We start from the raw sequence: 54899 nt of genomic DNA, 5'->3' as shown, positions 1-54899 counted from the left end.
GCATCGATCCGACCGATCTGCCTTTCGCCTTCGTGCTGGAGCCGAAGCCGCACCGGCCGTTGGCGCGGGCTGTCCGCGATCTGCCGGTGGGGCTCGATGCCAGCATCCGCGGGCCGCTCGCAGGGCTGATCGGCATGGCGGAGGGGACGCTCGACGGCGATGCGCTGTTCTTCTCCCGCGTGCTCTGGATCGAGGGCGATGTCGCCGCCGCGCTCGCGCTGCGCAACGCCGTGGACGACGCCCGGATCGATTTCGGCCGCATCCTGCTCGGCGGCCTCGGGCCACTGGGAGAAACCGTGGCGCAGGAGCTGCGCCGGCGGATGCGGCTCCAGCCGGCCGCGGGGGAGCGCACATGGAACTGATCTGCCCGGCGGGAACCCCGGCAAGCCTCGAGGCCGCCGTAGAGGCGGGGGCCGACGCGATCTATTGCGGCTTCCGCGACGAGACCAATGCCCGCAACTTCCCTGGCCTGAACTTCTCGCGCGAGGAGCTGCGCAAGGGCATCGCCTTCGCCCATCGCCACGGCGTCAAGGTGCTGGTCGCGATCAACACCTTCGCGCGTGCCGGCAGCTTCGGGCTGTGGCAATCGGCAGTCGACGACGCCGCGGCCGCCGGCGCCGACGCGCTGATCCTCGCCGATCTCGCGACGCTCGCCTATGCCGCGCGCCGCCATCCCGCGCAGAGACTGCATGTCTCCGTCCAGGCGGGCGTGGCCAACCCCGATGCGATCCGCTTCTATGCCGAGAGCTTCGGAGCGCGCCGTGTCGTGCTGCCGCGCGTGCTCAGCGTGATGGAGATCGCCTCGATCGTGCGCGAATCCGCCTGCGAGACCGAGGTCTTCGTCTTCGGCGGCCTCTGCGTCATGGAGGAGGGGCGCTGCTCGCTCTCCTCCTACGCCACCGGCCAGTCGCCAAACATGAACGGCGTCTGCTCGCCGGCGAGCCATGTCGCCTATTCCGAGCGCGACGGGCGCATCCAGTCGACGTTGGGCGGCTTCACCATCAACAGCTTCGGCAAGGGCGAGCCCGCCGGCTATCCGACCCTGTGCAAGGGCCGTTTCGCGACGCCGAAGGGCTCCGGCTACATCTTCGAGGAGCCCGTCAGCCTCGATGCCGCCGTGATGCTGCCAGCCCTGCGCGATGCCGGGGTCACCGCGCTCAAGATCGAGGGGCGCCAGCGCGGGCGCGCCTATATCGCCGGGGTGGTGCGCTCCTTCCGCGACATTCTCACCGGGCTGGAGGAGGGCCGCAGCGCGCGCACGCCGAGCCTGGCCGCGCTGGCCGAGGGGCAGGCGAGCACGGTCGGCGCCTATCGCAAGGGCTGGCGCTAGCCGGTTCGGATCGCAGGAAGGATCATCGGCGATGCAACTCACCCTCGGCCCCGTACTCTATCACTGGTCGCCGGAGCGCTGGCGCGACTTCTACTACCGGGTCGCGGACGAGGCGCCCGTCGACACGGTCGTGGTCGGCGAGGCCGTCTGCTCGAAGCGGACGCCGTTCAAGCAGGACCACATCCCCGGCGTCGTCGAGCGGCTGGAGGCCGCCGGCAAGCGGGTTCTGCATGCCAGCCTGATCCTGGTCTCGCTGCCGCGCGAGCGTCGCCAGACCCGCGAGTTGATGCAGGCCGAGGATGCCGAGGTCGAGATCAACGACCTGACCAGCCTCGCCTCCCTGGCCGAAAGGCCCTTTGCCGTCGGCCCCTTCGTGAACGTCTACAACGAGGCCGCGGCGGGCTTCCTGGCCGAGCGCGGCGCGATGCGCATCTGCCTGCCGCCCGAGCTGCCCTTGCCGACGGTTGCGACGATCGCCGCGGCGCTGCCGCAGCTGGCAATCGAGGTCTTCGCTTTCGGCAGGCTGCCATTGGCGATCTCGGCGCGCTGCTACCATGCCCGCGCCCACAAGCTCACCAAGGACAATTGCCGCTTCGTCTGCGAGCAGGACCCCGACGGCATGCCCGTCCGGACGCTCGACGGCGCAGGTTTTCTCTCGGTCAACGGCGTGCAGACCCTGTCGCATGGCTGCGCCAGCCTGCTGGGAGACATCCCGGCCCTGCGGGACGCTGGTGTCGCCTCGCTGCGGCTTTCCCCTCAGGACTGCGACATGATCGCGGTCGCGCGGCTCTATCGCGACGTCCTCGACGGACAGGTCGAGCCGGGGGAGGGCGAGCGCCGGCTCTCCGAGATCTACCCCGACGTGCCGCTGGCCAATGGCTTCCTGCATGGCGCTCCCGGGCATGTCCGCATGGGCGCTGGGGGGGCGGGGCTGGGCGAGATGGGTTGAACCCGCCGAAGGCGGAAGGAGGCGGTCATGGATCGCGGTCTGGGCAAGGGAGTGCGCCACGCGCCGGAGCGCGGGGTCTCGGCTGCGCCTGCGAGCGAGCTGATCGGCCGGTTGCGCCGGGTGCTGCGGCCGGAAGAGCTGGATTGCGCCTGCCGGGAGACGCTCGACGGCGCGCTCGAGCGCTTCGATCGTCTCGAGCGCCGGCGCGAGTCGCGGCGGCAGCTCGCCGCAGCCCGCGACCACAAGGAGCGCATTGCCGCCTTATTGTCCTTCCTCTCCGATCTCGACTCGCTGACAGAGGCTGAAAGCGATCGCAGCGTTTTCGAGGAGCTCGCCCTGCTCTTCGTCGAGATCGCGCGCAGCGCCGAGGCCGGCGCCGCGGCTCTGCGCGAACTCTGAAGGCGGCTCCGCTCCGACCGCCGGCGCAATGCATCGCTTGTTTGCGCTTTCGCAACTTGGTGCCGGCCCCGCCCGGCTAATGTTGCGGTGCAGCGAGGGGCTGATGAGCCCGCTGCCACGATGGAGAAGACAGATGTTCAGGACGATTCTGGTCGGGGCGCTGATGGCCGTGGCTGCCGCCGGTGCGCAGGCCGCCGAAGTCGAGGTGAAGATGCTCAACAAGGGCGCGGCCGGCGCCATGGTGTTCGAGCCTGCGCTGGTGAAGATCGCGCCGGGCGACACCGTGAAGTTCGTTCCGACCGACAAGAGCCACAACGCCGAGAGCATTCCCGAGATGATGCCGGCCGGTACCGAGCCCTTCACCGGCAAGATGAACGAGCAGGTCGAGATCACCTTCAAGGAGAACGGTGTCTACGGCGTCAGGTGCAAGCCGCATTACGGCATGGGCATGGTCGCGCTGATCGTGGTCGGCGAGCCGACCAACCTGGAAGCTGCCGCTGCCGCAAAGCACCCCGGCAAGGCCAAGCAGGTCTTCGCCGATCTGGTCGCCAAGGCCAATCAGGTCGCCAAGGCGCAGTAGCTCGAAACCCGACAAGCGGGCGCGGCCGAGCCTATCCCGGTCGCGGGAAGGACGGACTCCATGGCACCCATGCCGAGGTTGCGCGCCTATGAGGGGCCCGCCCTGCTGTCCTACGGCTTCCGGCCCTTCTTCCTGCTGGCGGCGTTGCAGGCCGGGCTGACGGTCCTGGTCTGGCTGCCTTTCGTCACCGGGCATCTCACCGTGCCGACGGCCTTCGCGCCGGTGGACTGGCACATCCATGAAATGCTGTTCGGATACCAGGCCGCGGCGATCGGCGGCTTCCTGCTGACCGCGATTCCGAACTGGACCGGCCGGCTGCCCGTGCAGGGCAGGCCGCTTCTGGTCCTCGTCCTCGCCTGGCTCGCCGGGCGGATCGCTGTCTCGGCCTCCGCCTTGATCGGCTGGCGCCTGGCCATGGCGATCGACGCGCTGTTCCTCCTGCTGCTCGCCGGCGCCGCCGCCCGCGAGATCGTGGCGGGACGCAACTGGCGCAATCTCAAGGTCGTCGTCCTGGTCGGGCTGCTGCTGGCGGCGAACCTCGCCTTCCATCTCGAGGCGGGGCTGACTGGCAGCGCCGATGTCGCCCGCCGCTTCGCGATTGCCGTCATTCTGATGCTGGTCGTGCTGATCGCCGGGCGTATCGTGCCGAGCTTCACGCGCAATTGGCTGGCGCAGCGGGGCGACGGGCGGATGCCAGTGCCCTTCGGCAGCTATGACAAGGTGGTTCTCGCCGGCAGCGCCATCGCGCTCCTGTCCTGGGTCGCCGTGCCGGACACTGCCGCGACCGGTGTGGCGCTGCTGCTCGCGGCGGGGCTCCACCTCTTCAGGCTGGCGCGCTGGGCCGGCGATCGGTCCTGGCGCAATCCCCTGCTCGTCATCCTGCACATCGCCTATCTGTTCGTGCCCGCGGGCTTTGCGCTGACGGCGCTGGCGAGCCTCGGCGTCGTCGCTCCGGGTGCTGGCATCCATGCCTGGACGGCCGGAGCCTTCGGCACCATGACGCTCGCGGTGATGTCGCGCGCCAGCCTCGGCCATACCGGCCGTGCGCTGGTCGCGACGGGGGCGACCCAGGCCTGTTACGTGCTGATCGTCATCGGCAGCGTCGCGCGGATCTGCTCGGCCCTCGGCCATGGCCCGGCAATGCTGCTGCATGTCGCCGGGCTGAGTTGGTCGCTGGCCTTCCTCGTCTTCGCCCTGGCCTATTGGCAGGTGCTGACCGGCGCCCGGCTGGCTCCGAAGGCGGCCTCCGTGGCGCGGGCCTGAGACCAGTGGGTGCACTCGCCGCCATCGTGAATTCTTGCGGGCGATCAGGTAGGTAGCGCGGGGCTTCCCGCGCTAGGATCGGGATCGGAGAGTGACCGGGCGCCCTTGCGAGTTTGGCGATGCGATTGACACAGTTCAGCGAATACGCGCTGCGGCTCCTGATCTTTGCCGCGGCTCATCCGGACCGGCTGGTCACCGTCGAGGAGGCCGCGACCGCCTACGACATCTCGCGCACGCATCTGATGAAGGTGGCGAACCTGCTGGTCCGTCAGGATTTCCTGAGAGGGGTGCGCGGCCGTTCGGGCGGCCTGGCGCTGGCGCGGCCGGCCGGGGAGATCTCGCTCGGGGCGCTGATCCGCGCGACCGAGCCGGCCTTCGCCGTGATGGAGTGCTTCGGCGAGGCGCAGGGTCGCTCGCTGATGAGCCTCGAGCGCTGGCGCGCCATCCAGTCGGAGGCGATGGCGGCCTACCTGGCCGAGCTCGACAGGCATTCTCTCTGCGATCTCGCTGCCGACCCGGAACGTTTCGGCATCGGTCAGCCGGCCGCCTGAGCCTGCGAAGTCGCTCCGTTGCTTGCGAAAGGACAAGCAGGCCGGGAAACCGCTTCCGCTACGATCACGTGATCACCGTCGGCCCGGGATCCCGGGCGGGGAACGAGGAACCAAGATGAATTGTCCTTCCTTTTTCGCGGAGGCCCCGCGGCTCAGGGTCCGCGATCCGCTGGCCGCCTTTCTCGGCGCCAGCGAGGATGGCATCCTCGACTACGGCTATGAGGATGCGGTGCGGCTCGCCGGTCACTCATGTCCGGCCGTGGCCGGCGCCTATCTCATGGTCGTCAACGGCCTGTCCTATCTCTACGACGAGGCCTTGCCCGAGCGCGGCGGCATCGAGCTGTTCATGCGCGGCGCGTGCGACGAGGGCACGACCGGCGTCGTGGCTTCGATCGCGACGCTTCTCACCGGCGCGGCCGCGGAGACCGGCTTTCACGGCATAGGCCCGGCCCGGCGCTTCGCCCGGCGCGGTCTGCTGCGCTTCGGCGCCGATATCGACGGCGTCATGGCGCTGCGGCGTCGGGACACCGGAGCTGGCGTCGTGGTCGATATCGATACCGGCGCGGTGCCGCATGCCGCCGAGATGGCGGCGGTGATGCCGGGAGCCGTGTCGGGCGAGGCCGATGCCGCGGGGCTGACCAGTTTCGCGGTGCTCTGGCAGGATCGCGTCCGCCGGATGCTCGTCGAGCACGCCGATGATCCCAAGCTGATCCATCTCTATGAATGGGAGCCGGATGACGCCGCGGCGACCCTGGCCTGAAGCGGGGCTGCCGCGCTACTCGGCGTTCTCCGCCAGCCGGGTCAGGCCGGCCCGGTCGCATACCACGAGCTTCTGACGACCGCCCTCGACCAGGCCCCGTGCTTCCCAGGCGCTGAGGATGCGCGAGACGGTGTGCAGCGTCGTGCCGGTCATTTCGGCGATGTCGCGCCGGGAGATCGGGAAGTCGACGCGCAAGCCTGCCGCGTCGCGCTTGCCGGCCTGTTCGACCAGCCGCAGGACGGCATGGGCGACGCGGCGCTCGACCTCTTCCGTCGACATTTCGCGGATGCGGGTATGGGCCTCGTCGAGGCGCTGGCCGATCGTGCGGATGGCGTTCATCGCCAGATGCGGATTGCCCTCGACGAAGCTGTCCCAGGATTCGGTGGGCCAGGCCGCGACCAAGCTGTCGACCGCCGCCGTCGCGGTGCCCGGATAGTCGCTGCGGCCGAGCGCGCGCGTGAAGCCGAACAGGTCGCCGGGGTGGACGACGCGCACGATGATCTGTTGGCCGTCGCGCGTGACTTGCGTCACCTTCAGCCGGCCATGCAGGAGCAGGTAGAAGGCCTTGGCCGGGTCGCCCTGCTCGAAGACCGCTTCGCCCTGGGGAATCCGCCGTGCGCTCGCCTGGGCCGTCATGCGGTCGAGCTGTGCGTCGCTCATCGCCGCGAATAACGGGATGCTGCGCAGCACGCTGCGATCGATTGCCACGTGACTGTCTTTCCTTTCGGCGGATTCGCGCGCCGACGGCACCGCGCCGCCGGTCACGGCGGATGATGCCGGATAAGACCGCAATCGCGTCCGCGGTTCAAGTGCGTCACGATCACCCGGCAAGGGCGATCCGGAGCCCGGCCAGCAGGCACAGGAGCGCTGCATAGCCGATCAAGGCGGCGGCCAGGGCCGGGCTCTCCCGCTGCAGACGCATGAAGCCGAGCACGACCAGCGCCGCCTTGAAGAGGCTCAGCAGCGCGATGGCAGCTCCGCGCGGGCCAGCGGGAAGCGTCGCCGCCGCGAACAGGCTCGCACCCGTGGCGAGCAGCAGGGCGAGCAGGACGGCAGGAAGCGGAAGAGCGAGGGAGCGTGGCATCTCAGCCCAGATAGATGACGGGAAGGATCAGGAGCCAGACCAGATCGACCAGGTGCCAGACGGTCGCGACCGTGGCGACGTGGCGAGGCGCCGGCCGCCAGGCGACGAGCAGCAGCAGCAGGCCCGCGACGAACAGCACATGCGCGAAATGGAAGCCGACGATGAGCATGTAGAGCTCGGCGAGCCGCCCTTCCGACGCCGCCAGCACCGGAAGCTCATGCGCGAAGGCGGCGATCTTGAGCCCGCAGAAGGCGAGGCCACCCAGCGCTGCGATGACGAGATTGCGCCGCGGCTTGTGCCCGAAGGCGGCGCGGGCGGCGAAGCAGCCGCTGGTGAGCAGCGTCGCGGTGGCGAGGCCGGCGAGCGGCAGGTCGAGTGCTTGGTGGAGCGCTGCCAGCGCCGGCGGGTCGAGGGTGGCGAAGACCAGGAAGGCGCCGAGCAGCGCACCGAAGACGATGAGCTCGCTCCAGACGAGGATCCAGAGCAGGAGCTCCATGCCGCCTTCAGACGCCGGGTGCCCGGCGTCGAGGTTGATGTTGCGGACGGCGATGTTCATGCCGGCAGTCGCCGGCTCATGAAGGCCGGCAGGCGGTCGCGCCAGCTCTGCTCCCGGACAAGGCGGAAGCCGAGATTGTCGGGCGGAGTTCCGACCGAGCAGCCGCCGCTCTTCGGGTTGCGGACGAAGAAGGTCATCATCGCGCGATGCTGTCCTTCGACGACATAGATGCCGCAATTGGTCGTCTCGCTCACCGTGCGGCCGCCCGCGTCCAGCGAAACCCGGCGCAGGCAGCTCTGGGTCCATTCCCAGACATTGCCGGCGATGTCGTGCACGCCGTGCTCGTTGGCGCCGAAGCTGCCGACAGGCTGCGGAACGGCATCCCGCGCTGCCTTGCGGCTGGTTTCGCGCTCGTAGTCGGCGAGCCAGCGCAGGGCCGGGTTGGTGTTCTCGGGGTCGAGCCCGCGCGCATCGTCGATGAAGCGCGAGCCGGCCGCATGAGCCCATTCGCGGTCGCTCGGCAGGCGCCAGGTCATTCCGGTCTCGCGCGACAGCCAGGCAGCGTAGTCGGCCGCGTCGCTATGGCTGACGCCGGTCACCGGCAGGTCGCCGCGCGCGGCCGGCTGCTCGAGGCGCTTGCAGGCGCTCGCGGCGACGCAGCGTGCATAGTCGGCGGCCGTGACCTGGTAACGCATGATCTCGAGCGGCCGGCCCATCCGGATCTCGACGCGCGGGGCGTCGATCGGCCTGCCGGCCCGGCTGTATTCGCCGTCGACGCGGTGCAGCAGCGTCGCGGGCGGAACGATCGCCGTCTGCGGCAGGGGAAACGCGGGTGCTGGCCGACGCGCCGGGCCGGCGAGCAGCAGAGCCGCGGCGCCGGCCATGAGCAGGAGGCCGAGCGAGGTCGTCAGCCTCGGCAGCGAGAGGTTGAGCGTCGTGGCCATGATGGGAACTCCCTGTCGGGAAGAGGTGCCTCCCCGCCGGTGGCGGGGAGGCGGGACGAAGCTCAGATGCCGGCCGGAGCCAGGGTCTGCTTCATCAGGTCGTCATTCCACTCGCCCTCGACCTTGAAGTGTCCGGCGGCGCCGAGCTCGAAGGCCTCGATCAGGTTGTGGTTGACATAGGCGTAGATGCCCGGCTGCAGGAAGGTGTAGAGCGCAGCACCCGCGCAGCCGCCGGGGATGAACCAGGTCTCCAGGTCCCGCTCCGGCGGGTTGCGGAACTTGCCGGTGGCCCAGACATAGTCGCCATGGCCGCCGATCAGGTGAGGCCGCGTGTCGCGGTTGGCCTGCGAATGCACAATCAGCACGGTCTCGCCGACCTTGGCCGCGAGCGCGTTCTTGCCGGTCAGCGCGCCGACCTTGCCGTTGAAGACGACATGGGTCGGGGTCAGCGTCCGCATCGCCTTCTGCACGTCCTCATGCGCCTCGCCGGGGCTGGCATAGCGCTTGAAGTTCCCCTTCTCGTCGCGCGGGACGTAGAAGTCCTGCTCGCCGACATAATAGACCTTGTCGTACTTCAGCGGCTTGCCCTGATGATCCTTCAGCCCGTCGCGCGGCAACACCATGATGGCGCCGTTCATGCCGGCGGTGACGTGCCACGGCACCATGCCGGGAGGGGCGCAGTGATAGACGAACACGCCCGGCCGGGTGGCCTTGAAGCGCAGCGCGACCCGCTCACCGGGGTTGATCTCGGTCAGCGCCCCGCCGCCGAGGGCGCCGGTCGCCGAATGGAAGTCGATGTTGTGCATCAACTCGTTGGTTTCGGCGTTGATCAGCGTCAGCTCGACGTAATCGCCCTCGTGAACAACCATCAGGGGGCCGGGGACCGTTCCGTTGAAGGTAAAGGCGAAGGTTTCGGTCCCGGCGTCGTCGAGGACGATCTTCTTCTCGTGAATCGTCATCTCGAATTCGACGAGCTTCGGGCCGCCGGTCGCGACCTGCTCATGTGCGTGCACGAAGGGCGGGTCGACCAGCTTCGGCTTGATGCGCGGCAGCTTCGCCACGTCGGCGGCCGAGGCTTTGGCCATGACGGGCTGGGCCTGCCCCGGGGTGGTGGCTGCCTGAACGATCGCCCCGGTGGCCGCCGCGCCCGCCAGGATACTGCGGCGGGTCAGTTTGAGCTCTTCGCCCATGGCTTGTCTCCTTGCAGAACGACCGGAGATCGACCGTTCATGGGGATACCTTAGGGCAAGGGCGGATCTGTTCTTTGTTGCAGCACAACATCTTTGACGATCGTGCGCGCCGCTCACTCCGCGGCGATCATCGCCGGCTCCCAGGCCGGCTCATAGGTCAGGGCGACCTCGACGGCGGTGACGCCCTCGATCGCTCCCGCAGCCCTGGCCACGGCTTCCTTGAGGAAGCCGGCCAGCGGGCAGCCGCGTGTCGTCGTGGTCATGGTGATCGCGACGGCACCGCCTGGCGCGGCGGCAATCGCATAGATCAGGCCGAGTTCGACGACGCTGCGGCCCATCTCCGGGTCGAGCACGTCGCGCAGCGCGATCTCGACCAGGCGTTCCAGCTTGACGCTCATCCGTGTGCCTTTCCGCCGCCATGGCGCACCAGCAGCCGGTAGGTCGTGCCCGAGGCGTCGAAATTGCCCGCCCATTCATGCTCGCGCTTGGCCAGCTCCGGGAACAGGAAGACCGGCTCGCGCGCCAGCAGCGCGAACAGCACGTCGCCCTGCTGCAGGGATTCGAGCGCTTCGAGGATGCGCACCAGCGGCTCGGGCGGTTCCAGATCGCAGAGGTCGAGCTCGATCACCGGCTCGCCCCAGAACACCGCCGACGGGCTGCTGCCGATAGCGAGGGTTTCGTCCGGATCGGCGGCGGAGTCGGCAGGCGCGAAGATGACCTCCCAATCGCCGTCGCCGAGAGGGCGGTCGCTCGCGGCGAAGCCGCGATTGGCCATGACCGAGAACAGCGGCACCGGCCGGAACGGGGCGATCAGCCGCAGTGACTGGCCGGGGGCGAGGGCGCTGACCGCGTCCATGATCGCCTGGAACGGTTCCTCGCCCGCCCGCAGCATCGGCCGGACGTCAAGCTCGCGGGCTGGCAGCGTTTCGGTGTTGGACATGAGGCGGTTTCCTTTCATCGGCCCGTGCCAGCAGCAGCCATGGGCGCTCATGCGCTGGCGGCCGGTCGGTCGCCTTGATCTCGGACAAGCGGCGCACGCGCACGAGCTCCGCGACAACCCCCAGGGTTCCAAGGAGGCAGGGCAGCATGGCCCATCTGAAGCCGGAGGCGGCGCCGGCCGCAAGCGCGATCGTCGCCAGCGCGGTACCGCCGAAATAGAGGGCGAACCACCAGCCCGTGCGCGGCATGGCGAGGAGGTCCCCGACCCGCGGCGCCGGCCCGCGGCCGAGCCGCGGCGCATAGGTCTCGAGCCAGGTCATGAAGGAGACGATCTTCACGAGCTGCGCGAGCGTCAGGCCGCCGAGCCAGCCGAAGGCGAGAAGGAAGGTGAGCGCCGCGATTGTCGCCTCTCCGGCGCCGGTCGCGACCGCGATCGGCAGCAGGGCGATACCGATCCCCAGCGCGATGAAGGCGGGGATGCTGGCGAGCATGTTGATCTCGAGCGCCTTGCGCCGGCGCACGCGGTAGAGGGTGAGGATGTCGCGGCCATAGACGGCGCTGGCCAGCGCCAGCATGCCGAGGGCCGCTACGGCGATCCCGGTGCCGCTCTCCCGTCCGAAGATGGGAGCGACGAGGCCGGCGCCGGCGAGGCCGAGCCCGATGCCGGCGAGCAGGACGACCGGGCGGATCCGGCGCGCCGGAGGTTCCGGCGCCATCATGAACATGACGAAGAGCCGGTAGCTGACGCCGAAGGCGACGAGGCCGAGCCAGCCGCCGAAGCCGAGCAGGGCGTGGAAGGGCAGGCCATCCGGCAGCAGTACCACGGAGCCGAGCCAGTCGCCGCGGCCGGAGAGGATCGTGGCGAAGGCGGAGCCGCTGAGCGCCGTCGCTGCCAGGCAGGCGAGGCCGATCAGGACGAAGCCCGCGAACATTCCGACGGAAGGCGAGCTCAGCAACGTCGCCGCCAGCATGACGACGATGAGGCTGAAGCCCATGAGCAGGCTCGCGGCGGCGAGCGGCAGCAGTTCGAGCGGGGCCTCGATCCAGCCCGCGAGCACCGCGAAGCCGGCGCAGAGCAGCAGCAGCCCGGCGACGAGCGCCACGAGCGCCGGCAGGGCGAGTTGCGGGAAGGCGAGGGGGCGGGAGACCAGGACGGGCACGAACTGCAGCAGGGCGCCTGCCATGGCGAGGCTGAGCCAGCCGATCGCCACGACATGGACGATGACGAGGGTCGCGGGCTCGGCGAGGCTGGCAGTAGGATAGCCGGCACCGGAGAAGGCGAGCATCTCGGCCGCGATCAGGAAGGCGAGCGCGGCCGCGAAATAGCTCATGGTCCAGCGGGACAGCGATGCCATCGGCATGGCCGCGGGTCTCCCAGCGCGGAGGCGGCCTCAGTGGCCGCAGGTGCAGGAATGGCCTTCGTCATGGCCGCCGCAATCGGCGTCATGGCCGTCGTCGCCGGCTTCGTTGCGGCCGATCTCGACCTGCCAGATCTCCGGCCCCGGCACGATGTAGGACCAGGAATAGGCCCCGGGATAGCGCGCCTCGATCTGGCGCCGCAGCGGCGCGGGGTCGTGGTCGTTGACGATGCTGAAGGCTTCGCCCGGCTCCAGGCGCTCGAGGATGCCGAAGATCGTGGCATGGCGGACGACGGGCGGGATCGCGCGCACGTCGAGCGGTTCGAGGGGCAGGGTGGTCATGAATTCCGGCTCCGGTTGCGGCCCCGAAATGCGGGCCGTCCGGAAACCTAGCGGGATCGGGCCTGCGGCAATTTGTCGAAACTCAAACAATCCGAAGGCCGGGCGCTTCACTGTTCGAGGAACAGGATGACGGCGATGGCGAGCGACATCAGCACGGCCGTCGCGACGCCGCCCTTCTGCAGCACGCCCATGCGGTAGAGCAGCAGGGCCATCACGATGATGGCGGGCGTGGCGACGGCAAGGCCCATCTGGGCGTCGGTCATGATCGTTGTCCTCAGGCGGCGAGCGCGCGGTAGATCGCCGGCAGCGCTTGCGGCAGGCGATCGAGCTTCGAGACCACGGCATGGCCGTTGCGGCCGAAGAGATGCGGGATGTAGGCGCGCGACTCGCGGTCGACCGTGACGGCGAAGACGCAGATGCCGGCGCGGCGCGCCTCGATCACCGCCATGCGCGTGTCCTCCATGGCGAAGCGGCCCTCGTAATGGTCGATGTCGTTGGGCTTGCCGTCGGTCAGCACGAGCAGCAGCTTCCGGCGGTCGGGCCGCGCCTTGAGCCCGGCTGCGGCATGGCGGATCGCGGTGCCGATGCGGGTGTACCAGCCGGGCTTCAGCGCGGCGATGCGCGCCTCCACTGCCGGTCCCATCGCCTCGTCGAAGCGCTTCACCATCTCGATCCGGACCCAGTCGCGCCGGCGCGAGGTGAAGGTCAGGATCTCGTGCCGGTCGCCGCAGGCGGCGAGCCCATGCGCGAAGACGGTGAGCGCCTGCTTCTCGACATCGAGCACGCGCAGATCGTCGAACCAGGCATCGGTCGAGAGCGAGACGTCCATCAGCGTCGTCACCGCGAGGTCGTGTGCCTGCGGCCGGCTCGCCATATGGATGCGTTCGCTGCCGGGCCCGCCGGCGGCGAGATCGGCCTGGCGCCGCACCACGGCGTCGAGATCGAGGTCGGGGCCGTCGATCTGGCTCCGCTGCGGCTCGCGTAAGGGGCGCAGCGCCTCGAACCGGCGCCGGACCTGGCGCACCAGCGCGCGCGTCGCAGCGTCCTGCGCCGGCGGCTCGTGCTCCTGTGCAGCCGTGGCCGCGAGCACCTTGCAATAATCTTCGCGATAGCAGGCGCTGCGGAAATCCCATTCGGGATAGGTCAGCGCGCCGACGAGTGCGGCCTCGTCCATCGCCTCCGGCGGCAGGTCGAGATCGAAGCGGAAGCGCGAGGCCGGGCGCCCCTTGCGCTCGCTCAGCACCATGTCGTCGAGCTCGTTGGCCGCCTCCGGGTCATGCTCCTCGCTGTCGTCGGAGGGGCGGTCGACGGCGACCATCTCCGACATGGCCAGGATCTTCTCGAAGCGGTTGAGGATGAAGGGGCTGCGCTCGCGCCAATCCTCGGCCGTTTCGTCGCGGCTGGCGGCATGAGCCTCCATCTGCGCCTCGGCGCCGGCCGCCGTCGGCGGCGGCTGGTCCTCATCGCGCCGGCGCGCGCGGGCGGGCGCGGCCGTGCTCACCAGAGGCCAGAGCGGCACTCCGAGCGCCGGCAGATAGCCGGCCGGCGCCTTGGCCGGCCAATCGGCGGCGCTGATCGATATCTCCTCACCACGCAGCAGGGCGCAGATCAGGCTCTCGACCTTGGCCTCGGTCGCAGGCAGCCCCTCGCGGCGCCGGCCGTCGAGCAGCGTCGTCGCCAGCCGGCGGTAGACCTGGGCGAGGCCGGGAAAGGCGGCGAGGACCGTCGTGACCAGACGCTGCGCGGCGACGATCGAGGCGAGATCGCGGCGCAGCGGATCGGTCTCCGTCACCGCCCGCGGTGCCGCGACCATGGCGGCGGCAAGCCAGACATAGAGATCGCGGTTGAGGCCGGCTTCCGGGAAGATCGCGATCTGCGCCGGCAGCTGCAGGCTGTCGGGCGTGCGCAGCGCCTGCGCCAGCCTTTCCTCGCCGAGGCCGACGCGCTGGCGCAGATTGAGCCGGTGGCTCACGGCGCGTTCGCGGGCGGGGACGATCCTGATGCCGGGCTCGCCGCCGAAGCCCCGGAAGCAGACCGCGAGCGTCGGGGCCATGCTGGCGAGCGTCACAGCCGCCTGGGGATGATGCGCCAGGCTCGCCGTATCGCCGACCAGCTTGTGCCAGAAGCGCCCGACGGTCTCTTCCAGTTCGAGGAAGTCCAGCATCGCCGCGCTCCTTTCTAGCCGAGAACCGCGCGCGCCACCTCGGCGAGCCCGGCCCGGACCTCGGGCTCGTCGGTCAGCGGCTCGATGATGGCGGCCGTGACCGCCTCGGCGCGTGGCAGACCGGCGGCGATCAGGCTGGCTGCATAGACGACGAGCCGGGTCGAGACGCCCTCCTCGATGTCCTGGCCCTTGAGGGTGCGCAGGCGTCGCGCGAGATCGACCAGCGGCGCGACCGCGCCCTCGTCGAGGCCGCTCTCCTGCGACACCACGGCGATCTCGCGCTCGCGCGGCAGGAAGTCGAAGCTGATCGAGACGAAGCGCTGCCGCGTCGACGGCTTCAGGTTCTTGAGCAGGTTCTGGTAGGCGGGGTTGTAGGACACCGCGATCATGAAGGAGGGCGGGGCGGCCAGCAGCTCGCCGGTGCGCTCCAGCGGCAGGATGCGCCGGTCGTCGGTGAGCGGATGCAGCACCACCGCGACGTCCTTCCGGGCCTCGACGATCTCGTCAAGATAGCACAGCCCGCCTTCGCGCACGGCCCGCGTCAGCGGCCCGTCGACCCACACCGTTTCGCCGCCCTTGAGCAGGTGGCGGCCGGTCAGGTCGGCGGCGGAAAGGTCGTCATGGCAGGCCACGGTGAAGAGCGGCAGGCCGAGCTTGGCCGCCATATGCGCGACGAAGCGGGTCTTGCCAGAGCCGGTCGGGCCCTTGAGCAGCAGCGGCAACCGCTTTTCCCAGGCCTTCTCGAACAGGAAGCGCTCGTTGCCGGAGGCGGTGTAGGCGGGGATGGTCGTGTCGGCCGCAGGCGGCATGGCGGGCAGGCGCGGGATCGCGTTCATCGGAAGCATCCTTCGGACGGGGGAGGGGGGCCCGCCGGCCGGTGCCGGCGGGCCTTGAGCGTCATTCCGCCGGTTGGGCGATGGCGAGCGGCTCGGCGCGGCGCTCACGGCCGGGCACCAGCACGGCCCAGGCGAACATCAGCGCCGCGACCACCACCACGATGCCGGTGCCGAGCCGGATCCAGTAGAACAGCCCGAGCTGGTCCTGGACCTCCATGAAGGACTGTCCGAGCACGCGCTGGAGGTGAGCCTGGATCACGCCGGCGAAGGTCAGCGCGAAGGTCATCATCATCATCGCCGGCACCATCAGCCAGAAGCTCACGATTGAGAGCCACTGGTTGTACGGGGCCCGGTTCTTCAGCTCGGGAATGGCGTAGGCCATCACCGCGAGGTTCAGCATCACATAGGCGCCGAAGAAGGCGAGGTGCCCGTGCGCCGCCGTCAGCTGCGTGCCATGGGTGTAGTAGTTGGTGACGGACAGGGTGTTCAGGAAACCCCAGACGCCGGCGCCGATGAAGGCCATCACCGAGCAGCCGACCGACCAGAGCAGTGCGGCGCGGTTGGGGTGGTTGCGGCCCGCCTTCCAGGTCATGTGGACGGTGAACAGGATCATGGTGAAGAAGGGCGCGACCTCGAGCGTCGAGAACAGCGAGCCGATCCACTGCCAGTAGGCAGGGGCGCCGATCCAGTAATAGTGGTGGCCGGTGCCGAGGATGCCGGAGAACAGCGCCAGGCCGACGATGACGTAGAGCCACTTCTCGACGACCTCGCGGTCGACGCCGTTGAGCTTGATCATCAGGAAGGCCAGGACCGAGGCCATGATCAGTTCCCACACGCCCTCCACCCAGAGGTGGATGACGTACCACCAGTACATCTTGTCCAGCGCCAGGTTGACCGGGTTGTAGAAGGCGAAGAGGAAGAAGATCGCCAGCCCCCACAGGCCGAAGAGCAGGATGTTGGTGACAGTGGTCTTGCGGCCTTTCAGCGAGGTCATCGTGATGTTGAACAGGAAGATCAGCACGACGAGGACGATGCCGACCTTGATCGCGAAGGGCTGTTCCAGGAACTCGCGTCCTTCATGGATGCGGAAGAGATAGCCGACCACGGCGATCGCGGCGGCGATGAAGAACAGCCAGAACTGGAGCACGGCGAGCCTGCGGCTGTAGAGCTCGGTCTGCGCCTCTTCCGGCAGCAGGTAGTAGGTCGCGCCCATGAAGCCGAGCAACAGCCACACCACCAGCGCGTTGGTGTGGATCATGCGCACGATGTTGAAGGGCAGCAGCTCGGATAGGGTGTTGGGCAGGACATAGATCAGCCCCGCCACGACCCCGAACGTCACCTGCGCGATGAACAGGACGAGCGCGCCGTAGAAATACAGCATCGCGACGTTCTGGGTCTCGTATCTCGTCGTGTTGTAGCCTGACATGGCTCTCTCCTGTCGCGACGTCTCAGCCGGCATCGTTGGGCGGCCAGTTCTGGGTCTTGATCCGGCTCGACCATTCGAGGAAATCGGCGAGATCGTTGAGTTCCTGCTCTGTCAGGTTGAACTGCGGCATCTGGCGCCGGCCCTCGATGCCGGTTGGCTGCGCCGCCATCCAAGCCTTCAGGCTCTCGCGCGCGCCGGCCGGGTCCTTGTCGCCCCCGTAGCGCTTCCAGACATTGCCGAGCTCCGGCGCGAAATAGGCGCCTTCGCCGAGCAGCGTGTGGCAGTTGATGCAGGAATTGCGCTCCCAGACATGCTTGCCGCGTGCAACCGCCGGCGTGAGCGTGCTCTCGTCGGTGGATTTCGTGCGCATGTACCAGTGGCTATGGGCGGTGAGCCCGACGAAGATGGCGAAGAAGAAGATCGATCCGCCGTAGAAGACATTCCGGGCTCCCGCCTTTGTCAGACGTTCGGCCATGCGTTCACCCTTCCGTAGCAAGCATTTGCGGGTGGCACCGGCGAAGCCGGCTCATGAAACCCCGCATGCGTGCGGCAGGGGGGCATGCCGGTAGTAGCGAGCCGGCCGAGTCCCTTCTTTGCGTTTGGGCAAACAGTGCGAACTTGGCTCCGCCGGCATCCGCGGGCGGGCCGACCGGATGGGGCAGCGTCGCCCGATCGGAGGTCCGGCACGTGGGTAGGACATTTTGTCCGCCGGACACGCAGCTTTAATAGGTATCTGAGATGATTGTTTTGTGCGATATCGTACCCGAAACATGGGTTTGGTGATGGCGCCGGATATGTCGGATTCGCTGGCCTGCCGCTTGCGGATCCGGGCCGGCTTGCTAGCCTATGCGTCGCTGGGCGGGAGGGTTCGTCCCTGCCGATGCGCGACGTGGATCAACTGCGGAGGGGGCAGGCGATGATTGCGACACTTACCGTCGAAGAACGGCAGCGCGCCATCGCCGTCTCGGCCTTCCTGGCACTGTGCGGCGTGATCATGGCGATCGCGGGGCGCGACGATCTGCTCGGCACCCATGGCGTGATCGTCCTGCTGTTCGGCCTCGGCGGCATCGGGCTGGTGCTGTCGAAGTATTTCGAGCCGGAACCGCCGCAGGAGCGGCTGTCGCATTACTACGACGATCCGACCAAGGTCGGCATCGTACTCTCCCTCGGCTGGGCCGTGGTCGGCATGTTCTTCGGCGTCTGGGTGGCGGCGCTGCTGGCCTGGCCGGACCTGACCTTCGACGCCGCCTGGGCGAGCTTCGGGCGCCTGCGCCCGGTCCACACCTCGGGCGTGATCTTCGGCTTCGGCGGCAACGCCCTGATCGCGACCTCCTTCCATGTGCTGCAGCGGACCTCGCGGGCGCGTCTGCCCGACCAGTTCAGCCCCTGGTTCGTGCTTCTCGGCTACAACCTGTTCTGCGTGCTCGCCGCCAGCGGCTACCTGATGGGCCTGACGCAGTCGAAGGAATATGCCGAGCCGGAATGGTACGCCGATATCTGGCTGGTCGTGGTCTGGGTGGTCTATTTCCTGATCTATATCCGCACGCTGCAGCGGCGGAAGGAACCCCATATCTACGTCGCCAACTGGTACTACATGGCCTTCATCCTGGTCGTGGCGGTGCTGCACATCGTCAACAACCTGGCCGTGCCGGTCTCCTTCGGCCATGCGAAGAGCTATTCGCTGTTCTCGGGCGTGCAGGATGCGATGACGCAATGGTGGTACGGCCACAACGCCGTCGCCTTCTTCCTGACAGCCGGCTTCCTCGGCATGCTCTACTACTACCTGCCCAAGCGGGCGGGCCGCCCGATCTTCTCCTACAGGCTGTCGATCATCAGCTTCTGGGGCATCACCTTCATGTATATGTGGGCGGGCTCGCACCACCTGCATTACACCGCCCTGCCGCAATGGGTGCAGACGCTGGGCATGACCTTCTCGGTCGTGCTGCTGGTGCCGTCCTGGGCCTCGGCCGGCAACGCCCTGGCGACCCTCAACGGCGCCTGGGACAAGGTGCGCGACGACGCCACGCTGCGCTTCATGATGGTTGCCGCTGTCTTTTACGGCCTCTCGACCTTCGAGGGCTCGTTCATGGCGATCCGGGCCGTCAACTCGCTCTCGCACTACACCGACTGGACGGTCGGCCACGTCCATGCCGGCGCACTGGGCTGGGTGGCGATGATCACCTTCGGCTCGCTCTACGCGCTGGTGCCGTGGATGTGGAAGGTCGAGCGGATGTATTCGCCCAAGCTGATCGAGGTCCATTTCTGGCTCGCTCTCGCCGGGACCATCATCTACGTCTTCGCGATGTGGAACTCGGGCATCATCCAGGGCCTGATGTGGCGCACCTATAACGACAGCGGCACGCTGGCCTATTCCTTCATCGACAGCTTGGTCGCGATGCACCCCTACTATATCTCGCGCACCATCGGCGGGCTGCTGTTCCTGATCGGCGCGATCGTCGCCGCCTACAATGTCTGGATGACGATCCGGATGGCGCGCTCGCAGGCCGCGGGAACCGCCGAAGCCGATCGTCCCGTTCTTCACGGCGCCGGCGCGGCGCTGCAGCCGGGGGAGTGAGCCCGATGCGCGAATTCTTCCATCGCAGGCTCGAGCGCAGCGCCATCGGCTTCGTGCTCGCCATCATCGGCGTCTCGGCGATCGGCGGCTTCGTCGAGATCGCGCCGCTCTTCACCATCAACGAGACGGTCGAGAAGGCGCCGGACATGCGCGTCTACACGCCGCTCGAGCTGGCGGGGCGCAACATCTACATCCGCGAGGGCTGCTACGCCTGCCACAGCCAGATGATCCGCACGCTGCGCGACGAGGTCGAGCGCTACGGGCCGTACTCGCTCGCGGTCGAGTCGAAATACGATCATCCGATGCTCTGGGGCTCCAAGCGTACCGGGCCGGACATCGCCCGCCTCGGCGGCAAGTATTCCGACGCCTGGCATGTCGCGCATCTGATCAACCCGCGCGACGTCGTGCCGCAATCGGTGATGCCGAAATATGGCTGGCTGATGCGCAACGAACTGAAGGTCGACGATCTCGGCCTGCATCTCGCCGCGCAGCGCAAGGTCGGCGTGCCCTACACGGATGCGATGATCGCCAATGCGACCGCCGACGCCTTCGGCCAGGCGAGCCCCGATGGTCCCTATGCCGGCGGCGTCAGCGAACGCTATGGCGAGGCGACGAATGTCCGCGCTTTCGACGGCGAACCCGGCCGCCTGACCGAGATGGACGCGGTGGTCGCCTATCTCCAGGTTCTGGGCCGCCTGACCGACGCCGCGCACAGCCAGTCCGCGGCGGCTGGGAAGTAAGACGATGGAGTTCGATTACCACTCGCTGGTCGGTTTCGCGAAAAGCTGGGGGCTGTTCTATCTGATCGCCCTCGCCATCGGCGTGCTGATCTATGCGCTGTGGCCTTCGAACCGGGCGCGCTTCGATCGTGCCAAGAAGAGTATTCTCGACAAGGACGACAGGCCGGGGGACTGAGCGATGGCAGATGCGACGCGCGATCCCGTCACGGGGCGGATGACGACCGGTCACGAGTGGAACGGCATCGAGGAACTCGATACGCCGATTCCGCGGGTCGTCCTGTTCTTTCTCGCCACGACGACCTTGTTCGCGGTGATCTACTGGTTGCTGATGCCAGCCTGGCCGCTCGGCTGGACCTATACCAAGGGGCTCCTCGGCATCGACCAGCGCGAGGTCGTGGCCCAGCAGGTCCGCGATGCCGCGGCTGAGCGCGCCGCCTGGACGGCGCGCGTCGCCGATGCGTCCTTCGCCGATATCGCGGCGGATCCCGCCCTGATGCGCCATGTCCGCGACACCGGCCGCACGCTCTTCACCGATAATTGCGCGGTCTGCCACGGCACGGAAGGCAAGGGCGGCCCGGGCTTCCCCAACCTCGCCGCGGGCTCCTGGCTCTGGGGCGGTTCGCCCGAAGCGATCGCCGAGACGATCCGCGCCGGCATCAACGGCACGGCCAAGGACACCCGGACCTCGCAGATGATGGGTTTCGGACGCGATGGCGTGCTGCAGCGCGAGCAGGTGCTCGCCGTGGTCGCCTATGTCCGCTCGCTCTCGGGGCAGAAGCTGACCGAGGCCGGACAGGCGCGTCTCGCCGCCGGCAAGGAGGTCTTCGCGGCGAACTGCGTCGCCTGTCATGGCGAAGACGGCAAGGGGCAGCAGGATCTCGGCGCCCCGGACCTGACCGACGCCCACTGGATCTATGGCGGCGATGAGCAGTCGGTCTTCAACAGCGTCCAGAACGGCCGGCAGGGCCACATGCCGAGCTGGGAAGGGCGGCTGTCGCCGACCGACATCAAGCTGCTCGCGCTCTATGTCGGCACGCTGGCAGGAGGCGCGAAATGAGCGTGCGGGCTGGCGGCGAGGCACCGCGGCGCGGCGGGCGGCGAGCCTTCTGGCTCCTGCTGGCTGCTGCCCTGGCGGCGCTGCTGCTCCTGGCCAACGCGCATCTGGTCTATGTTGCCGTCGACTCGCAGCCGGACTGCGTGCCGCATGCGAAGGCGGCGGGCGAGAGCGGCGGGTTCCGCGCCGCGCGTCCGGCCTGCTGAGGGGAGGAACTCATGGGCACGATCGAGAACCGCCAGGACAGGCCTCTGCCTCTCGCGGAGCAGCGTCGCCGCAACCTGCCGGCCGGGGCGGCCCTGTCCTGGCTCGACGCAGGCTGGCGCGATCTCTGTCACAGTCCCGGCCCGAGCCTGCTCTATGGGTTGGCGGTCTTCCTCGTTTCCCTCGGCATCGTCTGGGGGCTGTTCCGCTTCGAGCTCGACTACATCCTGTTCCCGGCGCTGGCCGGCTTCATGGTCGTCGGGCCGGTGCTGGCGATCGGGCTCTACCAGAAGAGCCGCGATATCGAGGCCGGCCAGCCGGTCAGCCTCACGCGCATGATCTTCGTCAGGGCGGCCTCGGGCGGCCAGGTCTGGTATGCCGGTGCGATCCTGTGCCTGCTGATGCTGGTCTGGATGCGGGCGGCCGTGATCATCTACGCGCTGTTCTTCGGGCTGCGCCCCTTCCCGGGCCTCCACGACGTCGCCGCCATGCTGTTCTTGACACCGGAAGGTTGGGCGATGCTGCTCGTCGGAACGGTGGCCGGCGGGCTGTTCGCCGCCTTCTCCTTTGCGATCAGCACCTTCGCCGTCCCGATGCTGCTCGACGAGCGGGTCGATGCCTTCACGGCCATGGGCACCAGCATTTCGCTGGTCTGGAACAACCTGCCGGTGATGCTCGCCTGGGGCGCGATCGTGCTCGGCCTCTTCCTGCTCAGCGTGGCGACGGGGCTGCTCGGCCTGATCGTCATCTTCCCGCTGCTCGGCCATGCCACCTGGCATAGCTACAGGGCGATCAAATGACCTGCTGCGCGCCGCCGCTCGACCCTTACGAGGCGTTCGACGGCACGGCGGTGCGGCAGGAGATCAAGCTTGCCAGCCGCGACCTCGGCGATGGCCTGCGCCAGTCCGATCTCGCTGTGCCGAGCGTTCACTGCGCCGCCTGCATCCGCGCCGTCGAGAACGGGCTGATGCGCGTCGGCGGCGTCGAGCACGCCCGCGTCAACCTGTCGACCCGGCGTGTCGCGGTGAAATGGCGCGGGCAGGAGGCGCCCGATCTGCTGGCTGCGCTGGCCGCGCTCGGCTATCCCGGCCATCTCTTCGAGAGCGAGGCGGACCGGGCCGATCCGGAGCTCGCGCGACTGGTGCGGTCGCTCGCGGTCGCCGGCTTCTGCGCGATGAACATCATGCTGCTCTCGGTTTCGGTCTGGTCGGGGGCCGAGGCCGAGACGCGCAGCGCCTTCCACTGGATCTCCGCCGCCCTCGCGCTGCCCTGCCTTCTCTATTCCGGCCGGGTCTTCTTTGATTCCGCCTGGTCGGTTCTGCGTCATGGCCGCACCAACATGGACGTGCCGATCTCGATCGGCATCTGCCTCGCCTTCGGCCTGAGCCTCTACGACACCATCCATGACGGCCCGCATGCCTATTTCGACGCCGCCACCTCGCTGATCTTCTTCCTGCTGATCGGGCGCACGCTCGACCATCTGATGCGTGAGAAGGCGTGGGCCGCCGTGCGCGGCCTGATGCGCCTTGCTCCGCGAGGCGCCATGATCCTGCAGGCAGACGGCAGTCGCCACTATCTGCCGGTCGCCGAGATCGAGCCGGGCATGCGCCTTGCCCTCGCCGCCGGCGACCGCATCCCCGTCGACGGCGTGGTCGCGGACGGGGTCTCGGAGCTCGATTGCGCCATCGTCACCGGCGAAAGCCTGCCGCGCCCCGTCGCGGCCGGTGCTGCGGTGCAGGCCGGAACGCTCAATCTCAGCGGTCCTCTCGTCGTCGAGGCTTCCGCGCGGGCCGAGGCCTCCTTCCTTGCCGAGATGATCCGGCTGATGGAGGCGGCCGAAGGCGGGCGCGCCCGCTATCGGCGCATCGCGGACCGGGCGGCGGCGCTCTATTCGCCGGTCGTCCATGCCACGGCCTTCCTCACCTTCCTCGGCTGGATGGCGCTGGGCGGTGGCTGGCATCAGGCGATCACCGTGGCCATCGCCGTCCTGATCATCACCTGCCCCTGCGCGCTCGGGCTCGCGGTGCCGATCGTGCAGGTGGTGGCGGCGCGCCGGCTGTTCGAGAACGGCGTCATGGTCCGGGACGGTTCGGCGATCGAGCGCATGGCCGAGGTCGACATGGCCGCCTTCGACAAGACCGGCACGCTGACGCTCGGCCGGCCGCGCCTGCGCGACGGTGCGACGATCGACCCCGGCGCCTTGTCGATCGCCGCCGAGATCGCCCGCCGGTCCAGTCATCCGCTCTCGCGCGCCATTGCCGCGGCGGCGCCCGCCGGCGCGTTGGCCCTGTCCGAGGTGAGGGAACACCCGGGGCTCGGCGTCGAGGCGGTGCTCGACGGCAGGCGCTACCGCCTCGGCCGGGCCGAATGGGCGCTGGAGGGCGGCACGGAGCCGCTTGGCGAAAAACTGACGGGCACGGTCCTTGGCTGCGATGGCGCATTGCTTGCCCGCTTTGCCTTCGAGGAGACGCTGCGCCCGCAGGCGCGGGCCGCCATCGATGCTTTGCGCGGCGCCGGGCTGGAGATCGCGCTGTTGTCCGGCGACACGCCGGCGGCGGTCGGCACCATGGCCGACCGGCTGGCCATCGGGACGGTTGCGGCGGGCCTGCTGCCGGCGCAGAAGGTCGAAAGGCTCGCCGGCATGGCGGCGCAGGGCCGCAAGGTGCTGATGATCGGGGACGGGCTCAACGACGTGCCCGCGCTCGCCGCCGCCCATGTCTCGATGGCGCCCGCTTCGGCCGCCGACATCGGCCGCAACGCGGCCGACTTCGTCTTCCTGCGCGACGGGCTCGATGCGGTTCCGATGGCGCTCGCCGTCTCGCGCGCCGCCGCCCGGCTGGTGCGGCAGAACTTCGCCCTGGCGATCGCCTACAATGCCATCGCCCTGCCGATCGCCATCGCCGGCTATGTCACGCCCCTGATCGCGGCGCTGGCGATGTCGCTGTCTTCCCTCATCGTGGTGTTGAACGCGCTGCGCCTGCAGGTGGGGCCTGCCTCCGTCCGTCCGACTCCGGCCGCCGCGCCGGAGCCGGGCCTCGTGGCGATGCCGGGGTCGGGGAAGTGAGCAGCAGCCTCGTCTTCCTCGTTCCGCTCGCGCTGCTGCTGGGCGGGATGGCGCTGTTCGCCTTCCTCTGGTCGCTCCGCAACGGCCAGTATGACGACCTCGACGGCGCGGCGCAGCGCGTCCTGCTCGACGAGGAGGACGGCGATCTGGCCGATCGGCCGGCCGAACGAGGCGAGGCCCCGGGCGGGCAGGCCGCCTCATCCCGGTCCGATCAGCCGGATCGCAGGGCCGGGCAAGGCTGAGCGCTGCGCTGGGCAGCTTCTCCGTCGACGCTCGGTCGCCGCTCAGCGCGGATCGATCGGTGTCTTCGGCAGGGCGAGCTCGCGCTCGATCCAGGCCGCCAGCCGGAAGAGATCGGCCTCCCGCCGTGCATGCGACAGGATCTGGACGCCGATTGGCAGGCCTTCGCGCGAGAAGCCGATCGGGATGGCGATGGCGGGCAGGCCGGTGAGCGACCAGATCGCGGTGATCGAGATCCAGTCGAGATAGTCCTGCATCGGCCGTCCCTCTACGGTCGTCGGGAACAGCGTCTCGACCGCAAAGGGCATGGCCTGCGTGGCCGGGCAGATCAGGAAGTCGTGCGTGTCGAGGAAGTCGACGGCGCGGCGATAGAGCTCGCTGCGGTAGCGATTGGCCGTGACGATGGCGTGACCCGGCTGGTCGCGGCCGCGCAGCAGGTCGGCCAGGACGGGCGCCGGGAATGCCGCGCGATGCGTCTCGAAGAGTGGCTCGAAGGTGGCATAGAATCCCTCTCCCCGCAGCACGCGGAAGGCGTCCATGGTCCCGGTCACATCGGGCGCGTCGTGGCTGACCGCGACCCCCGCCTTGTCGAGGGTGGCCGCAAGATCCGCGAGCGCGAGCCGGATCGGCTCCTCGATCGGCAGCAATCCGAGATCGGCGGAGATCGCGACCCGCGCCGGCTTGCGCGGCGTCCGCGCGGCGTCGAGGAAGGGTGGCTCGCCGGTTGGCGCCGTCAGGATGTCGCCGGGGTCGTAGCCGATCATCGCATCGAAGAAGAGCGCGAGGTCGGCGACGTCGCGCGCCATCGGACCCTCGACGGCGATGGTGTCGAACGGATCGGTCAGCCGCTTGCGCGGCACCCGGCCCGGCGTCGGCCGCAGGCCGGTGATGTTGCAGAAGGCGGCAGGGATGCGCAGGCTGCCGCCATAGTCGTTGCCATGGGCGAGCCAGGCTTCGCCGGTCGCCAGCGCCACAGCCGCGCCGCCCGAGGAGCCGCCGCAGGTCAGGCGCCGGTCATAGGGGTTGCGCGTCGCGCCATGGACGCTGTTGGTCGTCTGCGCGCCGCCGAGCTCGGAAAGGTTCGACTTGCCGAGCGTAATCGCGCCGTTCGCCTCCATCAGCGCCACGGTCCGGTCCGACTCGGCCGAGATCCGGTCGCGGAAGATCGAGGTGCCGCCGGTATTGCGCACGCCTTCGACATCGTTGTTGTCCTTGACCACGATGGGCAGCCCGCCGAGCAGGCTCGGCTGTCCGGCATGGCGCGCCTTGTCGGCCGCCTGCGCCTGTCGACGTGCCCGGTGGAGGCAGAGCGTTGGCACTGCGTTGAGCTGAGGCTCGATCACGGCGAGGCGCGCCGCCGCGGCCTCGACCAGTTCGGCCGAACTGACTTCGCCGGCGAGAAGGAGATCGCGCACGGCGAGCGCGCTGAGCCTCGTGAGTTCAGTCGACATGGGCAGGTCTTCCGGGGGCAGGCGCGCCGCAGGAGCGGCGGATGAGGAGTTGGGGCGCCATCACGGTGGTCGTTCCGGGCCCCTGCAGGGTGCCGCCGAGGCGGCGCAGCAGGAGATCGAGCGCCGCTTCGCCCATGGCGCGCACGGGCTGGGCGACGGCGCTGAGCTGCGGCGAGACCGCCTCGGCCCAGGGCAGGTCGTCGATGCCGATCATGGAGATGTCGCGGGGGCAGGCGAGGCCGCGATCCGCCAATGTCTTCATGACGCCGATCGTCATTAGGTTGTTGGTGGCGAAGACGGCGCTGGGCGGCTGCGGCAAGGCCAGCAGTTCCGCCATGGCCTGTTCGGCGGGCTGTTCGCGGAAGCCGGCATCGCGGACGAGGCCCGGATCGAAGGGCAGCCCGGCCGCCAGCAGGGCTTCGCGATAGCCCGCAAGGCGTTCCGCCGCCGTGCGCAGCACCTCCGGCCCGTTGACGAGGCCGATCCGCCGGTGGCCGCAGGCGATCAGATGCTGCGTCGCCTCGAATCCGGCCCGCCGGTTGTCGAGGACGACCGCATCGTAGCCCAGCCCCTCCATGGCGCGGTCGATCAGCACGACCGGCACCTCGAGCTGCGCGAGCAGCGAAGCCCGGTTCATCGAGACCGCCCCGGTTGGCGCCAGGATGAGGCCATCGATGCGCTGCGTCCGCAGCATGCGCAGATGCGCCTCCTCGCGCTCGCTGCGTTCGTTGGAGTTGCACAGCAGCACTAGGTAGCCGGATGCGGCCGCTGCATCCTCCACCGCCTCGAACAGGTCGGAGAAGAACGGGTTGGTGATGTCGCCGACGACGAGGCCGATCAGCCCGCTCGCGCGCTTGCGCAGCGAACGCGCTCCGGCGTGCGGCGTATAGCTCAGCTTCTCCATGGCGGCGCGGACCCGCCCGGCAAGCTCCGGAGAGACGCGATCGGCGCTGTTGAGCACGTTCGACACGGTCGCGACCGACACGTTCGCCAGCCGCGCCACATCCCGGATCGTCGCCATTCGTTGCCCGTTGAAACGTTTCAAGATTTCGATTCAGCTTTGCGGATCGGATCGAAATCCGCAAGCTCACGGCGCAAAATAAAGGGTCTTGCGAGCTGGATAACTCTGTGTCAGCCTGATTGAAACGTTACAAAACTGGCTTGGGGAGGTCGCAGGGTGGGCGCGCATATTTCCGCCGCGAACGGTCCGGCGCGATCATGATCTCCTATGTTCTGCGCCGGGTGGCTGCGACGGTGCCGGTCCTCGGCTTCGTCGGCCTCTTCGTCTTCTTCCTGCTGCGGCTGACGCCGGGCGATCCGGCGATCCTGATCGCGGGCGACCAGGCGACGACCGCGCAGATCGCCTCGATCCGCACCCAGCTCGGCCTCGACCTGCCGTTGACGGACCAGCTCCTCGCCTGGGCGGGCCAGCTCGCGCAGGGCAATCTCGGCCGTTCCGTCTTCTCCGACATGGAGGTGACGCGACTCATCGGCATGCGGATCGAGCCCACCGCGATGCTGGCGCTCGTCGCCATCCTGCTGGCGCTCGCCATCGCGCTGCCGCTCGGCACGCTGAGCGCGTTGAAGGCCGGCAGCCGGGTCGATCGCGCCGTCATGGCCTTCGCCATGGTCGGCTTCTCCTCGCCGGTCTTCGTCGTCGCCTTCCTGCTCGTTTACGTCTTCGCGCTGACGCTGGGCTGGTTCCCGACGCAGGGCTACGTGCCGCTCGCGGAGGGGCTGCTGCCCTGCCTGAACAGCCTCGTCCTGCCCGGCCTTGCGCTCGCGATGCTCTATGCGGCGCTGCTGGCGCGCGTCACGCGGGCGAGCCTGCTCGAAGTGCTGTCGGAGGATTATGTCCGCACCGCCCATGCCAAGGGCGTGAGGCCGCGCCGCGTGGTGCTGCGTCATGCGCTGAAGAATGCGGCGATCCCGGTCGTGACCGTCGTCGGCGTCGGCATCGCCGCCCTGCTCGGCGGCGTGGTGGTCACCGAGACGGTGTTCAACATCCCCGGCCTCGGCCGGCTGACGACCGATGCCATCCTGCGGCGGGATTATCCGGTGGTGCAGGGACTGATCCTCGTCTTCTCGCTGGTCTACGTCACCGTCAACCTGCTGGTCGACCTCAGCTATGTGCTGTTCGACCCGCGCATCCGCTATTGAGGGCGCCGTGACGATGACCGTGACCGGCTCCGTCGCGAAGGCGCCCAGCCCGCTCCAGGCGGTGCGTGGTTTCCTGCGCACCAATCCGACGATCCTGGCCGGCCTCGCGGTGCTGGCGGCTTTCACGCTGGTGGCGTTGATCGCACCCTACATCCTGCCCGATCCGGTGCGCGTGAACCCGATCCAGCGTCTGCGCCCGCCCGGCGTCGAGCACTGGTTCGGCACCGACCAGCTCGGCCGTTCCACCCTGTCGCGCACGCTGAACGGCACGCGGATCTCGCTGACGATCGGCGCCCTCGTCACGGTGCTGACGGTCGGCTTCGGCCTGTTCATCGGCCTCGTCGCCGGCTTCGTCCGCTGGCTCGACGGCACGGTGATGCGGGTGATGGACGGACTCATGGCCATCCCCGGCATCCTCCTCGCCATCGCGCTGATGTCGCTGTTCGGGTCGAGCGTTCAGAATGTCGTCATCGCGATCTCGATCGCCGAGATCCCGCGCATGGCCCGTGTCGTCCGCTCCTCCGTGCTGGTGCTGCGCGAGCAGACCTATGTCGAGGCGGCGATCACCAACGGCACCGGGCTGCCGCGGATGCTGGTGCGCCACATCCTGCCCAATGCGGCTGCGCCGGTGATCGTGCAGGCGACCTATGTCTTCGCCTCGGCGATGATCGTCGAATCGATCCTCTCCTTCCTGGGCGCCGGCACGCCGCCGACCATTCCGAGCTGGGGCAACATGCTGGCGGAAGCCCGCCCCTTCATGCAGCGCGCGCCCTGGATGATCGCCTTTCCGGGCGTGGCGCTGGCGCTGCTCGTGCTGACCGTCAACGTGCTCGGCGACGCGCTGCGCGACGCCATCGACCCCCGCCTCGCCCGCAAGCTCAGGGTCTGAGGCCGGCAAGCGACGACAAGAACCGCAAGACGATCCAGAGGGAGGGAGAGATGAGAAGACTGACGAGACGGATGGCGCTGGCGGCCGGCTTCGCGCTGTCGCTGGCGGCGCTGCCGGCCGCCGCCCAGACGGTGCTGAAGGTGCGCCCCTTCGGCGACCTGCGCACGCTCGATCCGATGACGACCTCGGACTACATGGTCCGCAACCACGCCTACATGGTCTACGACACGCTCTTCGCGCAGGACGCCAAGGGCCTGATCAAGCCGCAGATGGTGGAGAGCTTCACCACCTCTCCCGACGGGCTGACCTGGACCTTCGTGCTCCGCGACGGGCTGAAGTTCCATGACAACACGCCGGTGACGAGCACGGACGTCGTCGCCTCGCTGAAGCGCTGGGGCGAGCGCGACGGCCTCGGACAGCAGCTCACGGCTCATACCGCCTCACTGACCGCCACCGACCCGAAGACGGTCACGCTCGTGCTTAAGGATCGCTGGGGCCTCGTTCTTGACGCGCTCGGCAAGCCGAGCTCGATGCTGCCGGTCATCATGCCGGCGCGGATCGCCGCCACGCCCTCGAACCAGAACATCACCGACGCGACCGGCTCCGGCCCCTTCATGCTGGTCAAGGAGCAATGGTCGCCGGGCTCGAAGATCGTCTACGCCAAGGCGTCGACCTATCAGCCGCGCAAGGAAGCTCCGGATGGTCTCGCCGGCGGCAAGCTGGCCAATGTCGATCGCGTCGAATGGCTGATCATGCCGGATGCGCAGACGGCGCTGAATGCGCTGCAGGCCGGCGAGATCGACATCTTCGAGGAAATGCCGCCGGACATGATCCAGCTGGTGAAGGGCAATGCGAAGATCGCCGTCTCGAAGCTCGCCGCACTGCAGGGCGTCTTCCGGATGAACCAGTCGCAGCCGCCCTTCAACAATCCCAAGCTCCGGCAGGCGATCCTGCACCTCGTCGACCAGGAGCAGGCGGTGCGGGCCTATGTCGACGACAAGGCGCTCTACACCGTCTGTCCGTCCTTCTACATGTGCGACTCGCCCTATTTCACCGATGCGGCCTGGCCGAAGGCGGACCTCGCCGCGGCCAAGAAGCTGATCGCCGAGAGCGGTTACAAGGGCGAGAAGATCGTGGTGCTGGACGCGACCGAGACGGCACTGTCCCCGCAAACGCTCGTCGTCTCGCAACTGATGCGAGATGCCGGCCTCAATGTCGACTACCAGGCGATGGACTGGGGCACGCTGTCGAGCCGGCGCACCAGCAAGAACCCGGTCGAGCAGGGCGGCTGGTCGACCTTCGCCTCCGGGCCGGCCGCGCCGGACATGACCGAGCCGGTCGGCCATCTCGCGCTGCGGTCCAACTGCGAGAACTCCTGGTTCGGCTGGCCCTGCGACGAGACGATCGAGAAGCTGCGCGCCGCGTTCACGATGGCGCCCGATATCGAGGCTCGCAAGCAGATCGCGCGCAAGATCCAGGAGCGCGCCGTCGAGACGGTGCCCTATGTGCCGGTCGGGCAGTTCTGGCTGGTGCGCGGCCAGCAGGCCAGCCTCAAGGGCCTGCTCTCCCCGGGCGTCCCGGTCTACTGGAACGTCTCGAAAGCCCCCTGACGGGGAAAGACCCGGTGCCTTGCGGCGCCGGGTCTTTCGTCGTTCTGCCTTGTCGCCGGGCCGGGCCGGGCCGGGCCGGGCCGGGCCGGGCCGGGCTGGGCTGGGTCTGTGAATGGCTCACTCCCCTTGACCATGGACCTGGACATGGCTGCGGATGCCAATCCGCGGCGCCTCCAATGACAGCAAGGCGCGCCCCTTTCGAGGCGCGCCTTGCGATCGTTGTTCGGCTCGCTGGAACTGCGGGCCCGCGGCGCTCTACTCCGCCGCCTGCAGCGCCGGCGCTTCGATATCGTGCCGGGCGAGCGGGCGGTTGCCCGCGAGCTTGCGCATCAGCACGTAGAAGACCGGCGTCAGGAAGATGCCGAAGGCGGTGACGCCGATCATGCCGGCGAAGACCGCGATGCCCATGGCCTGCCGCATCTCGGCGCCGGCCCCGGTCGAGATCACCAGCGGCACCACGCCCATGACGAAGGCGAGCGAGGTCATCAGGATGGGACGCAGGCGCAGGCGGCTGGCTTCGATCGCTGCCTGGACCGGCGTCCTGCCTTCGAATTCGAGCTCCCTGGCGAATTCGACGATCAGGATGGCGTTCTTGGCCGATAGCCCGACCAGCACGACGAGGCCGATCTGGGTGAAGACGTTGTTGTCGCCGCCCGAGAGCCAGACGCCGGTCAGCGCCGCGAGCAGGCCCATCGGGATGATCAGCAGGATCGCGATCGGCAGGGTCATGCTCTCGTACTGGGCGGCCAGCACCAGGAAGACGAGCAGGATCGCCACCGGGAACACGATCACCGCCGAATTGCCGGCCAGGATCTCCTGATAGGTCAGCTCGGTCCATTCGAAGGCGAAGCCCTTGGGCAGGGTCTCGGCCGCGATGCGCTCCACCGCAGCTTGCGCCTGTCCCGAGGAGAAGCCGGGCGCCGCGCCGGCATTGATGTCGGCCGAGAGGAAGCCGTTGTAGCGCATGGCGCGTTCCGGCCCGGAATCGGTGCGCACGTTCAGCACCGCGCTGAGCGGGATCATCTCGCCGGATGTCGAGCGCACCTTGAGCTGGCCGATATGCTCGGGCTGGGCCCGGAAAGGCGCGTCGGCCTGGGCGCGGACGCTGTAGGTTCGGCCGAAGCGGTTGAAGTCGTTGACATAGGTCGAGCCGAGATAGGTCTGCAGCGTGTCGAACACCTCGGTCACGGGCACGCCGAGCTGGCGGGCCTTGGTGCGGTCGATATCGGCATAGAGCTGCGGAACATTGACCTGGAAGCTCGAGAACATGCCGGCGATTTCCGGCGCCTGCCCGGCCTTGGCCATGAAAGCCTTGGTCGCCTCGTCCAGCGCGGCATAGCCCAAGCCGGCGCGATCCTCGATCTGCAGCTTGAAGCCGCCGATCGTGCCGAGGCCCTGGACGGGCGGCGGCGGGAACATCGCGATGAAGGCTTCCTTGATGCCGCCGAACTGCTTGTTCAGATCGGCGGCGATGGCGTTGCCGCTGAGCGACGGGTCCTTGCGCTGTTCGAAGGGCTTCAAGCCGACGAAGACGATGCCGGAGTTCGACGAGTTGGTGAAGCCGTTGATCGAGAGGCCGGGGAAGGAGATCGCGTTCTCGACGCCCGGATGCTTGAGAGCGATCTCGTCCATGCGGCGGATGACATCCTCCGTCCGGTCGAGGGTCGCGGCGTCCGGCAGCTGGGCGAAGCCCACGAGATATTGCTTGTCCTGGCCCGGCACGAAGCCGCTCGGCACGGCCTTGAACAGCACGCCCGTCGCGCCGAGCAGCACGACATAGACCGCGAGCATGACCGCGCGATGCGAGATCACCCGCCGCACGCCGCGGCCATAGGCCTCGGACGAACGGTTGAAGAAGCGGTTGAAGGCACGAAAGAACCAGCCGAACACCCGGTCCATGAGGCGGGTCAGCGCGTCCTTGGGGGCGTGGTGGCCCTTGAGCAGCAGCGCAGCCAGCGCCGGCGACAGCGTCAGCGAATTGATGGCCGAGATCACCGTCGAGATCGCGATGGTGAGCGCGAACTGGCGGTAGAACTGGCCGGTCAGGCCGGAGATGAAGGCGAGCGGCACAAAGACGGCGACCAGCACCAGCGCGATCGCGATGATGGGGCCGGAGACCTCGCGCATGGCCTTGTAGGTCGCCTCGCGCGGCGAGAGGCCGTTCTCGATATTGCGCTCGACATTCTCGACCACGACGATCGCGTCGTCGACGACGATGCCGATGGCGAGCACCAGCCCGAAGAGGCTCAGCGCGTTGATCGAGAAGCCCATGACATACATCACCGCGAAGGTGCCGACGATCGAGATCGGCACGGCGACGAGCGGGATGATCGAGGCGCGCCAGGTCTGCAGGAAGACGATGACGACGAGCACGACGAGCGCGACCGCCTCCAGCAGCGTCGAGATCACCGCCTTGATCGAGGCGCGCACGAACTGGGTGGTGTCGTAGACGATCGAATAGTCCACGCCTTCCGGCATGTTCTGCTTGATCTCGCGCATCGTCTCCTGGACGCGGTCGGCGATCGCGATGGCGTTCGAGCCCGGAGCCTGGAAGACCGGGACGGCGACGGCCGACTTGCCGTTCAGCAGCGAACGCAGGGCGTATTCCGCCGCGCCGAGCTCGATGCGGGCAATGTCCTTCAGCCGCACGACGGCGCCATCGGCGCCGGTCTTGACGATGATCTCGCCGAACTGCTCCTCGGTCTGGAGCCGCCCCTGGGCGTTGACCGAAAGCTGCAGATCGAGGCCCGGCGCGTTCGGCGAGGCGCCGATCACGCCGGCCGCGGCCTGGACGTTCTGGGCGCGGATCTCGCGCACCACGTCGCCGGGCGAGAGCCCGTGCTCGGCGACCTTCTGGGGATCGAGCCAGACGCGCATCGAATAGTCGCCCGAGCCGAAGAGCTGGACCTGGCCGACGCCATCGATGCGGGCGAGCCTGTCCTTGACGTTCAGCACCGCGTAATTGCGCAGATAGGTCATGTCGTAGCGGCCGTTCGGCGAGGTGATGTGCACCACCATCGTCAGGTCCGGCGAGCTCTTGACCGTGGTGATGCCGAGCCGGCGCACCTCCTCGGGCAGCCGCGGCTCGGCCTGGCTGACGCGGTTCTGCACGAGCTGCTGCGCCTTGTCCGGGTCGGTGCCGAGCCGGAAGGTGACGTTCAGCGTCATCTGCCCGTCGGTGGTCGCCTGGCTCGACATGTAGAGCATGCCCTCGACGCCGTTGATCTGTTCCTCGATCGGCGTCGCCACCGTCTCGGCGATCACGCGCGGGCTCGCGCCGGGATATTGCGCCCGCACGACGACCGTCGGCGGAACGACTTCCGGATATTCGGAGATCGGCAGGGCCCTGATCGAGAGCAGCCCGGCCACGAAGATCAGGACGGAGAGGACCGCCGCGAAGATCGGCCGGTCGATGAAGAACTTGGAGAGGTTCATGGGGCGCCCCCTTTCGAGCGGCTTATGCTTGCGGCTGCGGGCCCGCTTCGCGGCACCCGCAGCCGATCGTTGAATTCAGTGTTGCGCGAGCTCGGTCGCAGGCTTCCTGAGCTCGCTCTTCTCGGCCATGGCCACTGGCTCCGGCGCCACGGTCGCGCCTGGCCGCACCCGCTGGAGCCCGTTGACGATGATGCGCTCGCCGGCCTTCAGCCCGGCGGTGACGACGCGCAACCCGTCATGGGCGGCTCCAAGCGAGACTTCGCGCCATGCGGCCTTGCCGTCGTCGCCGACCACGAAGACGAACTTCTTGTTCTGGTCGGTGCCGACGGCGCGCTCGTTGATGACGAGCCGGGGCTCGGCCTTGGCCTGCCCGAGCTGCACCCGGACGAACTGGCCGGGCATCAGCTTGCCGTCGGGATTGTCGAGCTTGGCGCGCACGCGCACCGTGCCGCTGGCGCCGTCGATGCCGTTGTCGACGAAATGCAGCCGGCCGCTGAAGCTCGCCTGCTCGGCCGTAGCGGTGGTCAGCTTGACCGGGATCTGCTCCAGCGCGCGCGAACCGTCCGGCAGCGAGGCGAGCGCGTCGAGCAGGCTGCGCTCGTCCGCATTGAAGGCGGCATAGATCGGATCGACCGAGAGCAGCGAGGTCAGGACCTGCCCACCGGCCGCGATCAGGTTGCCGACGGTGACGTCGAGCCGGCCGATGCGGCCGCTGATCGGGGCGCGGATCTGGGTGTAGTCGAGGTTGAGCTGCGCCGTCCGGCGCGCGGCCTCGGCGGCGCGGAGATTGGCCTGCGCCTCGCGGAGCGCGTTGACGCGGGTATCGAGATCGCGCTGCGAGAGGTTGCGGCTGGCGATGAGCTGCTGGCCGCGTTCGTTCTCGCTTTCGGCGAGGGCGACGCGCGCCTGGGCGGCGAGAACCTGCGCCTGCACGCGCTCGAGCTCGGCCAGATAGGGCGCCTGGTCGATGCTGACGAGCAGGTCGCCCTGCTTCACCAGATTGCCCTCGCGGAAATGCACGGCCTCGACCACGCCGGAGACGCGTGAACGCAGCTCGACGCGCTCGATCGCCTCGAGCCGCCCGGAGAATTCCGCCCAGGGCACGATCTCGCGCGCCTCGACAGTCGCAACGGAGACTGGGACGGCAGGCGGGGCAGCAGGCGCGGTATCGCCCTGCGCCCGGGTGCCGGAGAGCGCAAAGACCGTGATGGCGGTCAGCGCCACGGACGCGGTGAGGCCGGCCAGGAGGCCGCGACGGTTCGTTCCCTGAATCATAGGGTCGGTCCTTCCTTGAAAATGATCGGAGTGCTTGGAAAAGAGGGCGCGTTAGGAGGGCGCGGTCCGTTCATAGAAAGCGGCGATCTCGCCGCAGCTCTTGCAGAGACATGAGCCTTCCTCCGCCGCATCGGCATAGGCCTGCGGCCAGCGCGTCGGCGCGGAGAACTCGACATGGCGGACGGCGATGCCGGACTGGCCGAGGCGGGCGGCATATTGCGCCGCCTCGTCGCGCATCGGGTCGTCCTGCCCGCTGATCAGCAGGGCCGGCGGCAGGCCGGCGAGGCGTGTCGCCTGGAGCGGAGCCGCGTAGGGGTGGGCGGCACGCTCGGGCGTGCCGAGATAATCCGCCCAGCCATCGGCCCAGCGGCAGCCGACCGGGCCGGCCTGCGCGCCGCGCAGCGAAGCGGTGCCGAGGCAGGCGTCGAGCATCGGCGAAAACAGGATCTGGCCGGCGAGGTCGGGGCCGCCGCGATCGCGCGCCATCATGGCGAGCGCCGCAGCGAGATTGCCGCCGGCTTCCTCGCCGGCGATGTAGAGCGGAGCGCCGCGCGTCGCCCAGCGATTGCGCCCCCTGGCAAGAGCCTCGAGCGCTGCATAGATGCGCTCCAGCGTCTCGGGGAAGCGCTGCACCGGCGCGAGCGGATAGGAAAGCGAGAACACGACCGCACCGGCTTCCGTCAACGCCGTGGCGACGGCTTGCCCCTCGGCCGGCGAGCCGCTGTTGAAGTGGCCGCCATGCAGGTGCAGCACCAGGCCGGCATTGTCCGGAACCTCGGCGGGAACGTAGAGGCGGCCTGTGAAGGTCTCCCCACGGGCGCTCAGGATTTCCTCCCGCCAGAAAACGGAGAGGACCGGTTGTAATCTCTGCGCGGCGATCGCGGGCATGGGCTCACCCTCGCTGTTGCGTTGCAGCATGAGATAGTGAATCGGCATTTTGGAATAAATACGCTATCAGCTCATTCATTGTTCACATACGGAAACAATCCGAGGGCACATGGACCAGCTTGCCGCGATGCGGGCCTTCGTGCGGGTCGTCGAGACCGGGACCTTCACGCGGGCCGCCGATCTCCTGGACATGCCGAAGCCGACCGTGACCAAGCTGATCCAGCAGCTGGAAGCGCATCTGCGTGCCAAGCTCTTGAACCGGACGACGCGGCGCGTGTCCGTGACCATGGACGGCGCGGCCTATTACGAGCGGGCGCTGCGCCTGCTCGACGAACTCTCCGAGCTCGACACGAGTCTCACGCTGGCGCAGGCCCGGCCGAGCGGGCGACTCAGGGTCGATTGCAGCTCTTCCCTGGCGATCTCGGTGATCATCCCGGCGCTGCACGAGTTCCATGCGCGCTATCCCGATATCCAGCTTGATCTCGGCCTGAGCGACCGCGCTGCCGATCTTATCGGCGAGAACCTGGACTGCGCCGTGCGTGCGGGCGAGATCGCCGATCAGAGCCTGATCGCGCGGCGGGTCGGCGAGATGCAGCTCATCACCTGCGCGACGCCCGATTATCTGGCCCGCTTCGGCACGCCCTCGCATCCGCGCGACATCGAGAACGGGCACCAGATCGTCGCCTATCGGCCGGCGCTTGGCGGCCGCGTGCTGCCGATGGTCTATCAGAACCGCAGCGAGACGATCGAGGTCAGCGGGCGCTACACGGTCGCGCTCAATGACGGCATGGGCTATCTCGCCGCCGGGCTCGCGGGCCACGGCATCATGCAGTTGCCGACCTTCATGGCTCGCGCCCCGATCGCGGATGGGCGCCTCGTGCCGCTGCTCCTGGACTGGTGCACGGCGCCGAAGCCGCTGCACATCGTCTATCCGCCGAATCGCCACCTCAGCAACAAGGTGCGGGTCTTCGTCGATTGGCTGGCGGAGCTGCTGGCCAGGGACGATCTGGTCTTGATGCCGGGTGGCTTGCTGCGGGGCTGCAGGCCGCAGCCCCTGGCGGCCGATTCCGCGGCCTGAGCCATCCGGCTTGCCGCGGTCATCGTCGAGACCGGGCGGCGGCTTGCAATGGCGGGGCGGGCGCCGGCTGAGCCCTGCCGCCCGTCCCTGTGTCTTCCCGAAAAACGGCGCTCAGGCCGCCTTCTTGCCGGCGTCGAACGGAATCTCGATGTCGACCGCGAGCGTCGAGACCTTGGCACCGCGCTCCATGCGGACGCTGACCTTCTCGTCGTCGACCTGCATGTGCTTCGAGATGGCGCGCAGGATCTCGTCGCGGAGCTTGGTGACGAGGTCCGAATCGCCGACGGAGGCGCGCTCATGGGCAAGGAGCACCTGCAATCGCTCGCGCGCGGCGGGAGCCGACTGGGAGCGGGAGAAAAGACGAAGCAGATTCATGCCGCTTTCCTTCCGAAGAACTTGCCGAAGAAGCCGCGTTTCTCGCCGGGAACCGCCACCGGCAGAGCTTCGCCCCGGAGCCGGCGCGCGGCTTCGAAATAGGCGACCGCCGGGGCGCTGCGCTCGTCGGCGAGCGTCACCGGCGAGCCGACATTGGAGGCCCGCAGCACGTCCATGCTCTCCGGGACGATGCCGAGGAGCGGGATCGACAGGATCTCGAGGACGTCGTCGACCTTCAGCATGTCGCCGCGCTCCGCGCGGAGCGGGTCGTAGCGGGTGAGGAGAAGGTGCTTCTCCATGCGCTCGCCGCTCTCGGCCTTCAGCGTCTTGGAGTCGAGCAGGCCGATGATGCGGTCGGAGTCACGGACCGAGGAGACCTCGGGGTTGGTCACGACGATGGCGACGTCCGCATGGCGCATGGCGAGCGTGGCGCCGCGCTCGATGCCTGCGGGGCTGTCGCAGATGACCCAGTCGAAGGCCTGTTTCAGCGCGCCGATGACCTTCTCGACGCCTTCGGCCGTCAGATTGTCCTTGTCGCGGGTCTGCGAGGCCGGCAGCAGGTAGAGCGTCTCGAGCCGCTTGTCGCGGATCAGCGCCTGCGTCAGCTTGGCTTCGCCCTGGATCACGTTGACGAGGTCGTAGACCACCCGACGCTCGGCACCCATGACGAGATCGAGATTGCGTAGGCCGACATCGAAGTCGACGACGACGACCTTCTCGCCGTTGCGCGCCAGCGCTGCGCCGAGCGCCGCCGAGGACGTCGTCTTGCCGACGCCGCCCTTGCCGGATGTGACCACGATGACCTTGCCCATTGACCTCTCCTGTTGATGTGGACGCGCCCTCGGACTCAGGCGAGTGATCCGACCTTGAAAGTGTCGCCTTCCAGCCAGAGCTGGACGGCCTTCCCGTGTAGCTCCGGCTCCAGGTCTTCGGCCGTCTTGTAGAAGCCGTCGATCGCGACGAGCTCCGCCTCGAGTTTGCGGCAGAAGATGCGCGCCGAAGCGTTGCCCATGGTTCCGGCCAGCGCCCGGCCACGCAGCGTCCCGTAGACATGGATCGATCCGCCGGCGATGACCTCCGCCCCCGAGGCGACCGAGCCGATGATGGTCACGTCGCCCTCGGTGAAGATCAGCGACTGTCCCGAGCGCACGGGCTGGGTCACGACCAGCGAGGAGGGAGCCTTGGGTGGCGGCGGCGCGGCGGGTGGCGGCGGCGGGGCCGCCGTCTTGCCGGTCTCGTCGGGCGCTGGCTCCTCGATATCGGCGGTCGCACGCCCGTCGCTCAGGGCGGGGGGCAGATCCGGGCTCAGCATCGAGGGGCGGGCGCCTTCGATTCCCATGATGCGCACATTGCGCGCGCCGAGCTTGCCGACGAGGTCGCGCAGCTGGGCGCGGTCGATTTCCAGGCCGCTCACGTCGAGCACGGCCGGGCGCCGCATGAAGAAACCGGCGGAGCGCGAAGCCAGATCGTCGAGCCGCACCAGCCAGTCCTCGAACGGAAATTCCGGCGTCAGAGCCAGTGCAAGGAAGCTGCGCCCCTTGAGGCGAATGGGACGTGGCTGCGTTAACACGTTGGTCATCTTGGTAAATTTTCGGTTTCTTCGATCTACAAGCGAATGGTTAACAGCTGGTAAATGCGCCGGGCCGGATTGCTTCCGATCCCTATCCGCGAGCGCCGCAGCGGCGGGTACGCAACGGTGCGGTGGCCGTCGGGACCGGCGCTTCCGCGGGGGGACGGGCCTCACAAAAAGCTTGTGTGCATGGGCCCGCGGGCTGGGAACGGCCGATGCGCGAGCGACGCTATTGCTTATAAATAGGAGTCCTATATTAATCGGCCCATGGAAACGCCGAAGGACCCGACGTCGCCTGCTCATCGTATCCGCGAGGGTCTCTCGCGGGTCGCGGCGGTGCTGCGTGCGGATGATTGGGAACGTGCCGCGCGCGCGGGGCTCAATCCGACTCAACTCGCGATCCTGGAGCTACTCGAGGCGCGTGGGAGCGGCCTCGGCGTGAAGGAGATCGCCTTTCATCTCGGCGTGTCGCAACCGACGGCGACCGATTCGATCGCGGCCCTGGCGCGCAAGGGCTATGTGGCGAAGCGATCCGCGGAGGCCGACCGGCGCGGCGTCAGCGTCGGCCTCACCGGAAGCGGCGCGCAACTTCTCGGCGAGAGCGGCAAGACCGCGGGAAACGCCGAGAGCGCCGTCGCGACGCTCGCCGATCATGAGCAGGAGGAACTTCTCCTGGCGCTGGTCAAGGTGATCCAGGCGCTGCAGGAGCAGGACGCCATCCCGATCCAGCGCATGTGCGCGACCTGCCGTTACTTCGCGCCCTTCGCCCATCGCGATGCGGCGCATCCGCATCATTGCCATTTCGTCGATGCGCCTTTCGGGCAGCCGGATCTGCGGATCGACTGCCGCGACCATCAGACTGCCGATCCCGCTTCCCGGGCTGCCACCTGGGAAGCTTTCAAAGCGGGATAGCCGCCCCTCCAGGCAAGGAAGAAAGGAACGCGATCATGATCACCAGATACGCAGCCGGCGCGCTCGCCGCCGGAGCGGCAGCGCTTTGGCTGACGGCGGCCCATGCCCACTCGGTCAAGGCCGAGCCGACCGAGGCGGTCCAGGCCTCCTTCGACATCATCGAGACCGCGATCGTGACGAAGGGCGATACGGCCGTGTTCACGACGCGGGTGCGCGGCGAGGCCGGCAAGGACAAGCCGGATGCGACGGGCAAGTTCGAAGGCTCAAGTGTCTATGCCTATGTCTGGCCGACCAGCCTCAACAGCGGCGAGATCGGCTTCGATAGGGATCGTGGCATCGTCGCGCTCGCCGTCACCTTCCATCCGGATTTCGACGATGCGGCCAATGGCGGCAAGAACCGGCATGTCTGGCACCCGCACTGGGTCGTGCTGGCGCAGGACAAGGCCTGCGGCGGCGGCCTCAAGGTCATCGACATTCCGGAGGGCACGAAGCCGAAGGTCCCGAAGACCTGGCCGGGCGTCCCGCTGCTGATCGACAGCCCTGATTACCCCACCAGCTTCAAGGGTGAGACCGTCGATGTCGCGATCCCGCTCTCGCTGATCGGCGGCATCAAGAACGCCAGCTATGACGGGGTCACCGCGGGGCTCAAGGTCAACGGCAACCTGCATGCCCCGCTGCTCTGCGTCAGCAACGTGTTCAAGGTTGCGTCCGGTGATCTCAGCCTGCCCGGCAAGGTCGCGCCGGCCAAGTAAAGAACATGGTGCCGGTTCGCCGACTGCCATCGGCGAACCGGCATATTCTCCCCCTCCAGGCAAGCAGAGAGACAGAACATGGGCAGAAATACCCTTGCCGGCCCGGCCTATGCAACAGGCCGGCACGCAAAGGCAAATCCATGACAGATCTCCCTCTTCGCGGGCTTCTGATCGGTCCGGCCAGGCCATTGGGACCGCGCGGCGTCCCGAGCGGCATCGCGAAATCGCGTGTCTCCGGTGCCGTGGCGTTGTCGGAAACCGGCTTCCAGGGTGACGTGCAAGGCGATCCCGTGCGGCATGGCGGGCCGGAGAAGGCTGTCCATCACTATCCCTTCGAGCACTATGCCTGCTGGGCGCGGGAACTCGGGCCGCATCCTTTGCTGGCGGCTCCCGGCGCGTTCGGCGAGAACATCGCCACGATCGGGCTGACCGAGGAAGACGTCGCGATCGGCGACGTCTTCGAGCTCGGAACCGCGATCGTCGAGGTCAGCCAGGGCCGGCAGCCCTGCTGGAAGCTGAACGAGCGCTTCGGCAGGGCGAGCATGGCGCGCGATGTCCAGTCCACCGGCCGGACGGGCTGGTATTATCGCGTCCTCAGAGTGGGGGCCGTGGCGCCGGACGACCGTCTGAGGCTGGTCGAACGGACGTCACCCGGCTGGACGATCGCGCGCATCCGGCATGCATTCTACGTCGATACGCTCAATCGCGAGGAGCTGGCGGGGATCGCCGCGCTCGAGCGTCTGGCTGCGGGCTGGCGCGCGCATGCGGCGCGCCGATTGGAGAAGCGCAGGGTCAAGGACTGGACGGCGCGCCTCGACACTCCTTCCGATACCTGATCCAGGCATCGTCCCGGCGCGTCGCGCCTGAAATCGCGTCCCGGGGTGCCGCGGCGCTGGTTCGGGACGCGGATACCGCCCATGCGACATCTGCACAGCGAAGACGCGCCGTTTTGCTGCACTGTAGCGGCGCTCGCTTTCGATCGTGGTGCTTCGTCAATGAATATGCGCGTGCCTCAGCCGACCTCTTCAACCGTGCAGGTCGGAATCGGCCAGTCGGTTCCCCGTAAGGAGGATGCCCTCCTCCTGCGCGGCGAGGGCAGCTATACCGACGACCTCTCGCTGGATGGGCAGCTCTACGCTGCCTTCGTGCGCAGCCCTTATGCCCATGGTGTCATCCGCGGCATCGATGCCGCGGCTGCGAGGGAAATGAAGGGCGTCGTGGCGGTCTACACGGCCGAGGATCTCGAAGGCCAGGGCTACGGCACGCTGAAATGCCAGGTGGACCTGCCCAATCGGGACGGGACGCCGATGAGGAAGCCGGTCCGCAAGGCGCTCGCGACCGACAAGGTCCGCTATGTCGGTGACCCGCTGGCCATGGTCGTGGCTCGCACCCCGGTCCAGGCGCGCGATGCGGCCGAGACGGTGGCTCTCGACATCGCCGTGCTCCCTGCCGTCGCCTCGGCCGAGGAGGCTCTCGCCCCCGGTGCCCCACAGCTCTTCGAGGACGTGCCGGGCAACCTCGTCCTCGACTACCATTTCGGCGATGCCGAGAAGGTCGCGGCCGCCTTTGCCGGCGCCGCCCATGTCACCAGGCTGCGCATCGTCAACAACCGCATCGTGGTCAACCCGATCGAGCCGCGCTCGGCCATCGCGGCCTACGACCGCAAGGCGGGGCGCTACACGCTCCACGCTCCGAGCCAGGGTGCGTTCGGGCTGCGCAACAATCTCGCGGCCGCGATGGGAGTTCCGCAGGAGCGGATGCGCCTGATCACCGGCCATGTCGGCGGGTCCTTCGGGATGAAGGCCGCGGTCTTCCCGGAACATGTCGTGCTGCTGCATGCGGCGCGCCTGCTGAAGAAGCCGGTGAAATGGACCGACCAGCGCTCGGAGAGCTTCGTCTCCGACCATCACGGCCGCGACATGGTCTTCGAGGCCGAGCTCGCGCTCGACGCGCGCGGCCGCTTCCTGGCGACGCGCTTCACCGGCGTCGGCAATATGGGCGGCTATCTCTCGCCCGTCGGACCGATGATGGCGACGCTGAACATCGGCAAGAACAGCGTCGGCATGTACCGCACGCCGCTGGTGGAGGTGCAGACCCGCTGCGCCGTCACCAATACCGTGCCGATCGCGGCCTATCGCGGCGCCGGGCGCCCTGAGGGCAACTACTTCATGGAGCGGCTGATCGACACGGCCGCCCGGGAGATGGGGCTCGATCCGGCGGCGCTCCGGCGGCGCAACCTGATCGGTGCCGCGCAGCTACCCTGGACCACGCCGATCGGGACGCTCTACGACAGCGGCGATTTCCCGGCGCTCTTCGCCCGGGCGCTGGAGGCGGCCGACTGGAAGGGTTACGGCGCGCGGCTGCGCCGGAGCCGCAAGGCCGGCAAGCTGCGTGGCCGCGGTATCGGCTGCTATCTCGAGGTCACCGCCCCGCCGAGCAACGAGATGGGCGGCATCCATTTCGAGCCGGATGGCGGCGTCACCATCGTCACCGGCACGCTCGACTACGGACAGGGGCACTGGACGCCCTTCGCCCAGGTCCTGACCAGCCGGCTCGGCGTGCCCTTCGACAAGATCCGCCTCGTGCAGGGCGACAGCGACCGGCTGATCGCGGGCGGGGGAACCGGCGGCTCCAAATCGATCATGGCGAGCGGCTCGGCGATCATCGAGGCGAGCGAGAAGGTCGTCGAGAAGGGCAAGCTCCTCGCCGCGCATTTCCTGGAGGCTGCTGCCGCCGATATCGAGTTCGCCGCGGGTCGCTTCCATATCGCGGGAACTGACCGCTCGATCGGCATCATGGAGCTGGCCGGAAGGCTGAGGACTGCCGCAGGCCTGCCCGAGGATCTGCCGAAGACGTTGGATGTCGACCATGTCTTCAAGGCGGCACCCTCGGCCTATCCCAATGGCTGCCATGTCGCCGAGGTCGAGATCGACCCGGAGACCGGGGAGATCGCGGTCGTCAGCTACGTCATGGTCAACGATTTCGGGACGCTGGTGAACCCGATGATCGTCGAGGGGCAGCTGCATGGCGGGGTCGTGCAGGGGATCGGCCAGGCGATCTGCGAGATGACCTTCTATGACGAGGACGGCCAGCTCAGGACCGGCTCCTACATGGACTACGCCATGCCCCGCGCGGCGGGCCTGCCCTCCTTCACCTTCATCAGCCAGGGCGTCCCGACCAGCACCAACAAGGTCGGTGCGAAGGGGTGTGGCGAGGCCGGCTGCGCCGGCTCGCTGCCCTCGGTGATGAACGCGGTCGTCGACGCGCTGTCGCCCTGCGGTGTGCGCCATGTCGACATGCCGGCGACGCCGCAGGCGATCTGGAAGATGATTCAGGCGGAGCGGTGAGGAACGGGCGGGACCGGATCTCGCGGGGCTAGAATCGAGGAGGCCATTGCGGGGAAGCGTGCCTTCGCCGCAATGGCCTTCTTCGGTGCGCCTCAGCCCTTCACGTTGCGCAGGAGAGCATCGGCGCCGCGAGCGAGCAGGACGGCGTCCGAGCCGCAGGCGACGAAGGCGAAGCCCTCGGCCAGGAGACTCTTCGCGAAGGCGGGGTCGAAGACGAGCGTGCCGACGGGGACACCCGCCTCGATCAGGCGCCGGGCGGCCGGGCGGATGAGCTCCCACACGGCCGGATCGGTCGGCCTGCCGAGCAGCCCCATATCCGCCGCGATGTCGGCCGGGCCGAAGAACACGCCGTCGACGCCGTCGACCTTGCCGATCTCGAGCGACTGCTCGATCGCGGCGCGCGTCTCGACCTGCACGATGACGGCCGTCTCTTCCGCAACGCGGCTGAAATAGTCGGTCATGCGCCCGAAGCCATTGGCGCGGGTGCAGCCGCTCACGCCCCGGATGCCGTGCGGCGGATAGCGCGTCGCAGCGACGGCGCGCTCGGCCTCCGCCCGCGTCTGCACCATCGGGAAGAGCAGGCCAGGCGCGCCGATGTCGAGCAGCCGCTTGACGAGGACCGCATCGTTCCAGTCCGGCCGGACGATTGGCGTGACCGGATGGGCCGCGAGAACCTGGAGCTGCGCCATGACCGAGTTGAGGTCGTTGGGCGAATGCTCGGTGTCGATCAGCAGCCAGTCGAACCCTGCGCCCGCGACCGCCTCGGTGGCGAAGCTGCTGGACAGACCGAGCCAGAGGCCGATCTGTGGCTGCCCGCTGCGGAGCGCGGCCAGGAATCTGTTCGAAGGCAGCTTCATCGCATCGTTCTCGTGCCGTTGAGGAGAGAGGCGGGGCAGAAGCCGGCAGCGGCGTGTTCGCGTCTGCCGGCCCGATGCCCTAGCGAGGGACTTCGCCGCGGCGCGACGCTGCGAGGATCTCGGCCAGGCGTTCCTCCGCCAGGCCGTAATCGGTGCGCGCGGCCTCGGGCGAGACATAGCCCAGCGCGACGTCGCGCTCGATGCTCGCCGCGGGGCGCTCGCCCGGCTTGCCGTAACCGGCTCCCCCCGGGAAGGCCATGACGACCTTGCGGCCATGCGGCACGAACTGCTTGCCCTTGCCCTTCATCGCTGTGCCGTCGTCGAGCGCGATCGTCGTCGGCGCGCCGCCGCCGCCGCCGCGCCGGCCGCGGGCGGGATGATGAACGCGGTCGAACATCGCCTGGATGTCGAACTCGAAACCTTCCCAGGCGCCGACCTCCATGTGCTGGCCGAGGCCGCCGCGATGGCGCCCCGCACCGCCCGAGTCGGGCCTGAGCTCCTTGCGCCAGACGATGACCGGGCCGACCTGCTCGGTCGCTTCGACCGGCATCGTCATCACGCCGGAGGGGAAGGCGGTGGCGTTCATGCCGTCGAGCGCGGGCCGCGCGCCCGAGCCGCCCGAGTTGAAGGTCAGCACCTCGGCGCGCACCGGCTCGGCCGGCGGCGGGCCGTCGCTGCGCGGCCGGAGCGAGACCTGGAAGTTGCAGAGGCTGCCGGCGCCCTCCGCGGGGACCAGGTCGGGCAGGAGCTTGTCGAGTGCGTCGTAGATCGTGTCCGGCACCATGTGGCCGATGATGTGGCGCAGCGCCACCGGCGCCGGCCAGACCGCGTTCACGATCGTATTTTCCGGCGCTGTGATGCGGAAAGGCTCCAGCGAGGCCGCATTGTTCGGGATTTCCGGCGCGATCGCGCATTTCAGCGCGTAGCAGGTATAGGCCTTCGTATAGACCAGCGGCACGTTGATGCCGTTCTTGTCGACGCCGGAGGTGCCGGCCCAGTCGCAGAGCACGCCGTCCGGCTCGATCGAGATCTTGACGCAGAGGTCGATCGGCCGGCTGTAGCCGTCGATCCGCATATGGCCCTCAGCCTCTCCGCGCGGCAGGGCGGCGATCTTGTCGAGCGTCGCCTGGCGCGAATTGGTCAGGATGAAGTCGGAGATGCCGGCGAGATCGGCGAGCTTGAACTCGACCATCATGTCGACGAGGCGGCGATGGCCGATCTCATTGCAGGTCGCCAGCGCATAGATGTCGCCGACGAGCTGATCGGGCTCGCGGACATTGCCGCGGATGATCGTGACCAGCGTCTCGTTGACCGTGCCGCGGTCGACGAACTTCATGATCGGGATGTGCAGCCCTTCCTCGTAGACCGAGTTGGCATCCGCGCCGAAGCCGCGCCCGCCGATATCGACGATGTGGGCGGTGCAGGCGAAGAAGCCGACGAGGCGGCTGCGGTGGAAGGAGGGGCTGACGACGGTGATGTCGTGCAGATGGCCCGTGCCTTCCCAGGGGTTGTTGGTGATGTAGACATCGCCCTCGGCGATGTTCTCGCGCCCGATACGGCGGATGAAGTGGGCGACCGCATCGGCCATGGCGTTGACGTGGCCGGGCGTACCGGTCACCGCCTGCGCCAGCATCTCGCCCTTCTCGTTGTAGACGCCGGCGGAGAGGTCTCCGGCCTCGCGCACCGAGGTCGAGAAGGAGGTGCGGATCAGCGCCTGCGCCTGTTCCTCGACGACCGAGATCAGGCGGTTCCACATCACCTGATAGGCGACCTTGGAGATCTCAGACATGGGCGGGTTCCTTCCGCTCTGCGGCGCGGGCGGCGGGCGCGGCTTCGGTGAGGCGGATGTCGATGCAGCCGTCGTTCAGGGTGACGCCGATGCGGCTCGACGGCAGGACGATGGTGGTCTCGTCCTCGGTGATGATCCCGGGACCGCTGACCCTGCTGCCGGCCGTCAGGGCGGTGCGGCTATGGGCCTGCGCCTCGACGCGCCGGCCCAGCCCCGCGTCGAAGACGGAGCGGCTGCCTTCGGCGAGCGCCTCGCTCATGCCGGATAGCGGCTCGACCGGGCTGACCGCTTCCTGCGGCGTGTGCGCATTGACCGACCAGACCGTGATCTCGGCGGCGAGGCCCTTCACGGTGCGGCCGAACAGATTGGCGTATTCGTGCTCGAAGCGCTGCAGGATCACGGCCGGGTCGGCGGCACGCGCCTCCTTTGAGGTGAGCGCCACCGGGATTTCCCAGCCCTGGCCGGCATAGCGCATATAGACCTTGTACTCGGCCCTGATCTCGCCGTCCCAGCCGCAGGAGCGCACGACCCGCGTCGCCTCATCCTCCATCTCGTCGAAGAGCTGGGTGACGCGCGCCGTGTCGAACTGGGCGAGCCGCATGAACAGCGTGCGGTTGGCTTCGAAGCTGAACGGCGCTCGCAGGAAGCCGATGGCCGAGCCGACGCCCGCGCCCGGCGGCACCAGGCATCTGCTGATGCCGAGCTTCTCGCAGAGCCGGCCGGCATGAAGCGGAGCGGCACCGCCGAAGGCGATCATCGTATATTCTGACAGATCCTCGCCGTTCTCGACGGCGTGGACGCGGGCGGCGTTGGCCATGTTCTCGTCGACGACCTCGGCCACGCCCCAGGCGCTTTCCTCGGCCTCCATGCCGAGCTTGCCGCCGATCTCGCTCTTCAGCGCAGCGGCCGACTGGTCGGCGAAGAGCGGGATCGTGCCGGCCGCAAAATTGTCCGGGTCGATCTTGCCGAGGACGACGTCGGCATCGGTCACCGCCGGGCGCTTGCCACCGCGGCCATAGCAGGCCGGGCCGGGCTCGGAGCCGGCGCTTTCCGGCCCGACGCGGATCTGGTTCATCGAGTCGACATGGGCGAGGCTGCCGCCGCCGGCGCCGATCTCGACCATGTCGATCACGGGAATGGAGATCGGCATGCCCGAGCCCTTCTTGAAGCGATAGGTCCGGGCGACCTCGAAGACGCGGGCGGTCTTCGGCGTGTAGTTCTTGATCAGGCAGATTTTGGCGGTGGTGCCGCCCATGTCGAAGGACAGCACCTTCTTGAGCCCATGCCGCGCGGCGATGTCGGCGGCGAAGACCGCCCCGCCCGCCGGGCCGGATTCGACGAGGCGCACCGGGAATTCGGAGGCGCTTTCCAACGAGATGATGCCGCCGCCCGAATGCATCAGGAAGATTGGGCAGGAAGCACCCTCGGCCGCGAGCCGGCCCTTCAGCCGGACGAGATAGCTCTTCATCAGCGGCTTGATGTAGGCGTTGGCGATCGTCGTGTTGAAGCGCTCGTACTCGCGCATCTGCGGCGAGACTTCCGACGAGAGCGAGATCATCGCCCCGGGCAGCCGCTCGCTGAGGACGTCGTGGATCAGCCGCTCATGCGCGTCGTTGACATAGGAGTGCAGCAGCCCGACGGCGACGCTCTCATAGCCGGCCTCGCGCAGTTCGTCTGCCAGCGCCTCGACTTGCGCCCGGTCGAGCGGGACCAGGACCTTGCCGCGCGCATCCATGCGCTCCTTGACGGTGTAGCGGCGGTTGCGCGGCAGCAGCGGCTCCGGCAGCGTCAGGTTGAGGTCGTATTGCTCGAAGCGGCTCTCGGTCCGCATCTCGATGACGTCGCGGAATCCCTCCGTGGTGATCAGCGCCGTCTTGGCGCCGCGCCGCTCGATCAAGGCATTGGTCGCCAGCGTCGTGCCGTGGATGATCTGCCCGATCGCGGAAACCGGCACGCCGGCCTTGGAGCAGACCCGCTGCATCCCCTCGATGATGGCGTCCTCGGGCGCGGCATAGGTCGTGAGAACCTTGGTCGAGAACCTCTGCCCGCCCTGTTCGAGCACGACATCCGTGAAGGTTCCCCCGATATCGACGCCCAGGCGGGCCCCGAGAATGGACATGGCTGCTTCGCCTCCGTTGTCGACGATCGGAAGATAGGAAGGGTCCTCGATGTCGTCGAATTATTATTGTCTATGTTAATCGATAAGGGATCTTTATCGGCGGCGCTTGGCAGAGCTGCCGTCATTGCGAGCGTAGCGAAGCAATCCAGAAGGATCGGGTGAGGCGTCGAGCCCTGCGTCCGCCAGGGTCGCTTCCCGCAATCCGACTGGATCGAAAAAACGACCTAATGATGCAGAATGGCGCGCTCCATCGCCAGCTCGGCCGAACGCTTGAGCAGGAAGCTCGCCGGCGTATGCGCGAAGGAGGCGGTGAAGATCAGGGCGCTCGGCTTCCACTCATAGGGAATCTCGACCAGCTCGCCGGAGGCGAGCGCCTTCTCCACCAGCGTGCGGGGCAGGGGGGCGATGCCGAGCCCGTCCAGGGTCATCTGCAGACAGGCCGCCAGGCTGCTCGACGGCACGATCCTGACCGGTTTCTCCCAGAGATCGCGGAAATGCGCCGAGAGCTCGACGAAATGGCGGGTGGAGCGGGCATGAGTCAGGATCGAATGCCCGGCCAAGGTCGCGATGTCCGAGCCTGCGACGGCGAGCTTCGGCGAGGCCGTCCAGATATAGGGCACCGAGCCGAGATCGACATTGCTGATGTTGAAATTCGAGATCGGGCCGTTGAGCAGGCACAGGTCCAGCGCGCGTGAGACGAGTTCTTCCCGCAGGTTGAGCGTCAAATCGACCTTGAGCTCGACATCGACATTCGGGAAGACCTGTCTGAGGTCGAGCAGGTAGTCGCGCAGCCAGGTCTGCGCGATCAGCTCCGCCACGCCGAGCCGCAGGACGCCGATCTGCTGGTCGGAACGGATCGATTGCTGCGAGAACTCCTCGGAGGCTTGCAGCACCCGCTCGGCCTGCCCCAGCAGCGAATGGCCCATCGGTGTCAGCGCCACCGAGCCGGAGTCGCGATGGAACAGCCTGACTCCGAGCACGGTCTCGAGCTGCGAGATGCGCACCGAGATGTTCGGCTGCGTCGTGTTCAGGCGCTCGGCCGTCGCCCTGAAGCTGCCGAGCTTGGCGACCCAGACGAAGCTCTCGAGCTGCTTCAATGTCCAGTTTGGCATCACTCCTCCAGGCAGGCGCCGCGTGGCCCATCCGCCGAGCATCTGCCATCGATAAAGAAAATGCATCACGAGAACAGATAATTTCAATTGGATGCTATCGCCGGAACGCGGTGGACTACCCTTAGCCGCCAATCGGGCTTCGGCTCGGCTTCGGCTCCTGAAACTCGCGCGAATAGTTTCGCGACGGGACAAGAACGAGGGGAACGATGAACCGCAGAGCTCTGATTGCATCCGCCGCCCTTGCGCTGGGCCTCGGGCTGGCTGCCCCCGCCGTCGCGCAGACGAGCTGGACCATGGCCTCGGGCTATCCCGAAAGCAGCTTCTTCACCCAGAACATCCGCCAGATGATCAAGGAGATCGAGGAGAAGAGTGGCGGCAAGCTCAAGATCGACCTGCGCTCCAACGACAGCCTGATCAAGCTTGATGCGGTCAAGCGCGCCGTCCAGTCCGGCCAGATCCAGATCGGCGAGATCCGCCTGGGCGTCTACGGCAACGAGGCGGCGATGTACAATCTCGACAACATCCCCGGCGTCGCCACGACCTATGACCAGGCCACCAAGCTGACGGACGCACAGCGCCCCTTCTTCGAGGCCATGTTCAAGAAGAACGGCCTGCGCGCCATCACCTATGTCGCCTGGCCCGGCCAGGGCTTCTACACCAAGGAGTCGCTGAAGGGGCTCGCCGACCTCAAGGGCCAGAAGCTGCGCATCTATTCGAAGCAGACGCAGATCATGGGCGAGAAGCTCGGCATGGAAGCTCTGATCCTGCCCTTCGCCGAGGTGCCGCAAGCCTTCTCGACCGGCATGATCCAGTCGCTCTGGACCAGCGCCCAGACCGGCACGGACGTTCAGATCTGGGATTACGTCAAGCACTTCACCTATACCGGCACGATGCACAACAAGAATGCGATCCTCGTGAACGAGCGCGCCTTCCGCCAGCTCGATCCGGCGACGCAGAAGATCGTGCTGGAGGCGGGCGAGGCCGCGACGAAGCGCGGCTGGGAACTGTCGAAGAAGGCGAGCGAGGAGCGCGAGGGCATCCTCAAGAGCCATGGCATGACGATCGCCCAGGCGCCCAAGGACATCCTCGACTCCATCGAGGCGGCCGGCAAGGGCATGGTCACCGACTGGCTTGGCACGGCCACGGCCGAGGAGAAGGCCGTCTACGAAGCCTATCAGAAGAGCCTCAAATAACCGGACTGCCAGCACGCTGCCTTTTCATGAAGCATGCCAGCGGGGTGACCGGTGATACGTGGGGTTCTCGACAAGTTCTATGAGGCATGCGGCTATCTGGCCGCAGCCTTCATGGTCGGCATCGGAGTATCGATTGTCGCCCAGATCGTCGCGCGCATGCGCGGCGTCACGCTCGATGCCACCGAGGCCGCGGGCCTTTGCCTGGCGGCATCGACCTTCTTCGGTCTCGCCCATACCTTCCGCCGCGGCGGGCATGTGCGCATCAACCTGCTCGTCGACCGGCTGCCGCTGCGCTTGCGGCGCAGCGTCGAAATCTTGAACTGCCTGCTCGGCACCGTGGTGGTGTCGTTCCTGGCCTGGCATGTCGCGTCGCTGGCGCTGCAGTCGCGCGAGTTCAACGATATCAGCCCGGGCCTGCTGGCGATGCCGTTCTGGATTCCGCAGGCCGGCGTCGCCGTGGGCGTGACGGCCCTCGCGATCGCCTTCGTCGACGAGCTCCTCTGGCTCCTTGGCGGTGGCAAGCCTCGCTACGAGACGCCCGACGAGATCGAGCTCGACAGGCCGGTGGCATAGGGGCCGATGATGGACACGACCGTTCTGGCCTCGCTGGTCCTCGCCGGCTCACTGCTCCTGCTGCTCGCCAGCGGCGTCTGGGTCGCGCTCTCGCTGCTCACCGTTGGCATGGTGATGATGGGGCTCTTCACCACGGCGCCGATGGGCTCGCTCATCGCCTCGACGCTCTGGGATTCGAGCTGGGGCTGGGCGCTGACTTCGCTGCCGCTCTTCATCTGGATGGGCGAGATCCTGTTCCGCTCGAAGCTGTCGGGGGACATGTTCCAGGGTCTGGCGCCGTGGGTGTCGCGGCTGCCGGGCCGGCTGCTCCACGTCAACGTGCTCGGCTGCGGCATCATGGCGGCGGTCGCGGGCTCCTCGGCCGTGACCTGCGCCACGATCGGGCGCATCAGCGTGCCCGAGCTTGAGAAGCGGAAATACCCACTCAACATGACGATCGGCACGCTCGCGGGCTCGGGTACCCTCGGCCTGCTGATCCCGCCCTCGATCATCATGATCGTCTATGGCGTGACGGCGGAGGTCTCGATCGCGCGGCTGTTCATCGCCGGCGTCCTGCCCGGTCTGCTGCTGATGGCGCTGTTCATGGGCTACACGGCGATCTGGAGCCTGCTCAATCCCGATAAGATGCCGCCGGCCGAGCCGCCCGTTCCCTTCCTCGAGAAGGTCTATCGTTCGCGCCGGCTGATCCCCGTCGCGCTGCTGATCGCCTCGGTGGTCGGCTCGATCTATGGCGGCATCGCGACGCCGACCGAGGCCGCGACCATCGGCGTGATCGGGGCGCTGATCCTGGCGGCGGTCGGAGGCGGGCTGACGCGGGCGAGCTTCATGGACGGCCTGATGGCGGCCATGCGGACCTCCTGCATGATCTCCTTCATCATCGCCTGCGCCGCCTGCCTGACCATCGCCGTCGCCTTCGTCGACATCCCGCGCTCGCTGGCGAGCTGGGTCGAGGCCATGCATCTCTCGCCCTATGCGCTGCTGGCGGTGCTCGCGGTGTTCATGCTGATCCTCGGCTGCTTCCTCGAAGGCATCTCGATCATCGTGCTGACTTCGTCGGTCATGCTGCCGATGGTGCAGGCGGCGGGCATCGACCTGCTCTGGTTCGGCATCTTCGTGGTGGTCCTGATCGAGGCGGCACAGATCACCCCGCCGGTCGGCTTCAACCTCTTCGTGCTGCAGAGCATCACCGGCAAGGACATCCTCGCCGTCACCAGGGCGGCGATCCCTTATTTCTTCGTCCTGATGCTGCTGCTCGTGCTGATCACGCTGTTCCCGCAGATCGTCACGGGCCTGCCGAAGATGATGGCGGGATAAGGCAAGGCTCACGCCGTCCGCGCTGCGGCGGACGCAAAACCGCCCGCGCCAGCCTCGACGAGGCCTGCGCGGGCGGATGCAGGTTCAGATACCCCTGATCAGGCCGCCATCGATGCGGATCTTCGCGCCCGTCACATAGCTCGCCCGTTCGCTGGCGAGGAAGGTGACGACATCGGCGAATTCCTGCGGCTTGCCATAGCGGCCGGCGGGGATCGTCGCGATCGAGGCCTTGGCCACGGCGTCGCGCGTGCCGCCGCTGCGGGCCGCTGCGGCGTCGTCGAGCTGGTCGACGCGCTCGGTATGGATGCGGCCCGGCAGGACGACATTGACCGTCACGCCGCTGCCCGCGACCTCGGAGGCCAGCGTCTTCGACCAGCCGATCACCGCGGCACGGATGCCGTTGGAGAGGGCGAGCCGCGGAATCGGCTGCTCGACGCCTGAGGAGGCGATGGTGACGATGCGGCCGAAGCCGCGCTCCGTCATCCCCGGCAGCAGGCGCTGTGCCAGATGGAACAGGTTGGCGGCCATCCCTTCAAAGTGCTTCAGCCAGTCGTCGCGCTTGGCGTCGCGGGCCTCGCCCGGCGGTGGGCCGCCGGAATTGCCGATCAGGATGTCGACGCCGCCTTCCGCGGCGAGTCGATCCGCGAGGGCCTCGACGGAGGCGAGGTCGGCGAGGTCGAGCTTCGCGGCGCTGACGCGGCCGCGCTGCTCCGCGGGCAGGGCCGCGATCCAGCTTTCCGTCACATCCGTGCCGCGCGCGGCGGCGATGACGGTCGCGCCTTCAGCGGCGAGCGTCTGCGCGATCGCGGCGCCGAGCCCACGGCTCGCGCCCAGTACGAGGGCGCGCTTTCCGACAAGTCCCAGATCCATCAGCCGATCTCCTTCAGGCGCCGCTCCTGCCGCGCGATGAGCCGTTCGATATCGGCGATGTCCATCTTGGACAATGCCCCGCCCGGCTTGCGCAGGGTGGCGGAGGCGATGGCACCGCGCTTCGCCAGCGTGTATTTGCGCAGCGCGAGGCCAAGGCCGGGCTGCTGCTCGTAGCGGGCAAGCGGCAGATAGGCGTCGAAGAGGTCATGCGCCCGCTCGACCTGACCGGCGGCATGCGCCTTCCAGACATCGACCATCATCTCCGGATAGGCGAAGCCGGTCATGGCGCCGTCGGCGCCGCGCGAGAGTTCCTCCGGCAGGAACATGCCGCCATTGCCGACGAGGATCGAGATGCGCCGGCCGCCCTGGTCGCTCGCTGCGCGAAGGGCGGAGATCTTGGCGAGGCCCGGCCAGTCCTCATGCTTGAGCATGACGCAGCTGGGATGGGCGGCGACGATCTTCAGGATCACGGCAGGCGTGATCTGCACCTGCGTGACCAGCGGGAAATCCTGCAGCACGAAGGGCGTCTTCGGCCCCAGCGTCTCGGCCGCCATGGCGTAGTAGGAGAGGATCTGGTCGTCGGTGCGCAGCGTCGAGGGCGGCGCGACCATCACGCCGGCAGCGCCGTCGCCCATCACGCTGTCGCTGAGCTCGCGCATCGCGGCGAAGCCGGACGCCGAGACGCCGGCGACGACCGGGACGCGGCCGTCCACCCGCTTCAGCACGCGGCGCACGAAGATGCGGGATTCGTCCGCCGTCAGCTTCGGCGCCTCGCCCATCATGCCGAGCACGGTGAGACCGGTCGCGCCCTTCTCCAGATAGAAGTCGACCATGCGGTCGGT

At 68.2% G+C, this 54899-nt stretch carries 54 protein-coding genes and 1 pseudogene (1 of these 55 running past the window's edge); 27 read left to right on the top strand and 28 right to left on the bottom strand.

The features are described 5' to 3' along the window. The 8 genes from ubiT to B5Y19_RS23445 all read left to right on the top strand — a co-directional run. Positions 1-362, top strand: the 3' portion of a protein-coding gene (ubiT, locus tag B5Y19_RS23480; protein WP_055729801.1) for a ubiquinone anaerobic biosynthesis accessory factor UbiT. 187 nt of this gene lie to the left of the window's left edge; 362 of the gene's 549 nt are visible here — the last part of the coding sequence; its start codon lies beyond the left edge, outside the window; the stop codon is at positions 360-362. Then, on the top strand, positions 353-1330 hold the full coding sequence (gene ubiU / locus B5Y19_RS23475) for a ubiquinone anaerobic biosynthesis protein UbiU (RefSeq protein WP_055729800.1): 978 nt from the start codon (positions 353-355) through the stop codon (positions 1328-1330). Before ubiT ends, ubiU begins: the two co-directional genes overlap by 10 nt. Positions 1331-1361: 31 nt before the next feature. Further along, positions 1362-2279 (top strand): ubiquinone anaerobic biosynthesis protein UbiV, encoded by a 918-nt coding sequence (gene ubiV / locus B5Y19_RS23470; protein WP_055729799.1) that lies wholly within the window; start codon positions 1362-1364, stop codon positions 2277-2279. Between the two features lie 27 nt (positions 2280-2306). Then, complete coding sequence (locus B5Y19_RS23465; RefSeq protein WP_244555705.1) at positions 2307-2678, top strand: hypothetical protein; 372 nt, start codon at positions 2307-2309, stop codon at positions 2676-2678. A 133-nt stretch (positions 2679-2811) separates the two neighbouring features. Continuing rightward, positions 2812-3258: a pseudoazurin gene (locus B5Y19_RS23460; protein WP_055729798.1), complete on the top strand. Its 447-nt coding sequence runs from the start codon at positions 2812-2814 to the stop codon at positions 3256-3258. A 60-nt stretch (positions 3259-3318) separates the two neighbouring features. Then, positions 3319-4521 carry an NnrS family protein gene (locus B5Y19_RS23455; protein WP_055729797.1) on the top strand — a complete coding sequence of 401 codons (1203 nt, stop codon included), beginning with the start codon at positions 3319-3321 and terminating at the stop codon, positions 4519-4521. Positions 4522-4640: 119 nt separating this feature from the next. Continuing rightward, positions 4641-5072 (top strand): RrF2 family transcriptional regulator, encoded by a 432-nt coding sequence (locus B5Y19_RS23450; protein WP_055729796.1) that lies wholly within the window; start codon positions 4641-4643, stop codon positions 5070-5072. Between the two features lie 115 nt (positions 5073-5187). Beyond that, positions 5188-5832 (top strand): hypothetical protein, encoded by a 645-nt coding sequence (locus tag B5Y19_RS23445; RefSeq protein ID WP_055729795.1) that lies wholly within the window; start codon positions 5188-5190, stop codon positions 5830-5832. Between the two features lie 15 nt (positions 5833-5847). Here B5Y19_RS23445 and B5Y19_RS23440 read toward each other — a convergent pair whose 3' ends face one another. From B5Y19_RS23440 to B5Y19_RS23380, 14 genes are all read right to left on the bottom strand, one after another. Further along, a complete protein-coding gene (locus B5Y19_RS23440) occupies positions 5848-6540 on the bottom strand; it encodes a Crp/Fnr family transcriptional regulator (RefSeq protein ID WP_055729794.1) in 693 nt (230 codons plus the stop codon). A 112-nt stretch (positions 6541-6652) separates the two neighbouring features. Then, positions 6653-6916 carry a cytochrome C oxidase subunit IV family protein gene (locus B5Y19_RS23435; RefSeq protein WP_055729793.1) on the bottom strand — a complete coding sequence of 88 codons (264 nt, stop codon included), beginning with the start codon at positions 6914-6916 and terminating at the stop codon, positions 6653-6655. Position 6917: 1 nt separating this feature from the next. Next, a complete protein-coding gene (locus tag B5Y19_RS23430) occupies positions 6918-7472 on the bottom strand; it encodes a cytochrome c oxidase subunit 3 family protein (RefSeq protein ID WP_055729792.1) in 555 nt (184 codons plus the stop codon). Beyond that, complete coding sequence (locus B5Y19_RS23425; RefSeq protein WP_055729791.1) at positions 7469-8356, bottom strand: SUMF1/EgtB/PvdO family nonheme iron enzyme; 888 nt, start codon at positions 8354-8356, stop codon at positions 7469-7471. The genes B5Y19_RS23430 and B5Y19_RS23425 overlap by 4 nt, the downstream gene beginning before the upstream one ends. Before the next feature lie 62 nt (positions 8357-8418). Continuing rightward, a complete protein-coding gene (gene nirK, locus B5Y19_RS23420) occupies positions 8419-9546 on the bottom strand; it encodes a copper-containing nitrite reductase (RefSeq protein ID WP_055729790.1) in 1128 nt (375 codons plus the stop codon). Positions 9547-9659: 113 nt separating this feature from the next. Continuing rightward, entirely contained in the window at positions 9660-9944 is a 285-nt protein-coding gene (locus tag B5Y19_RS23415; protein ID WP_055729789.1) for a metal-sulfur cluster assembly factor, read from the bottom strand. After that, positions 9941-10486, bottom strand: a complete 546-nt coding sequence (locus B5Y19_RS23410; protein ID WP_055729788.1) for a DUF2249 domain-containing protein — start codon at positions 10484-10486, stop codon at positions 9941-9943. Before B5Y19_RS23410 ends, B5Y19_RS23415 begins: the two co-directional genes overlap by 4 nt. Further along, complete coding sequence (locus B5Y19_RS23405; protein ID WP_055729787.1) at positions 10449-11846, bottom strand: hypothetical protein; 1398 nt, start codon at positions 11844-11846, stop codon at positions 10449-10451. The genes B5Y19_RS23410 and B5Y19_RS23405 overlap by 38 nt, the downstream gene beginning before the upstream one ends. Positions 11847-11876: 30 nt before the next feature. After that, positions 11877-12185 carry a DUF2249 domain-containing protein gene (locus B5Y19_RS23400; RefSeq protein WP_079592195.1) on the bottom strand — a complete coding sequence of 103 codons (309 nt, stop codon included), beginning with the start codon at positions 12183-12185 and terminating at the stop codon, positions 11877-11879. A gap of 107 nt (positions 12186-12292) precedes the next feature. Next, complete coding sequence (locus tag B5Y19_RS26235) at positions 12293-12448, bottom strand: hypothetical protein (protein ID WP_176168707.1); 156 nt, start codon at positions 12446-12448, stop codon at positions 12293-12295. A gap of 11 nt (positions 12449-12459) precedes the next feature. Then, positions 12460-14349 (bottom strand): nitric oxide reductase activation protein NorD, encoded by a 1890-nt coding sequence (locus B5Y19_RS23395; protein WP_055729786.1) that lies wholly within the window; start codon positions 14347-14349, stop codon positions 12460-12462. A 14-nt stretch (positions 14350-14363) separates the two neighbouring features. Then, complete coding sequence (locus B5Y19_RS23390; protein WP_055729785.1) at positions 14364-15185, bottom strand: CbbQ/NirQ/NorQ/GpvN family protein; 822 nt, start codon at positions 15183-15185, stop codon at positions 14364-14366. A gap of 61 nt (positions 15186-15246) precedes the next feature. After that, on the bottom strand, positions 15247-16611 hold the full coding sequence (locus B5Y19_RS23385) for a cbb3-type cytochrome c oxidase subunit I (protein WP_055729784.1): 1365 nt from the start codon (positions 16609-16611) through the stop codon (positions 15247-15249). 22 nt (positions 16612-16633) lie between these two features. Further along, entirely contained in the window at positions 16634-17086 is a 453-nt protein-coding gene (locus tag B5Y19_RS23380) for a c-type cytochrome (protein WP_055729783.1), read from the bottom strand. 441 nt (positions 17087-17527) lie between these two features. On the opposite strand from B5Y19_RS23380, the gene ccoN reads away from it, so the two are divergent. The 8 genes and pseudogenes from ccoN to ccoS form a co-directional block, all read left to right on the top strand. Continuing rightward, a complete protein-coding gene (gene ccoN / locus B5Y19_RS23375) occupies positions 17528-19186 on the top strand; it encodes a cytochrome-c oxidase, cbb3-type subunit I (protein ID WP_055729782.1) in 1659 nt (552 codons plus the stop codon). 5 nt (positions 19187-19191) lie between these two features. Then, on the top strand, positions 19192-19926 hold the full coding sequence (gene ccoO / locus B5Y19_RS23370; protein ID WP_055729781.1) for a cytochrome-c oxidase, cbb3-type subunit II: 735 nt from the start codon (positions 19192-19194) through the stop codon (positions 19924-19926). Positions 19927-19930: 4 nt separating this feature from the next. Further along, positions 19931-20101 carry a cbb3-type cytochrome c oxidase subunit 3 gene (locus tag B5Y19_RS23365; RefSeq protein WP_079592193.1) on the top strand — a complete coding sequence of 57 codons (171 nt, stop codon included), beginning with the start codon at positions 19931-19933 and terminating at the stop codon, positions 20099-20101. 3 nt (positions 20102-20104) lie between these two features. Further along, positions 20105-20983 (top strand): cytochrome-c oxidase, cbb3-type subunit III, encoded by an 879-nt coding sequence (ccoP, locus tag B5Y19_RS23360; protein WP_055729780.1) that lies wholly within the window; start codon positions 20105-20107, stop codon positions 20981-20983. Next, entirely contained in the window at positions 20980-21186 is a 207-nt protein-coding gene (locus B5Y19_RS23355; protein WP_055729779.1) for a hypothetical protein, read from the top strand. The genes ccoP and B5Y19_RS23355 overlap by 4 nt, the downstream gene beginning before the upstream one ends. A 12-nt stretch (positions 21187-21198) precedes the next feature. Continuing rightward, on the top strand, positions 21199-21984 hold the full coding sequence (locus tag B5Y19_RS23350) for a DUF2189 domain-containing protein (protein WP_055729778.1): 786 nt from the start codon (positions 21199-21201) through the stop codon (positions 21982-21984). Continuing rightward, positions 21981-24248: a cation-translocating P-type ATPase gene (locus B5Y19_RS23345; RefSeq protein WP_055729777.1), complete on the top strand. Its 2268-nt coding sequence runs from the start codon at positions 21981-21983 to the stop codon at positions 24246-24248. The genes B5Y19_RS23350 and B5Y19_RS23345 overlap by 4 nt, the downstream gene beginning before the upstream one ends. Beyond that, positions 24245-24400: pseudogene (gene ccoS / locus B5Y19_RS26765) on the top strand (cbb3-type cytochrome oxidase assembly protein CcoS); the annotation flags it as partial. The gene B5Y19_RS23345 and the pseudogene ccoS, both read left to right, overlap by 4 nt. 132 nt (positions 24401-24532) lie before the next feature. On the opposite strand, the gene B5Y19_RS23335 reads toward ccoS, so the two are convergent. Together B5Y19_RS23335 and B5Y19_RS23330 are read right to left on the bottom strand one after the other, a co-directional pair. Continuing rightward, a complete protein-coding gene (locus B5Y19_RS23335; protein WP_055729776.1) occupies positions 24533-25939 on the bottom strand; it encodes an amidase in 1407 nt (468 codons plus the stop codon). Then, a complete protein-coding gene (locus B5Y19_RS23330) occupies positions 25929-26960 on the bottom strand; it encodes a LacI family DNA-binding transcriptional regulator (protein WP_079592186.1) in 1032 nt (343 codons plus the stop codon). Before B5Y19_RS23330 ends, B5Y19_RS23335 begins: the two co-directional genes overlap by 11 nt. Positions 26961-27157: 197 nt before the next feature. On the opposite strand from B5Y19_RS23330, the gene B5Y19_RS23325 reads away from it, so the two are divergent. From B5Y19_RS23325 to B5Y19_RS23315, 3 genes are read left to right on the top strand one after another with little or no spacing between them, the layout of a single operon-like run. Continuing rightward, positions 27158-28099, top strand: a complete 942-nt coding sequence (locus B5Y19_RS23325) for an ABC transporter permease (RefSeq protein ID WP_055729774.1) — start codon at positions 27158-27160, stop codon at positions 28097-28099. A 13-nt stretch (positions 28100-28112) separates the two neighbouring features. Further along, positions 28113-28988 (top strand): ABC transporter permease, encoded by an 876-nt coding sequence (locus tag B5Y19_RS23320; protein WP_055729773.1) that lies wholly within the window; start codon positions 28113-28115, stop codon positions 28986-28988. Between the two features lie 50 nt (positions 28989-29038). Next, entirely contained in the window at positions 29039-30598 is a 1560-nt protein-coding gene (locus tag B5Y19_RS23315) for an ABC transporter substrate-binding protein (protein WP_244555704.1), read from the top strand. A 255-nt stretch (positions 30599-30853) separates the two neighbouring features. Here B5Y19_RS23315 and B5Y19_RS23310 read toward each other — a convergent pair whose 3' ends face one another. The 3 genes from B5Y19_RS23310 to B5Y19_RS23300 form a co-directional block, all read right to left on the bottom strand. Beyond that, on the bottom strand, positions 30854-34033 hold the full coding sequence (locus B5Y19_RS23310; RefSeq protein WP_055729772.1) for an efflux RND transporter permease subunit: 3180 nt from the start codon (positions 34031-34033) through the stop codon (positions 30854-30856). Positions 34034-34108: 75 nt separating this feature from the next. Continuing rightward, positions 34109-35308, bottom strand: coding sequence for an efflux RND transporter periplasmic adaptor subunit (locus B5Y19_RS23305; protein ID WP_055729771.1), 1200 nt, complete (start codon positions 35306-35308; stop codon positions 34109-34111). A 51-nt stretch (positions 35309-35359) separates the two neighbouring features. Next, entirely contained in the window at positions 35360-36196 is an 837-nt protein-coding gene (locus B5Y19_RS23300) for an alpha/beta hydrolase fold domain-containing protein (RefSeq protein WP_079592207.1), read from the bottom strand. A gap of 109 nt (positions 36197-36305) precedes the next feature. Between B5Y19_RS23300 and B5Y19_RS23295 the strand changes: the two genes are divergently transcribed. Continuing rightward, positions 36306-37274 (top strand): LysR family transcriptional regulator, encoded by a 969-nt coding sequence (locus tag B5Y19_RS23295; protein WP_055729769.1) that lies wholly within the window; start codon positions 36306-36308, stop codon positions 37272-37274. Positions 37275-37385: 111 nt separating this feature from the next. On the opposite strand, the gene minE is transcribed toward B5Y19_RS23295, so the two are convergent. Genes minE through minC form a run of 3 tightly spaced genes read right to left on the bottom strand, consistent with a single transcriptional unit; the run spans position 37386 to position 39228 of the window. Further along, positions 37386-37649 (bottom strand): cell division topological specificity factor MinE, encoded by a 264-nt coding sequence (gene minE, locus B5Y19_RS23290; protein ID WP_055729768.1) that lies wholly within the window; start codon positions 37647-37649, stop codon positions 37386-37388. Beyond that, complete coding sequence (gene minD / locus B5Y19_RS23285) at positions 37646-38461, bottom strand: septum site-determining protein MinD (protein ID WP_055729767.1); 816 nt, start codon at positions 38459-38461, stop codon at positions 37646-37648. The genes minE and minD overlap by 4 nt, the downstream gene beginning before the upstream one ends. A 35-nt stretch (positions 38462-38496) precedes the next feature. Continuing rightward, positions 38497-39228 carry a septum site-determining protein MinC gene (minC, locus tag B5Y19_RS23280; protein WP_055729766.1) on the bottom strand — a complete coding sequence of 244 codons (732 nt, stop codon included), beginning with the start codon at positions 39226-39228 and terminating at the stop codon, positions 38497-38499. Positions 39229-39486: 258 nt separating this feature from the next. On the opposite strand from minC, the gene B5Y19_RS23275 reads away from it, so the two are divergent. The 4 genes from B5Y19_RS23275 (at position 39487) to B5Y19_RS23260 (ending at position 44230) form a co-directional block, all read left to right on the top strand. After that, the gene (locus tag B5Y19_RS23275) at positions 39487-40131 is read left to right on the top strand and encodes a MarR family winged helix-turn-helix transcriptional regulator (protein ID WP_055729765.1); all 645 of its coding nucleotides are present in this window, start codon (positions 39487-39489) and stop codon (positions 40129-40131) included. A gap of 35 nt (positions 40132-40166) precedes the next feature. Next, positions 40167-40883, top strand: coding sequence for a hypothetical protein (locus B5Y19_RS23270; RefSeq protein ID WP_055729764.1), 717 nt, complete (start codon positions 40167-40169; stop codon positions 40881-40883). 140 nt (positions 40884-41023) lie between these two features. Beyond that, positions 41024-41719: an MOSC domain-containing protein gene (locus B5Y19_RS23265; RefSeq protein WP_079592184.1), complete on the top strand. Its 696-nt coding sequence runs from the start codon at positions 41024-41026 to the stop codon at positions 41717-41719. Positions 41720-41890: 171 nt separating this feature from the next. Then, a complete protein-coding gene (locus B5Y19_RS23260; protein ID WP_411914170.1) occupies positions 41891-44230 on the top strand; it encodes a xanthine dehydrogenase family protein molybdopterin-binding subunit in 2340 nt (779 codons plus the stop codon). 92 nt (positions 44231-44322) lie between these two features. Here B5Y19_RS23260 and B5Y19_RS23255 read toward each other — a convergent pair whose 3' ends face one another. The 4 genes from B5Y19_RS23255 to B5Y19_RS25905 form a co-directional block, all read right to left on the bottom strand. Further along, positions 44323-45087, bottom strand: coding sequence for an HpcH/HpaI aldolase family protein (locus tag B5Y19_RS23255; RefSeq protein ID WP_055729761.1), 765 nt, complete (start codon positions 45085-45087; stop codon positions 44323-44325). A 79-nt stretch (positions 45088-45166) separates the two neighbouring features. Continuing rightward, entirely contained in the window at positions 45167-46876 is a 1710-nt protein-coding gene (locus tag B5Y19_RS23250; RefSeq protein WP_176168706.1) for a hydantoinase B/oxoprolinase family protein, read from the bottom strand. Continuing rightward, positions 46869-48995, bottom strand: coding sequence for a hydantoinase/oxoprolinase family protein (locus B5Y19_RS23245; protein WP_055729760.1), 2127 nt, complete (start codon positions 48993-48995; stop codon positions 46869-46871). Before B5Y19_RS23245 ends, B5Y19_RS23250 begins: the two co-directional genes overlap by 8 nt. A gap of 224 nt (positions 48996-49219) precedes the next feature. Next, positions 49220-50107 (bottom strand): LysR family transcriptional regulator, encoded by an 888-nt coding sequence (locus B5Y19_RS25905; RefSeq protein ID WP_055729759.1) that lies wholly within the window; start codon positions 50105-50107, stop codon positions 49220-49222. Positions 50108-50313: 206 nt separating this feature from the next. On the opposite strand from B5Y19_RS25905, the gene B5Y19_RS23230 reads away from it, so the two are divergent. Genes B5Y19_RS23230 through B5Y19_RS23220 form a run of 3 tightly spaced genes read left to right on the top strand, consistent with a single transcriptional unit; the run spans position 50314 to position 53187 of the window. After that, the gene (locus B5Y19_RS23230; RefSeq protein ID WP_055729758.1) at positions 50314-51300 is read left to right on the top strand and encodes a TRAP transporter substrate-binding protein; all 987 of its coding nucleotides are present in this window, start codon (positions 50314-50316) and stop codon (positions 51298-51300) included. A 51-nt stretch (positions 51301-51351) separates the two neighbouring features. Next, on the top strand, positions 51352-51873 hold the full coding sequence (locus B5Y19_RS23225; RefSeq protein WP_055729757.1) for a TRAP transporter small permease: 522 nt from the start codon (positions 51352-51354) through the stop codon (positions 51871-51873). A 9-nt stretch (positions 51874-51882) separates the two neighbouring features. Next, on the top strand, positions 51883-53187 hold the full coding sequence (locus tag B5Y19_RS23220; protein WP_055729855.1) for a TRAP transporter large permease: 1305 nt from the start codon (positions 51883-51885) through the stop codon (positions 53185-53187). Positions 53188-53271: 84 nt separating this feature from the next. Here the strand turns inward: B5Y19_RS23220 and B5Y19_RS23215 are convergent, their stop codons facing one another. Then, positions 53272-54057, bottom strand: coding sequence for an SDR family oxidoreductase (locus tag B5Y19_RS23215; RefSeq protein WP_055729756.1), 786 nt, complete (start codon positions 54055-54057; stop codon positions 53272-53274). Beyond that, the coding region (locus B5Y19_RS23210) for a dihydrodipicolinate synthase family protein (RefSeq protein ID WP_139384529.1) at positions 54057-54899 on the bottom strand (843 nt) is incomplete at its 5' end. The genes B5Y19_RS23210 and B5Y19_RS23215, both read right to left, overlap by 1 nt.

The organism is Allobosea thiooxidans (assembly GCF_900168195.1).
Taxonomy (GTDB): Bacteria; Pseudomonadota; Alphaproteobacteria; order Rhizobiales; family Beijerinckiaceae; genus Allobosea; species Allobosea thiooxidans.
This window is presented reverse-complemented; position numbering and strand designations above follow the sequence as displayed.

What these genes read in the sequence shown, in the direction of transcription:
- ubiU (WP_055729800.1), top strand. Translation starts at nt 353, where the DNA reads ATGGAACTGATCTGCCCGGCGGGAACCCCGGCAAGCCTCGAGGCCGCC.
- ubiV (WP_055729799.1), top strand. Translation starts at nt 1,362, where the DNA reads ATGCAACTCACCCTCGGCCCCGTACTCTATCACTGGTCGCCGGAGCGC.
- B5Y19_RS23465 (WP_244555705.1), top strand. Translation starts at nt 2,307, where the DNA reads ATGGATCGCGGTCTGGGCAAGGGAGTGCGCCACGCGCCGGAGCGCGGG.
- B5Y19_RS23460 (WP_055729798.1), top strand. Translation starts at nt 2,812, where the DNA reads ATGTTCAGGACGATTCTGGTCGGGGCGCTGATGGCCGTGGCTGCCGCC.
- B5Y19_RS23455 (WP_055729797.1), top strand. Translation starts at nt 3,319, where the DNA reads ATGGCACCCATGCCGAGGTTGCGCGCCTATGAGGGGCCCGCCCTGCTG.
- B5Y19_RS23450 (WP_055729796.1), top strand. Translation starts at nt 4,641, where the DNA reads ATGCGATTGACACAGTTCAGCGAATACGCGCTGCGGCTCCTGATCTTT.
- B5Y19_RS23445 (WP_055729795.1), top strand. Translation starts at nt 5,188, where the DNA reads ATGAATTGTCCTTCCTTTTTCGCGGAGGCCCCGCGGCTCAGGGTCCGC.
- B5Y19_RS23435 (WP_055729793.1), bottom strand. Translation starts at nt 6,916, where the DNA reads ATGCCACGCTCCCTCGCTCTTCCGCTTCCTGCCGTCCTGCTCGCCCTG.
- B5Y19_RS23430 (WP_055729792.1), bottom strand. Translation starts at nt 7,472, where the DNA reads ATGAACATCGCCGTCCGCAACATCAACCTCGACGCCGGGCACCCGGCG.
- B5Y19_RS23425 (WP_055729791.1), bottom strand. Translation starts at nt 8,356, where the DNA reads ATGGCCACGACGCTCAACCTCTCGCTGCCGAGGCTGACGACCTCGCTC.
- nirK (WP_055729790.1), bottom strand. Translation starts at nt 9,546, where the DNA reads ATGGGCGAAGAGCTCAAACTGACCCGCCGCAGTATCCTGGCGGGCGCG.
- B5Y19_RS23415 (WP_055729789.1), bottom strand. Translation starts at nt 9,944, where the DNA reads ATGAGCGTCAAGCTGGAACGCCTGGTCGAGATCGCGCTGCGCGACGTG.
- B5Y19_RS23410 (WP_055729788.1), bottom strand. Translation starts at nt 10,486, where the DNA reads ATGTCCAACACCGAAACGCTGCCAGCCCGCGAGCTTGACGTCCGGCCG.
- B5Y19_RS23405 (WP_055729787.1), bottom strand. Translation starts at nt 11,846, where the DNA reads ATGCCGATGGCATCGCTGTCCCGCTGGACCATGAGCTATTTCGCGGCC.
- B5Y19_RS23400 (WP_079592195.1), bottom strand. Translation starts at nt 12,185, where the DNA reads ATGACCACCCTGCCCCTCGAACCGCTCGACGTGCGCGCGATCCCGCCC.
- B5Y19_RS26235 (WP_176168707.1), bottom strand. Translation starts at nt 12,448, where the DNA reads ATGACCGACGCCCAGATGGGCCTTGCCGTCGCCACGCCCGCCATCATC.
- B5Y19_RS23395 (WP_055729786.1), bottom strand. Translation starts at nt 14,349, where the DNA reads ATGCTGGACTTCCTCGAACTGGAAGAGACCGTCGGGCGCTTCTGGCAC.
- B5Y19_RS23390 (WP_055729785.1), bottom strand. Translation starts at nt 15,185, where the DNA reads ATGAACGCGATCCCGCGCCTGCCCGCCATGCCGCCTGCGGCCGACACG.
- B5Y19_RS23385 (WP_055729784.1), bottom strand. Translation starts at nt 16,611, where the DNA reads ATGTCAGGCTACAACACGACGAGATACGAGACCCAGAACGTCGCGATG.
- B5Y19_RS23380 (WP_055729783.1), bottom strand. Translation starts at nt 17,086, where the DNA reads ATGGCCGAACGTCTGACAAAGGCGGGAGCCCGGAATGTCTTCTACGGC.
- ccoN (WP_055729782.1), top strand. Translation starts at nt 17,528, where the DNA reads ATGATTGCGACACTTACCGTCGAAGAACGGCAGCGCGCCATCGCCGTC.
- ccoO (WP_055729781.1), top strand. Translation starts at nt 19,192, where the DNA reads ATGCGCGAATTCTTCCATCGCAGGCTCGAGCGCAGCGCCATCGGCTTC.
- B5Y19_RS23365 (WP_079592193.1), top strand. Translation starts at nt 19,931, where the DNA reads ATGGAGTTCGATTACCACTCGCTGGTCGGTTTCGCGAAAAGCTGGGGG.
- ccoP (WP_055729780.1), top strand. Translation starts at nt 20,105, where the DNA reads ATGGCAGATGCGACGCGCGATCCCGTCACGGGGCGGATGACGACCGGT.
- B5Y19_RS23355 (WP_055729779.1), top strand. Translation starts at nt 20,980, where the DNA reads ATGAGCGTGCGGGCTGGCGGCGAGGCACCGCGGCGCGGCGGGCGGCGA.
- B5Y19_RS23350 (WP_055729778.1), top strand. Translation starts at nt 21,199, where the DNA reads ATGGGCACGATCGAGAACCGCCAGGACAGGCCTCTGCCTCTCGCGGAG.
- B5Y19_RS23345 (WP_055729777.1), top strand. Translation starts at nt 21,981, where the DNA reads ATGACCTGCTGCGCGCCGCCGCTCGACCCTTACGAGGCGTTCGACGGC.
- B5Y19_RS23335 (WP_055729776.1), bottom strand. Translation starts at nt 25,939, where the DNA reads ATGTCGACTGAACTCACGAGGCTCAGCGCGCTCGCCGTGCGCGATCTC.
- B5Y19_RS23330 (WP_079592186.1), bottom strand. Translation starts at nt 26,960, where the DNA reads ATGGCGACGATCCGGGATGTGGCGCGGCTGGCGAACGTGTCGGTCGCG.
- B5Y19_RS23325 (WP_055729774.1), top strand. Translation starts at nt 27,158, where the DNA reads ATGATCTCCTATGTTCTGCGCCGGGTGGCTGCGACGGTGCCGGTCCTC.
- B5Y19_RS23320 (WP_055729773.1), top strand. Translation starts at nt 28,113, where the DNA reads ATGACCGTGACCGGCTCCGTCGCGAAGGCGCCCAGCCCGCTCCAGGCG.
- B5Y19_RS23315 (WP_244555704.1), top strand. Translation starts at nt 29,039, where the DNA reads ATGAGAAGACTGACGAGACGGATGGCGCTGGCGGCCGGCTTCGCGCTG.
- B5Y19_RS23310 (WP_055729772.1), bottom strand. Translation starts at nt 34,033, where the DNA reads ATGAACCTCTCCAAGTTCTTCATCGACCGGCCGATCTTCGCGGCGGTC.
- B5Y19_RS23305 (WP_055729771.1), bottom strand. Translation starts at nt 35,308, where the DNA reads ATGATTCAGGGAACGAACCGTCGCGGCCTCCTGGCCGGCCTCACCGCG.
- B5Y19_RS23300 (WP_079592207.1), bottom strand. Translation starts at nt 36,196, where the DNA reads ATGCCCGCGATCGCCGCGCAGAGATTACAACCGGTCCTCTCCGTTTTC.
- B5Y19_RS23295 (WP_055729769.1), top strand. Translation starts at nt 36,306, where the DNA reads ATGGACCAGCTTGCCGCGATGCGGGCCTTCGTGCGGGTCGTCGAGACC.
- minE (WP_055729768.1), bottom strand. Translation starts at nt 37,649, where the DNA reads ATGAATCTGCTTCGTCTTTTCTCCCGCTCCCAGTCGGCTCCCGCCGCG.
- minD (WP_055729767.1), bottom strand. Translation starts at nt 38,461, where the DNA reads ATGGGCAAGGTCATCGTGGTCACATCCGGCAAGGGCGGCGTCGGCAAG.
- minC (WP_055729766.1), bottom strand. Translation starts at nt 39,228, where the DNA reads ATGACCAACGTGTTAACGCAGCCACGTCCCATTCGCCTCAAGGGGCGC.
- B5Y19_RS23275 (WP_055729765.1), top strand. Translation starts at nt 39,487, where the DNA reads ATGGAAACGCCGAAGGACCCGACGTCGCCTGCTCATCGTATCCGCGAG.
- B5Y19_RS23270 (WP_055729764.1), top strand. Translation starts at nt 40,167, where the DNA reads ATGATCACCAGATACGCAGCCGGCGCGCTCGCCGCCGGAGCGGCAGCG.
- B5Y19_RS23265 (WP_079592184.1), top strand. Translation starts at nt 41,024, where the DNA reads ATGACAGATCTCCCTCTTCGCGGGCTTCTGATCGGTCCGGCCAGGCCA.
- B5Y19_RS23255 (WP_055729761.1), bottom strand. Translation starts at nt 45,087, where the DNA reads ATGAAGCTGCCTTCGAACAGATTCCTGGCCGCGCTCCGCAGCGGGCAG.
- B5Y19_RS23250 (WP_176168706.1), bottom strand. Translation starts at nt 46,876, where the DNA reads ATGTCTGAGATCTCCAAGGTCGCCTATCAGGTGATGTGGAACCGCCTG.
- B5Y19_RS23245 (WP_055729760.1), bottom strand. Translation starts at nt 48,995, where the DNA reads ATGTCCATTCTCGGGGCCCGCCTGGGCGTCGATATCGGGGGAACCTTC.
- B5Y19_RS25905 (WP_055729759.1), bottom strand. Translation starts at nt 50,107, where the DNA reads ATGCCAAACTGGACATTGAAGCAGCTCGAGAGCTTCGTCTGGGTCGCC.
- B5Y19_RS23230 (WP_055729758.1), top strand. Translation starts at nt 50,314, where the DNA reads ATGAACCGCAGAGCTCTGATTGCATCCGCCGCCCTTGCGCTGGGCCTC.
- B5Y19_RS23220 (WP_055729855.1), top strand. Translation starts at nt 51,883, where the DNA reads ATGGACACGACCGTTCTGGCCTCGCTGGTCCTCGCCGGCTCACTGCTC.
- B5Y19_RS23215 (WP_055729756.1), bottom strand. Translation starts at nt 54,057, where the DNA reads ATGGATCTGGGACTTGTCGGAAAGCGCGCCCTCGTACTGGGCGCGAGC.